This window comes from Pseudomonas sp. B2021 (assembly GCF_018135665.1).
Lineage (GTDB): Bacteria > Pseudomonadota > Gammaproteobacteria > Pseudomonadales > Pseudomonadaceae > Aquipseudomonas > Aquipseudomonas lactis.
The window spans coordinates 4,768,545-4,823,848 of record NZ_SMOF01000001.1 but is presented as its reverse complement, the minus strand read 5'-3'; the positions used below and the strand labels follow the sequence as shown (position 1 = coordinate 4,823,848).

At 60.1% G+C, this 55,304-nt stretch carries 56 protein-coding genes; 32 read left to right on the top strand and 24 right to left on the bottom strand.

Annotated features, from left to right (window positions below; genetic code table 11):
• Positions 1 to 452: 452 nt before the first annotated feature.
• The 3 genes from E1K68_RS21750 to E1K68_RS21740 all read right to left on the bottom strand — a co-directional run bounded on the left by E1K68_RS21750 (position 453) and on the right by E1K68_RS21740 (position 2,128).
• Positions 453 to 1,130, bottom strand: coding sequence for a response regulator transcription factor (locus E1K68_RS21750; protein ID WP_212614645.1), 678 nt, complete (start codon positions 1,128 to 1,130; stop codon positions 453 to 455).
• A gap of 100 nt (positions 1,131 to 1,230) precedes the next feature.
• On the bottom strand, positions 1,231 to 1,530 hold the full coding sequence (locus E1K68_RS21745) for a YciI family protein (protein ID WP_003193801.1): 300 nt from the start codon (positions 1,528 to 1,530) through the stop codon (positions 1,231 to 1,233).
• A 1-nt stretch (position 1,531) separates the two neighbouring features.
• The gene (locus E1K68_RS21740; RefSeq protein WP_003193799.1) at positions 1,532 to 2,128 is read right to left on the bottom strand and encodes a septation protein A; all 597 of its coding nucleotides are present in this window, start codon (positions 2,126 to 2,128) and stop codon (positions 1,532 to 1,534) included.
• An 87-nt stretch (positions 2,129 to 2,215) separates the two neighbouring features.
• Here E1K68_RS21740 and E1K68_RS21735 point away from each other — a divergent pair, with 87 nt between their 5' ends.
• The 6 genes from E1K68_RS21735 to rluB all read left to right on the top strand — a co-directional run bounded on the left by E1K68_RS21735 (position 2,216) and on the right by rluB (position 7,145).
• Positions 2,216 to 3,079 carry a PHP domain-containing protein gene (locus E1K68_RS21735; RefSeq protein ID WP_034134362.1) on the top strand — a complete coding sequence of 288 codons (864 nt, stop codon included), beginning with the start codon at positions 2,216 to 2,218 and terminating at the stop codon, positions 3,077 to 3,079.
• A gap of 13 nt (positions 3,080 to 3,092) precedes the next feature.
• Positions 3,093 to 3,722: an L-threonylcarbamoyladenylate synthase gene (locus E1K68_RS21730; protein WP_003193796.1), complete on the top strand. Its 630-nt coding sequence runs from the start codon at positions 3,093 to 3,095 to the stop codon at positions 3,720 to 3,722.
• Positions 3,723 to 3,842: 120 nt separating this feature from the next.
• Entirely contained in the window at positions 3,843 to 4,541 is a 699-nt protein-coding gene (locus E1K68_RS21725) for a ScpA family protein (protein ID WP_164365898.1), read from the top strand.
• A 12-nt stretch (positions 4,542 to 4,553) separates the two neighbouring features.
• Positions 4,554 to 5,474: an SMC-Scp complex subunit ScpB gene (gene scpB, locus E1K68_RS21720; protein ID WP_003193794.1), complete on the top strand. Its 921-nt coding sequence runs from the start codon at positions 4,554 to 4,556 to the stop codon at positions 5,472 to 5,474.
• 126 nt (positions 5,475 to 5,600) lie between these two features.
• Positions 5,601 to 5,792: a DUF1289 domain-containing protein gene (locus E1K68_RS21715; protein ID WP_212614644.1), complete on the top strand. Its 192-nt coding sequence runs from the start codon at positions 5,601 to 5,603 to the stop codon at positions 5,790 to 5,792.
• 144 nt (positions 5,793 to 5,936) lie between these two features.
• Positions 5,937 to 7,145: a 23S rRNA pseudouridine(2605) synthase RluB gene (gene rluB, locus E1K68_RS21710; protein WP_212614643.1), complete on the top strand. Its 1,209-nt coding sequence runs from the start codon at positions 5,937 to 5,939 to the stop codon at positions 7,143 to 7,145.
• Between the two features lie 193 nt (positions 7,146 to 7,338).
• Here the strand turns inward: rluB and E1K68_RS21705 are convergent, their stop codons facing one another.
• Both E1K68_RS21705 and E1K68_RS21700 read right to left on the bottom strand, forming a co-directional pair.
• Positions 7,339 to 8,298 (bottom strand): leucyl aminopeptidase, encoded by a 960-nt coding sequence (locus E1K68_RS21705; protein WP_212614642.1) that lies wholly within the window; start codon positions 8,296 to 8,298, stop codon positions 7,339 to 7,341.
• 73 nt (positions 8,299 to 8,371) lie between these two features.
• Positions 8,372 to 8,509 (bottom strand): hypothetical protein, encoded by a 138-nt coding sequence (locus E1K68_RS21700; protein ID WP_003175756.1) that lies wholly within the window; start codon positions 8,507 to 8,509, stop codon positions 8,372 to 8,374.
• Between the two features lie 647 nt (positions 8,510 to 9,156).
• Here E1K68_RS21700 and E1K68_RS21695 point away from each other — a divergent pair.
• The gene (locus E1K68_RS21695) at positions 9,157 to 10,575 is read left to right on the top strand and encodes an amino acid permease (RefSeq protein ID WP_057710461.1); all 1,419 of its coding nucleotides are present in this window, start codon (positions 9,157 to 9,159) and stop codon (positions 10,573 to 10,575) included.
• Between the two features lie 107 nt (positions 10,576 to 10,682).
• On the top strand, positions 10,683 to 11,096 hold the full coding sequence (gene arfB, locus E1K68_RS21690; protein ID WP_003193787.1) for an alternative ribosome rescue aminoacyl-tRNA hydrolase ArfB: 414 nt from the start codon (positions 10,683 to 10,685) through the stop codon (positions 11,094 to 11,096).
• Here the strand turns inward: arfB and E1K68_RS21685 are convergent.
• The 3 genes from E1K68_RS21685 to E1K68_RS21675 all read right to left on the bottom strand — a co-directional run bounded on the left by E1K68_RS21685 (position 11,093) and on the right by E1K68_RS21675 (position 13,339).
• Positions 11,093 to 12,289: an MFS transporter gene (locus tag E1K68_RS21685; protein WP_094775134.1), complete on the bottom strand. Its 1,197-nt coding sequence runs from the start codon at positions 12,287 to 12,289 to the stop codon at positions 11,093 to 11,095. The genes arfB and E1K68_RS21685 overlap by 4 nt on opposite strands.
• A gap of 103 nt (positions 12,290 to 12,392) precedes the next feature.
• Positions 12,393 to 12,575: a hypothetical protein gene (locus E1K68_RS21680; protein ID WP_003193784.1), complete on the bottom strand. Its 183-nt coding sequence runs from the start codon at positions 12,573 to 12,575 to the stop codon at positions 12,393 to 12,395.
• A 452-nt stretch (positions 12,576 to 13,027) separates the two neighbouring features.
• Positions 13,028 to 13,339, bottom strand: a complete 312-nt coding sequence (locus tag E1K68_RS21675) for a DUF962 domain-containing protein (RefSeq protein WP_003193783.1) — start codon at positions 13,337 to 13,339, stop codon at positions 13,028 to 13,030.
• Between the two features lie 160 nt (positions 13,340 to 13,499).
• On the opposite strand from E1K68_RS21675, the gene E1K68_RS21670 reads away from it, so the two are divergent.
• Positions 13,500 to 14,558: an AraC family transcriptional regulator gene (locus E1K68_RS21670; protein ID WP_003193782.1), complete on the top strand. Its 1,059-nt coding sequence runs from the start codon at positions 13,500 to 13,502 to the stop codon at positions 14,556 to 14,558.
• Here the strand turns inward: E1K68_RS21670 and E1K68_RS21665 are convergent.
• The 6 genes from E1K68_RS21665 to E1K68_RS21640 all read right to left on the bottom strand — a co-directional run bounded on the left by E1K68_RS21665 (position 14,515) and on the right by E1K68_RS21640 (position 21,763).
• The gene (locus E1K68_RS21665; RefSeq protein WP_003193780.1) at positions 14,515 to 15,969 is read right to left on the bottom strand and encodes a TrkH family potassium uptake protein; all 1,455 of its coding nucleotides are present in this window, start codon (positions 15,967 to 15,969) and stop codon (positions 14,515 to 14,517) included. The genes E1K68_RS21670 and E1K68_RS21665 overlap by 44 nt on opposite strands.
• 342 nt (positions 15,970 to 16,311) lie before the next feature.
• Positions 16,312 to 17,649 (bottom strand): imelysin family protein, encoded by a 1,338-nt coding sequence (locus E1K68_RS21660; protein ID WP_212614641.1) that lies wholly within the window; start codon positions 17,647 to 17,649, stop codon positions 16,312 to 16,314.
• A gap of 126 nt (positions 17,650 to 17,775) precedes the next feature.
• Positions 17,776 to 19,827: a bifunctional diguanylate cyclase/phosphodiesterase gene (locus E1K68_RS21655; protein WP_003193777.1), complete on the bottom strand. Its 2,052-nt coding sequence runs from the start codon at positions 19,825 to 19,827 to the stop codon at positions 17,776 to 17,778.
• Positions 19,828 to 20,049: 222 nt separating this feature from the next.
• Positions 20,050 to 20,238, bottom strand: coding sequence for a hypothetical protein (locus E1K68_RS21650; protein ID WP_144401845.1), 189 nt, complete (start codon positions 20,236 to 20,238; stop codon positions 20,050 to 20,052).
• Between the two features lie 150 nt (positions 20,239 to 20,388).
• A complete protein-coding gene (locus E1K68_RS21645; RefSeq protein ID WP_003175739.1) occupies positions 20,389 to 20,985 on the bottom strand; it encodes a Fe-Mn family superoxide dismutase in 597 nt (198 codons plus the stop codon).
• Positions 20,986 to 21,163: 178 nt separating this feature from the next.
• The gene (locus E1K68_RS21640) at positions 21,164 to 21,763 is read right to left on the bottom strand and encodes a LysE/ArgO family amino acid transporter (RefSeq protein ID WP_032895568.1); all 600 of its coding nucleotides are present in this window, start codon (positions 21,761 to 21,763) and stop codon (positions 21,164 to 21,166) included.
• Between the two features lie 100 nt (positions 21,764 to 21,863).
• Between E1K68_RS21640 and E1K68_RS21635 the strand changes: the two genes are divergently transcribed.
• From E1K68_RS21635 to E1K68_RS21590, 10 genes are all read left to right on the top strand, one after another.
• A complete protein-coding gene (locus tag E1K68_RS21635) occupies positions 21,864 to 22,757 on the top strand; it encodes a LysR family transcriptional regulator ArgP (protein ID WP_003193773.1) in 894 nt (297 codons plus the stop codon).
• A gap of 52 nt (positions 22,758 to 22,809) precedes the next feature.
• Positions 22,810 to 23,808, top strand: a complete 999-nt coding sequence (locus E1K68_RS21630) for an NAD(P)-dependent oxidoreductase (protein ID WP_003193771.1) — start codon at positions 22,810 to 22,812, stop codon at positions 23,806 to 23,808.
• 127 nt (positions 23,809 to 23,935) lie between these two features.
• Positions 23,936 to 24,760 carry an ATPase gene (locus E1K68_RS21625; protein ID WP_034134356.1) on the top strand — a complete coding sequence of 275 codons (825 nt, stop codon included), beginning with the start codon at positions 23,936 to 23,938 and terminating at the stop codon, positions 24,758 to 24,760.
• Between the two features lie 233 nt (positions 24,761 to 24,993).
• Complete coding sequence (locus E1K68_RS21620; protein ID WP_003193769.1) at positions 24,994 to 26,253, top strand: AGE family epimerase/isomerase; 1,260 nt, start codon at positions 24,994 to 24,996, stop codon at positions 26,251 to 26,253.
• A 104-nt stretch (positions 26,254 to 26,357) separates the two neighbouring features.
• Positions 26,358 to 27,644, top strand: a complete 1,287-nt coding sequence (locus E1K68_RS21615; RefSeq protein WP_003193767.1) for an ABC transporter substrate-binding protein — start codon at positions 26,358 to 26,360, stop codon at positions 27,642 to 27,644.
• 156 nt (positions 27,645 to 27,800) lie between these two features.
• Entirely contained in the window at positions 27,801 to 28,709 is a 909-nt protein-coding gene (locus tag E1K68_RS21610; protein ID WP_168224046.1) for a sugar ABC transporter permease, read from the top strand.
• The gene (locus E1K68_RS21605) at positions 28,702 to 29,547 is read left to right on the top strand and encodes a carbohydrate ABC transporter permease (protein ID WP_003193763.1); all 846 of its coding nucleotides are present in this window, start codon (positions 28,702 to 28,704) and stop codon (positions 29,545 to 29,547) included. Before E1K68_RS21610 ends, E1K68_RS21605 begins: the two co-directional genes overlap by 8 nt.
• 2 nt (positions 29,548 to 29,549) lie before the next feature.
• The gene (gene ugpC / locus E1K68_RS21600; protein WP_034134354.1) at positions 29,550 to 30,710 is read left to right on the top strand and encodes a sn-glycerol-3-phosphate ABC transporter ATP-binding protein UgpC; all 1,161 of its coding nucleotides are present in this window, start codon (positions 29,550 to 29,552) and stop codon (positions 30,708 to 30,710) included.
• A gap of 85 nt (positions 30,711 to 30,795) precedes the next feature.
• Positions 30,796 to 32,142: a carbohydrate porin gene (locus E1K68_RS21595; protein ID WP_003193760.1), complete on the top strand. Its 1,347-nt coding sequence runs from the start codon at positions 30,796 to 30,798 to the stop codon at positions 32,140 to 32,142.
• 98 nt (positions 32,143 to 32,240) lie between these two features.
• On the top strand, positions 32,241 to 33,086 hold the full coding sequence (locus E1K68_RS21590; RefSeq protein ID WP_003193759.1) for a D-hexose-6-phosphate mutarotase: 846 nt from the start codon (positions 32,241 to 32,243) through the stop codon (positions 33,084 to 33,086).
• 253 nt (positions 33,087 to 33,339) lie between these two features.
• Here E1K68_RS21590 and E1K68_RS21585 read toward each other — a convergent pair whose 3' ends face one another.
• Positions 33,340 to 34,200, bottom strand: coding sequence for a MurR/RpiR family transcriptional regulator (locus E1K68_RS21585; RefSeq protein WP_169856377.1), 861 nt, complete (start codon positions 34,198 to 34,200; stop codon positions 33,340 to 33,342).
• A 220-nt stretch (positions 34,201 to 34,420) separates the two neighbouring features.
• On the opposite strand from E1K68_RS21585, the gene zwf reads away from it, so the two are divergent.
• The 3 genes from zwf to E1K68_RS21570 are packed head-to-tail and all read left to right on the top strand — an operon-like array spanning position 34,421 to position 37,270.
• Positions 34,421 to 35,887, top strand: coding sequence for a glucose-6-phosphate dehydrogenase (zwf, locus tag E1K68_RS21580; RefSeq protein ID WP_120248622.1), 1,467 nt, complete (start codon positions 34,421 to 34,423; stop codon positions 35,885 to 35,887).
• Complete coding sequence (gene pgl, locus E1K68_RS21575; protein ID WP_212614640.1) at positions 35,874 to 36,587, top strand: 6-phosphogluconolactonase; 714 nt, start codon at positions 35,874 to 35,876, stop codon at positions 36,585 to 36,587. The genes zwf and pgl overlap by 14 nt, the downstream gene beginning before the upstream one ends.
• A gap of 17 nt (positions 36,588 to 36,604) precedes the next feature.
• Positions 36,605 to 37,270, top strand: a complete 666-nt coding sequence (locus tag E1K68_RS21570; protein ID WP_026067364.1) for a bifunctional 4-hydroxy-2-oxoglutarate aldolase/2-dehydro-3-deoxy-phosphogluconate aldolase — start codon at positions 36,605 to 36,607, stop codon at positions 37,268 to 37,270.
• Positions 37,271 to 37,474: 204 nt separating this feature from the next.
• Here the strand turns inward: E1K68_RS21570 and E1K68_RS21565 are convergent, their stop codons facing one another.
• Together E1K68_RS21565 and E1K68_RS21560 are read right to left on the bottom strand one after the other, a co-directional pair.
• Positions 37,475 to 38,650 carry an aminotransferase class V-fold PLP-dependent enzyme gene (locus tag E1K68_RS21565; protein WP_003193752.1) on the bottom strand — a complete coding sequence of 392 codons (1,176 nt, stop codon included), beginning with the start codon at positions 38,648 to 38,650 and terminating at the stop codon, positions 37,475 to 37,477.
• Positions 38,651 to 38,660: 10 nt separating this feature from the next.
• Positions 38,661 to 38,897 (bottom strand): DUF3820 family protein, encoded by a 237-nt coding sequence (locus tag E1K68_RS21560; protein WP_003193750.1) that lies wholly within the window; start codon positions 38,895 to 38,897, stop codon positions 38,661 to 38,663.
• Positions 38,898 to 39,101: 204 nt separating this feature from the next.
• Here E1K68_RS21560 and E1K68_RS21555 point away from each other — a divergent pair, with 204 nt between their 5' ends.
• Complete coding sequence (locus E1K68_RS21555; RefSeq protein ID WP_003193748.1) at positions 39,102 to 39,569, top strand: PA2169 family four-helix-bundle protein; 468 nt, start codon at positions 39,102 to 39,104, stop codon at positions 39,567 to 39,569.
• Between the two features lie 136 nt (positions 39,570 to 39,705).
• On the opposite strand, the gene E1K68_RS21550 is transcribed toward E1K68_RS21555, so the two are convergent.
• Positions 39,706 to 40,176 (bottom strand): MaoC family dehydratase, encoded by a 471-nt coding sequence (locus E1K68_RS21550; protein ID WP_003193747.1) that lies wholly within the window; start codon positions 40,174 to 40,176, stop codon positions 39,706 to 39,708.
• 56 nt (positions 40,177 to 40,232) lie between these two features.
• Positions 40,233 to 41,177 (bottom strand): alpha/beta hydrolase, encoded by a 945-nt coding sequence (locus tag E1K68_RS21545; protein WP_137203920.1) that lies wholly within the window; start codon positions 41,175 to 41,177, stop codon positions 40,233 to 40,235.
• A gap of 219 nt (positions 41,178 to 41,396) precedes the next feature.
• On the opposite strand from E1K68_RS21545, the gene fadD2 reads away from it, so the two are divergent.
• On the top strand, positions 41,397 to 43,085 hold the full coding sequence (fadD2, locus tag E1K68_RS21540; protein ID WP_212614639.1) for a long-chain-fatty-acid--CoA ligase FadD2: 1,689 nt from the start codon (positions 41,397 to 41,399) through the stop codon (positions 43,083 to 43,085).
• Between the two features lie 382 nt (positions 43,086 to 43,467).
• Entirely contained in the window at positions 43,468 to 45,159 is a 1,692-nt protein-coding gene (gene fadD1 / locus E1K68_RS21535; RefSeq protein WP_003193742.1) for a long-chain-fatty-acid--CoA ligase FadD1, read from the top strand.
• Between the two features lie 163 nt (positions 45,160 to 45,322).
• Here fadD1 and E1K68_RS21530 read toward each other — a convergent pair whose 3' ends face one another.
• The gene (locus E1K68_RS21530; RefSeq protein WP_034134348.1) at positions 45,323 to 45,700 is read right to left on the bottom strand and encodes a hypothetical protein; all 378 of its coding nucleotides are present in this window, start codon (positions 45,698 to 45,700) and stop codon (positions 45,323 to 45,325) included.
• 201 nt (positions 45,701 to 45,901) lie between these two features.
• On the opposite strand from E1K68_RS21530, the gene E1K68_RS21525 reads away from it, so the two are divergent.
• The 3 genes from E1K68_RS21525 to def all read left to right on the top strand — a co-directional run bounded on the left by E1K68_RS21525 (position 45,902) and on the right by def (position 47,757).
• A complete protein-coding gene (locus E1K68_RS21525; RefSeq protein WP_003193737.1) occupies positions 45,902 to 46,087 on the top strand; it encodes a CsbD family protein in 186 nt (61 codons plus the stop codon).
• A gap of 180 nt (positions 46,088 to 46,267) precedes the next feature.
• The gene (locus E1K68_RS21520; RefSeq protein ID WP_003193733.1) at positions 46,268 to 47,221 is read left to right on the top strand and encodes a YihY/virulence factor BrkB family protein; all 954 of its coding nucleotides are present in this window, start codon (positions 46,268 to 46,270) and stop codon (positions 47,219 to 47,221) included.
• A complete protein-coding gene (def, locus tag E1K68_RS21515) occupies positions 47,218 to 47,757 on the top strand; it encodes a peptide deformylase (protein WP_003193731.1) in 540 nt (179 codons plus the stop codon). The genes E1K68_RS21520 and def overlap by 4 nt, the downstream gene beginning before the upstream one ends.
• Positions 47,758 to 47,877: 120 nt before the next feature.
• Here def and E1K68_RS21510 read toward each other — a convergent pair whose 3' ends face one another.
• Entirely contained in the window at positions 47,878 to 48,300 is a 423-nt protein-coding gene (locus E1K68_RS21510) for a GNAT family N-acetyltransferase (protein ID WP_003193728.1), read from the bottom strand.
• 302 nt (positions 48,301 to 48,602) lie between these two features.
• Here E1K68_RS21510 and E1K68_RS21505 point away from each other — a divergent pair, with 302 nt between their 5' ends.
• From E1K68_RS21505 to E1K68_RS21490, 4 genes are all read left to right on the top strand, one after another.
• On the top strand, positions 48,603 to 49,532 hold the full coding sequence (locus tag E1K68_RS21505; protein WP_120248624.1) for a fatty acid desaturase: 930 nt from the start codon (positions 48,603 to 48,605) through the stop codon (positions 49,530 to 49,532).
• Positions 49,533 to 49,541: 9 nt separating this feature from the next.
• Complete coding sequence (locus tag E1K68_RS21500; protein ID WP_034134346.1) at positions 49,542 to 50,333, top strand: PhnD/SsuA/transferrin family substrate-binding protein; 792 nt, start codon at positions 49,542 to 49,544, stop codon at positions 50,331 to 50,333.
• A 108-nt stretch (positions 50,334 to 50,441) separates the two neighbouring features.
• Positions 50,442 to 50,963: a sigma-70 family RNA polymerase sigma factor gene (locus E1K68_RS21495; protein WP_003193719.1), complete on the top strand. Its 522-nt coding sequence runs from the start codon at positions 50,442 to 50,444 to the stop codon at positions 50,961 to 50,963.
• Between the two features lie 110 nt (positions 50,964 to 51,073).
• Positions 51,074 to 52,027: an aliphatic sulfonate ABC transporter substrate-binding protein gene (locus tag E1K68_RS21490; protein ID WP_057711762.1), complete on the top strand. Its 954-nt coding sequence runs from the start codon at positions 51,074 to 51,076 to the stop codon at positions 52,025 to 52,027.
• A 99-nt stretch (positions 52,028 to 52,126) separates the two neighbouring features.
• On the opposite strand, the gene E1K68_RS21485 is transcribed toward E1K68_RS21490, so the two are convergent.
• From E1K68_RS21485 to E1K68_RS21475, 3 genes are all read right to left on the bottom strand, one after another.
• A complete protein-coding gene (locus E1K68_RS21485) occupies positions 52,127 to 52,588 on the bottom strand; it encodes a hypothetical protein (protein ID WP_034134344.1) in 462 nt (153 codons plus the stop codon).
• A 132-nt stretch (positions 52,589 to 52,720) separates the two neighbouring features.
• On the bottom strand, positions 52,721 to 54,127 hold the full coding sequence (locus tag E1K68_RS21480; protein ID WP_169856204.1) for an MFS transporter: 1,407 nt from the start codon (positions 54,125 to 54,127) through the stop codon (positions 52,721 to 52,723).
• 88 nt (positions 54,128 to 54,215) lie between these two features.
• Positions 54,216 to 54,848 carry a glutathione S-transferase gene (locus tag E1K68_RS21475; protein WP_003193711.1) on the bottom strand — a complete coding sequence of 211 codons (633 nt, stop codon included), beginning with the start codon at positions 54,846 to 54,848 and terminating at the stop codon, positions 54,216 to 54,218.
• Between the last annotated feature and the right edge of the window lie 456 nt (positions 54,849 to 55,304).

Below are 55,304 nucleotides of genomic sequence, written 5' to 3'. Positions count from 1 at the left end.
AAAGCTTCGGTAAAGACGGGTTTGACAGGAGCTGACAAAACCCTTGAAGGTGATGAAATCAATGGTGGGAGCTGGCTTGCCTGCGAAGACGGCCTAACAGTCAACGCAGTTGGACCGGGTACATATCCGTTATTTAGGTAACGGCCACTTAGGGTTCCGCTCTGACAGCGGGTCACTTTCGAAAAGCGCGAAAGTAACCAAAGCGCTCTTGCCCCACCACTCGGCACCTCGCTTGGGCTCGGTGTGCCCTCACTCCGGCCCACGGACTCAAGCCTGCGTTCGGCCAGCGTGGTTTAACGGGGCGCCTGAGATCAAGATCACAAGCAGATCAAGATCAAGAGCGGCTCGCTTCGCATCGTGGTTACCGTTGGCTGCTGCAACCTACAAAATTGTGTAGATACCTACTATGGCTATCGCAGGCAAGCCAGCTCCCACAGGGTTAAGCGTGATGTTTAGAGGCTGTAGTAGTAACCACGACTACGCAACGCCACGATCCGTGGCCGGCCATCGGGGTGTGGGCCGATCTTTTTGCGCAGGTTGCTGACGTGCATGTCCAGGCTGCGATCGTAGAGGGTCAACTTGCGGCCCAGGGCGATCTGCGCCAGTTCCTGTTTGTCCAGGGGCTCGCCGGGTTGGCGCAGCAGCGCTTCAAGCAGGCGGCTTTCGGAGACGGTGAGGGCGAACTCCTGTTCATCGATGCTGACCACGCCGCGCACCGGGCTGAAGCACAGGTCGCCCAGTTCCAGCTGGGTGGACACCGCGGCTGGGTGGCTGCGGCGTAATACGGCGCGCAGGCGCGCCGTCAGCTCACGCGGGTCGCAGGGCTTGGCCAGGTAGTCGTCGGCGCCCAGTTCCAGGCCGAGGATGCGGTCCAGGGGTTCGCCCCGGGCCGAGAGCATCAGCACCGGCAACTCCGGGTGGTCGTTGCGCAATTGCTTGAGCAGCTCCAGGCCGCTGCCATCGGGCAACATCACGTCGAGCACCACGGCCGCAGGCGCACTCTCGGCCAAGGCTTTACGGGCGCTCAAGCCGTCGTGGCAGGCGCGCACCTGGAAACCTTCCTGGCTCAACCAACTGGTCAGCAGCTCACAGAGCTCCTGGTCATCATCTATCAGTAACAGCTCGCTCATGACTCACTCAATTTAGCCATTGTCGGCGGCGAAGGCCCCACCGGTGACGCCGTGAGCCATTATGAGTACGCCGAAACGATTAGGTTCGACGCAGCCGGGCTCAAGGCAAGACTTGCTTGAACGGCTTGATCACCACATCGGTGTAGACCCCTGCTGCAACGTAAGGGTCAGCCTTGGCCCAGGCCTCGGCGTCGGCCAGGGAAGCGAACTCGGCCACGATCAGGCTTCCGGTGAAACCGGCGTCGCCCGGGTCATTGCTGTCGACGGCCGGGTGCGGGCCGGCCAGTACGATGCGGCCTTCGGCTTGCAGCTGTTTGAGGCGCTCGACATGGGCCGGGCGTACGCTCAGGCGTTTTTCCAGGGAGTTGGCAACGTCGGTGGCAATGATGGCGTAGAGCATGTCAGTCCTCGGTTTTTGGTGTGGTAGCAGCGGTGTCATGCAGGTGACGCGACAGGTAGATACCCTGGCCGATCAAAAACAATACGGTCATGCCCAGGCTGCCGAACACTTTGAAGTCGACCCAGTAGTCCTGGAAGGTAAACGCCACGAACAGGTTGGCGGCGCCGCAGAACAGGAAAAACACGATCCAGGCCACGTTCAGGCGTACCCACACCGGCTCCGGCAAGGTCAGCGCATGGCCCATGATCCGCTTGATCAGCAGGCGGTCACCGATGAAGTGGCTGCCGATGAACACCAGGGCGAACAGCCAGTTCACCACCGGGGCTTTCCATTTAAGGAAGGTTTCGCTGTGGAAGGCCAAGGTCAGGCCGCCGAATACCAGGCAGGCGATAAGGGTGAGCCATTGGCTTTTTTCCAGCTTGCGCTGGGAGATGAAGATGGCGCCGTAGACCAGGATTGAGCTGACGATCAGTACGGCGGTGGCGCTGTAGATGCCCCCGAACGATAACTCGTGGCCGGCGATTTCGATGACCCTGGGGTCGAGTTTGGTAACGATGAAAAACAGCAACAGCGGGATGAAGTCGATGAATTGTTTCACAGTAAGAGCCAGAAGCTGGATGTGGCGGCATAATAACAAACATCCTTGGTTGCGATAGCGCCAGCTGACTTGAGGTTACACACTCCCGTGAATGTTGATTTGCACTGCCACAGCACGGCCTCCGACGGCGCCCTGGCGCCCGCGGTACTGGTTGCGCGTGCGTTTGAAAAAGGCGTGCGAGTTTTGGCATTGACCGACCACGACACCCTCGAAGGCCTCGACGAAGCCCGCCAGGCCGCGCAGTCCCTGGGCATGCAGCTGGTCAATGGCGTGGAATTGTCCTGCACCTGGGGCGGCGCCACCATCCATGTGCTGGGCTACGGTTTTGATCAAAAGGCCCCGCCCTTGGTGGCGGCGATTGCCCAATTGCACGATGGCCGCTGGCTGCGGTCCGAAGAAATAAGCCGCAAGCTCAGCCTTAAAGGCATGCCGGGTGCCCTCGACGGCGCCCGCGCCATCCAGCAGGAGCTGGGCGACAGCGGCAACGCACCGGCCCGTCCGCACTTTGCCGACTGGATGGTGCGTGAAGGGTATGTAAAGGATCGCGCCGAGGCCTTTCGCAAATGGCTGGGCGCCGGCAAGTTGGGCGATGTGAAGCTGCATTGGCCGACCCTGGAAGACACTGTCCAGACCCTGCGGGCCTCCGGGGCCTGGGTCAGCCTGGCGCATCCCTGGCATTACGATTTCACCCGCAGCAAGCGCCGCAAGCTGATCAGCGACTATATTGGAGCGGGAGGCCACGCCATCGAGGTGGTCAACGGGCATCAACCCGCCGAACAGGTCGGCAGCCTGGCGATCCTTGCCCGCGAATTTGGTCTGCTGGTCAGTGCCGGCAGTGACTTTCATGGCCCAGGCGGCTGGTCCGAGATCGGCGAGTATCGCCAGGTCCCGGAAGATCTGCCGCTGTTGTGGGGGCGATTCAAGCATGACCCCATTATTGCCACCGTCTGAACAGGTAGAGCACGTGAGTCAATTCTTCCAGATTCATCCGGAAAACCCTCAAGCGCGCCTGATCAAGCAGGCCGTAGAGATCATCCGTGCCGGTGGTGTAGTCATCTACCCGACGGATTCGTCATACGCCATTGGCTGCCAGATCGGCGACAAGGGCGCGGTCGAGCGGGTAAGGCGCCTACGCCAGCTGGACGACAAGCACAACTTTGCGCTGATCTGCAGCGACTTGTCCCAGCTTGGGCTGTTTGCGAAGGTCGACACCGGCACCTTCCGTCTGCTCAAGGCCCACACGCCGGGGCCCTACACGTTCATTCTCAACGCCACCCGCGAAGTGCCGCGCCTGTTGCTGCACCCCAAGAAGCGCACCATCGGCCTGCGCGTGCCGGAACACCCGATTGCCCTGGCGCTGCTGGCCGAGTTGGGCGAACCGCTGATGAGCGTGTCGTTGATCCTGCCCGGCGAAACCGAGCCGTTGTACGACCCTTACGAAATGCGCCGATTGCTGGAAAAACACGTCGACCTGATCATCGACGGCGGCTACGGCGGCAATAAGGCCTCCACGGTGATCAACCTGGCCGACGGTGAGCCAGAAGTGGTGCGTGTGGGTTGTGGCGACCCGGCTCCGTTCATGGTCGAGGCCTGAATGTCGGCCGTGGAAACCGCTGACCCCCAGGCCGGCGCCCAGCAGGAACTGCCGTTTGCCATGGTGTACGGCCAGGCGGTCATGGAAATGCCCCTGGACCTGTACATCCCGCCGGACGCCCTGGAGGTGTTCCTTGAAGCCTTCGAAGGCCCGCTGGACTTGCTGCTGTACCTGATCCGCAAGCAGAACATCAATATCCTCGACATCCCGGTGGCAGAAATCACCCGCCAGTACATGGGCTATGTCGAGCTGATGCAGTCGGTGCGCCTGGAACTGGCCGCTGAATACCTGGTGATGGCGGCCATGCTCGCCGAGATCAAGTCGCGCATGCTGCTGCCGCGCTCGGAAACGGTGGAAGCCGAAGAGGATGACCCACGCGCCGAGTTGATCCGCCGCCTGCAGGAGTACGAACGCTTCAAGGCCGCCGCCGAAGGCATCGACGGCCTGAGCCGTGTGGGCCGTGATGTGGTGGTGCCCAAGCTCGACGCCCCCGAGGCGCGCGCGCGCAAATTGCTGCCAGACGTGAGCCTGGAAGAATTGCTGATGTCCATGGCCGAGGTGCTACGCCGTGGTGATATGTTTGAGAGCCACCAGGTCAGCCGTGAAGCGCTGTCCACCCGCGAGCGCATGAGCGATGTGCTGGAACGTCTCAAGGGCGGTGGGTTTGTGCCCTTTGTCGAGTTGTTCACCGCCGAAGAAGGGCGCCTGGGTGTGGTGGTGACCTTTATGGCGATCCTAGAGCTGGTCAAGGAGTCCTTGGTCGAGCTGGTGCAGAATGAGCCTTTTGCGGCTATCCACGTGCGGGCGCGAGCCGAATAACGAGCTGAATCGATGAATCTGACTGAACCCCGCGAACTGGCCCCTTTGCTGGAGGCCTTTCTCCTGGCCTCGGGTAAACCGCAATCTTTGGAGCGCCTGTTCGAGCTTTTTGAAGAAGCCGAACGCCCGGAGCCGCCGGTCTTCAAGAAGGCCTTGGAGATCCTGCGCAAGTCCTGCGAGGGCCGTGCCTTTGAACTGCGCGAAGTGGCGTCGGGTTACCGCCTGCAGATCCGTGAGAAGTTTTCGCCGTGGGTCGGGCGGTTGTGGGAAGAGCGCCCGCAGCGATATTCCCGGGCGATGCTGGAGACCATGGCGCTGATCGCCTATCGCCAGCCCATCACCCGCGGCGAGATCGAAGACGTGCGTGGCGTGGCGGTGAACAGCCATATCGTCAAGACCCTGCTGGAGCGCGAGTGGATTCGCATCGTCGGCTACCGTGATGTGCCGGGCAAACCGGCGATGTTCGCCACCACCAAGGTGTTCCTCGATCACTTCAACCTGAAAAACCTCGACGATCTGCCGCCCCTGGCCGAACTGCGGGAAATGGAAGCCGAGCCGGTGCTCGACTTCGACGACGCGCCGGTGCCGCAAAGCCTGCAGGAACTGGCCGACGCCAGCGCCGAGCCGGAGGAGCCCAAGGACGAGACCAGTTTCCATACGCTGTTGCTGGAACTGGACGACATGGAGCAGGGGATCAAGACCGACTTCGACGATTTGCTGCGTGATGGTGCGGCGGAGCCAGAAACCCAGGTGAACGTTGAATCCGAGCCTGAGGTCGAAGCCGAAGACGATGTGCTTGGCGTGGCCCAGGCCCGGGAAAAGCTCCTGGCCGCCGTCGCCGCCCTCGAACAGCCGCCCCTGAGTGACGAAGAAGACGAAGCCCGGGCGCTGGCCGAGGCCATCGAAAACGAGCGCCGCCAGCTCGAAGACTGACCGGCTCTGACGTTCACCGCGCAACCCATGTTGGAGCTGGCTTGCCTGCGATGCAGACGCCTCGGTCTCTCAGATGCAAGGAGGTGATGCCATCGCAGGCAAGCCAGCTCCCACAGAGGATCGACCATGAGTGCCCTGAAAGACCCGTGCATCAGCATCTGTAAATTCAACGACGACATCTGCGTCGGCTGTGGCCGCAGCAAGCGTGAAATCCGTGCCTGGAAGAAACTCGATAAAGCCGACAAGCGCACGGTATTGGCCGAAGCCGAGCTGCGATTGCTGGCCCTGGGGGCCACCAGTCGGCGGAAAAGCAAATGAGCTGGGCGTTATCGGCTAGTCTGTGATGCGCAACACGCGCCATGCGCGTATGATTCGCGACCCCTTGCCGACCTATTCGGCCAAGGCCCCGCTTTCAATACCCCTCAGGCCATGCCTGAATCGACCCACCGGGAGGTGCTTACGATGAATGACCAAGACCAGAAAGACCAGGAAATCGGCCCAGCAGGCGAAAAACTGCAAAAGGTGCTGGCGCGTATCGGCGTGGGCTCGCGCCGCGACGTCGAAGCCTGGATCACCCAGAAGCGCATCAAGGTCAACGGCGTCGAGGCCACCCTCGGCCAGCGCGTCGACCTGCACGATGCAATCACTATTGATGGCAAGGTCATCAAGCGTGAAGAGGCCGCCGAATCGGTGCGCCGCGTGATCATGTACAACAAGCCCGACGGCGAGATCTGCACCCGTGACGACCCGGAAGGCCGTCCGACCGTGTTCGACAAGATGCCCAAGCCTAAAGAAGGCCGCTGGATCAACATCGGCCGCCTGGACATCAACACCACCGGCTTGCTGATGTTCACCACTGACGGTGAGTTGGCCAACCGCCTGATGCACCCGTCCTACGAGATGGACCGTGAATACGCCGTGCGTGTGCGTGGTGAAGTCGATGACGAGATGATCGAACGCCTCAAGGCGGGCGTGGTGCTCGAAGACGGCCCGGCCAAGTTCACCGACATCAAGCAGGCGCCAGGTGGCGAAGGTTTCAACCACTGGTACCACTGCGTGGTGATGGAAGGCCGTAACCGTGAAGTGCGTCGCCTGTGGGAGTCCCAGGGCCTGGTGGTCAGCCGCCTCAAGCGCGTGCGTTTTGGCCCGGTGTTCCTGAACTCCGACCTGCCGATGGGCCGCTGGCGCGAAATGAGCCAGTACGAAGTCGATATCCTCAGCGCCGAAGTGGGCCTGACGCCGGTTGCCATGCCGCAGATGAACGCCAAGAGCAAAGACAAGCTTGAGCGTATGCAGCGTAAATCGTCGCGCCCGGTGCCACGTACCGAACGTGTTGCCCGCACCCTGCGCCCTGCGCTGGATGCACCGGCCACCGGCGGTCGTATCTCGCGTCAGCCGCACATTGAAGGTGAACGCCGCCCCACCACGCCATCGCGTCAGGAAGGCGAGCGTGCGCCACGTACGCCGCGTCCTGCTCCGGCGGGTGGTCGTAGCAACCGTGGTGAATCGGATCGCCCGGCCGACAACGCCAGCACCAAGCGTCCAGCCAAGCCAGCGGCGAACAAGCGCCCTGGCCCGAAACTGGTCGCGGACGAGCCGTCGGGCAAGCGCCGTGGCGCCCCGGCCGGTTCCGGCCAGCGCCCTGGTTTTGGTCGCAAGAAGCCGCAGTGATGCGTTAAGCGCTGCACAAAAACGCCAACCCTAGGGTTGGCGTTTTTTTTGCGATCTACCTTTGAAATGCAATCAACTGTGGGAGCTGGCTTGCCTGCGATAGCGGTGGGTCAGCCACCTTTATGCTAACTGACCCACCGCTATCGCGGGCAAGCCCGGCTCCCACAGGGATCTCTATACGTCTGACGGATTTTTAAAAGGCAAAGGCGCCATCAAACACCGGCTTGTCATCCAGCGCCAGCACCCCACTGGCAAAGATCAGGTCCAGGTGATGACTGCCTTTCTGCCCGCCACCCAAGCCCAGGTGCAACCCGCAATGGCGCTCTTCAAACCCGGCATTGCGCGCATACAGGTCCTTGACCCCTTCATTGGTACCAATCCCCAACTCCTCCACACGACGGTTGGACGGGTTGGCATTCAGGTACTTGTTGAAATCATCCGCCAGCCCCGGCACATCACTGGCCACGCTGCAAACGGTGGAGTTTTCGATCCATAACTCCAGCGGTGATTGCAGCACGCCGTATTTGCGTGCAAAGGGGATGGTACTGAGGAAGGTGCCGACAAACCGCACCTGGCCGTTGATGGCTTCGCTGTGGGTGGCGATTTCGCCGGGCGCCAGGTCGTGGTTGCCGACGCCGTTGATATTGGTCCACTTCTTGATGCTGCTCATCGGCGCTTCCAGGCGCGAACCGTGTTTGTCGGTAAAGCTCAGCACGTTGGCCTGGGCCATGCGCCGGATCAGTGTGGCGTTGAGGTCGGCGATGCGTTGGGGCTCGACGCTGAAGGTGTCGTAGAAATAGTCGCCGTAATCCTTGAACAGCAGGGATTTTTTCCAGTGCTCGGCCATCACGCCTTGCAGGGCACGGATAAAGTCCGGGCCTTCGGCGCGTGGGTTGGGCAGCGTGGAGGAATCATAGAGAAACAGGTACAGGTCGCAGCTTTGAATGGCCTGGGCCAGGGTGTCGCTGGGCGCCAGGTCCAGGCGTTGCAGTTGAAAGTTGAAGCGGGCGGCGCTGCCGTGGGTAATCGCCTGGGCGATGGCGTCATAGCGCTCGGTGTGGCCCAGCAACACGGTGGGGCGGTTCAGGCCGTTGAGGGCGGGGTGGTGTGCCAGGTAGTAGAGAAAATGTTCGACGGCGCGGGCCTTGTCCATGACGGGTGTCCTTCTGTGCCTTGGGTAAGGGGGCAGGCGCCGTGCACAGCGCCTGCCGGATGCCTGCCGGGTATTAGAAAGGCCACATCGCAGTGCCAAAAGGCACAACGGCATCGGCTTGCATCATTTCAACGGCGGCCTCATGGGTCGGCGCTTCAAACCAATCGTCGAGTTGCAGTTCGGTTTCCAGGTCGTTTTCCAATGCTTGCATGGTGTACCTCCTAGAGGACGTTGATTGAGAACGGCTCACCCACGGGCTTCGTGGGCAAGTGCAAAGAACCTAGAAGAGAGTGTTTCGAAATGCAAAAAATTTATTGACACGGTTTCATTTGGATTTTTTCTTCTGTTTTTTGTCGAGTTTTTTTATTCAGGTAAAACAGTGAATTGGCTGAAGCGATTCTTCAGACGTTGCCTACCGACAGAATTCCGTTGAAGGCTTACAAAGTCTGGCTGTAACGCAGATTTTCCGGGGTGTAACGATAGATTTACGTAACTGCCCTGGCTTTGCTGGGGGGCATGCTGATGTAAGCATTAGCTGACAGATTTGCCTGTGCACTTTCCCGGTGCGTGCCGAAGCTGTCGAGCGGTGTACAATGCGCCGCGTTTTACTGTGACCCCCCTTGCGTACCCACGCAAAAGGCCAAGACCTCAGGGTTTGATCCCCCTGATCACTCCGCCTGGCCACGAGCCGGACGGGTTCGATTTCGTCACAGATAAAAACAAACAGGTGACGCATGACCATTAGAAAGACGCTGTACTCCTGGTGCCTGCGCTGGGGTTTGAGCGGCGCTGCTTGAGTCGGTAATTCAAGGCAGCAACCTGCATTCAACTCTTCAAACCTTGCGTGAGACCCTTTTCATGAGTGGACCCCATTCTTCTTCAGGCGAGCTGAAACGCGGCCTGAAAAACCGGCATATCCAGTTGATCGCCCTCGGTGGCGCCATCGGCACCGGCCTGTTCCTGGGCTCGGCCGGGGTGCTCAAATCCGCCGGCCCTTCGATGATCCTGGGCTATGCCATCTGCGGCTTTATCGCCTTCATGATCATGCGCCAGCTTGGCGAAATGATTGTCGAGGAGCCGGTCGCCGGCTCCTTCAGCCACTTTGCCCACAAGTACTGGGGCGGTTTCGCCGGCTTTCTGTCGGGCTGGAACTGCTGGATTCTGTACATTCTGGTGGGTATGTCGGAACTGACGGCCGTCGGCAAGTACGTGCACTACTGGTGGCCGGAGATTCCGACCTGGGTCTCGGCGGCGGCGTTCTTCGTGCTGATCAACGCGATCAACCTGGCCAACGTCAAAGTCTTCGGTGAAGCCGAGTTCTGGTTCGCCATCATCAAGGTGGTAGCGATCGTCGGCATGATTGCCCTGGGCAGCTACCTGCTCGTCAGCGGCAGCGGCGGCCCGCAAGCCTCGGTCAGCAACCTGTGGGAGCATGGTGGTTTCTTCCCCCATGGCGTCGGCGGCTTGGTGATGGCCATGGCGATCATCATGTTCTCCTTCGGCGGTCTGGAAATGCTCGGCTTTACCGCTGCCGAAGCCGACCAGCCACGTACCGTGATCCCCAAGGCGATCAATCAGGTGATCTATCGCATCCTGATTTTCTACATCGGTGCCCTGGTGGTACTGCTGTCGCTCACCCCGTGGGACAGCCTGCTGGCGACCCTCAACGCCTCCGGCGATGCCTATAGCGGTAGCCCGTTCGTACAGGTGTTCTCGATGCTGGGCAGTAACACGGCCGCGCATATTCTCAACTTCGTGGTGCTGACGGCCGCGCTGTCGGTGTACAACAGCGGCACCTACTGCAACAGCCGCATGCTCTTGGGCATGGCCGAGCAAGGCGACGCGCCCAAGGCCCTGGCGAAGATCGACAAGCGCGGTGTGCCGGTGCGTTCGATCCTGGCCTCGGCGGCGATCACCCTGGTGGCGGTGCTGATGAACTACCTGATGCCCCATGACGCGCTGGAACTGTTGATGTCGCTGGTGGTGGCCACGTTGGTGATCAACTGGGCGATGATCAGCTTCTCCCACTTCAAGTTCCGCCAGCACATGAACCGCACCGGCCAGGTGCCGCTGTTCAAGGCGCTGTGGTACCCGTATGGCAACATCATCTGTGTAGCGTTTGTGGTGTTTATTTTGGGCACCATGTTGATGATTCCGGGCATTGACCGCTCGGTGTACGCGATCCCGGTGTGGGTGGCGTTCATGGGCGTTTGTTACTGGGTCAAGAACAAGCGGGCGCAGCAGTCCATGGATATGGCGGTCCCCGCGGTGAAGTAAGCGTCAATGTTGTTAAGCAGACCCGGCCTTGTGCCGGGTTTGTTGTTTGAGGGGATGGCCAAGGTGCATTCGCGTATCCTAGGGCTTCTTCCGGAGGACCGTGTTACATGCTGGTGATTTCCAACAACGTACAGCTGCCCGATGCCGAGATTGAGCTGACCGCCATTCGCGCCCAGGGTGCCGGTGGGCAGAACGTCAATAAAGTGTCGAGTGCGGTGCACCTGCGGTTTGATATTCCGGCGTCTTCGTTGCCGGAGTTCTACAAGGAACGCTTGCTGGCACTGCGTGACAGCCGCATCACCAGCGAAGGCGTGCTGGTGCTCAAGGCCCAGCAATATCGCACCCAGGAGCAGAACCGCGCCGATGCGCTGGAGCGCCTGGTGGAGTTGATCCAGAGCGCCACCAAGGTCGAGAAAAAACGCCGTCCGACCAAGCCTACCCTGGGCTCGAAGAAACGCCGCCTGGAGTCCAAGACCAAGCGCGGCAGCATCAAGGCCGGGCGCGGCAAGGTCGACTTCTAGGCGTCGCGTGTTTCGCGGGCCTTGGGCGCCTGCCGGTACAGGTAGACGCTCAGCAGCAAACCGGCGAAAGCGGCGAGGGCGGCGAACAGGAAGATCGAGGCAAAGCCAAAACCTGCCGCCACGGCGCCCGCCAGTGGCCCGGTGATGCCCAGGGACAAATCGATAAACAGCGAATAGGCGCCCACCGCCGAGCCACGGCTGGAGGCCGGCACCAGGTTGACCGCCTCTACCCCCAACGCCGGGAACACCAGGGAAAAGCCGAAGCCGCTCAACGCCGCACCCGCCAACGCCAGCTGGGCATCCGGCGCCAGCCACAGCAACAGCAGGCCCAGCACTTCCACCGACAGGCAAGCGATGGCGACGCGAAACCCGCCAATGCGGTTGATCAAATTACCAAACAGCAAGCGCGCGCCGATAAAGCTGGCACCGAACAGGCTCAAGGCCCACACCGCGTTATCCCAGTGCTGGGTGCTGTAATACAACGTGATAAAGGTGGCGATGGTGCCAAAGCCGATAGAGCCCAATGCCAGCGCGCAACCATGGGGCAGCACGCGGCCCAGCACATTCATGAACGGCAAACGGATGCCGGGCACAATCGGCGCGGCTTGTTTTTTCCAGGCCAACAACACACCCAGCACGGCCAACAGAATGATGCTGACGCCCATGCTCCACAGTCCCAAGTGGCTGACCAGCAGCACCCCCAACGGTGCGCCGACGGCCAACGCGCCGTAGCTGGCGATGCCGTTCCAGGAAATAACCTTGGCCGTGTTTGCCGCGCCGACACGGCCAATGCCCCAGCCAATCGCGCCCGAACCCACCAGGCTTTCGGCGCTGCCCAACACCAGTCGACCGATCAGCAGGCAACCGAGGCTGAAGGCCGGCAGGCTGGAGAACCACGCCGCCAGCAACATGAATACGCCGCTCAAACCGCAGCCCACCAGGCCGATCAGCACGGCGCGCTTGCTGCCCAGGTTGTCGATGATCTTGCCGGCATAGGGGCGGCTCAGCAGGGTAGCCAGGTATTGCACGCTGATTACCAGCCCGGCGATAACGGCGCCATAGCCCAGTTGGCTATGCACATAACCGGGCAATACGGCCAGGGGGATGCCGATATTCAGGTAGCCGATAAAGGTAAACAGCACGATGGAAACGACTTGCAGCGTGACCGCCATAGGGCGCTGGGTATCTGGCATGGGAGAGATCCACTGTCGCAGCAGGTAAAGATAGGCTGCTAATGATACCGGCGCGCAGGCCGGGCAGGGCGGCAAAAATGTAAAACGTCAGATCTAAAGCCGATCAAGCGTGGGCGGGGGCCAGCAATTGGGTGGTCACCAGGGCCGCCAGGGCGTTTTCCTGAGTGCCAAAGCGCTTGAGCAGTGCCGCTTGCTTGTCGGCACTGAGGCGGTTCCAGACTTCGACCATTTGCAAGGCAGCGTCGAGTACGGCGGCGTCCGGCGTGTCGGAAGGGGAAGTGGTCATAGTGAAGGTCTCGGATGATTCAGGCAGTGTGGAAAGCGCTCAAAGGCGCGCTTTCCACACGGTCTGGTACGGCGTCAGTCCCGGCTTTCGCGCTCGACTGGTTTTGCTTCTTTGGCCTCAGGCTGCTTGTCGCTGGCCTGCTGCGGTGTTGGCTGCTCAGTTGGGTGCAGGCTTGGGAAGGGGAGATTAGGTATCTCGTGCATCGTGGTCGCTCCTCGCAAGGTCTGTTTTTTCAATCGCAGGTGATTCCGCGCTCTCAAAAAGCCTTGGCAGGATACAGCACCGTAAATGACAAAAAGACTTTTATCTCGACTGTCTCGCCCATTTTTCTCCTAAAAGACTGTAGGAGCGAGCTTGCTCGCGAAAAGCGTCAACGATAACTCGGTGCGTCAGGTAGCCAGCGGTGTCTGTAGGTGCTTCGCGAGCGAGCTCGCTCCTACAAGGGGCAAGTCTTAGAACGGCACCTTGCCGAGGATCATGTCGCGGTACATCACAAAGTCGCCCAGCAAGCTGTAAAACGGGTGCTGAAAGGTGGCGGGGCGGTTCTTTTCGAAGAAGAAGTGGCCTATCCAGGCAAAGCTGTAGCCCGCGAGCGGCAAGGCCAGCAGCAGGACCAATGAGCCTCTGCCGATGGCGTACGCGAGAATGCCGATCACCAGGGTGGTGCCGATAAAGTGCAGGCGTCGACAGGTGCTGTTGCCATGCTCGGCCAGATAGTACGGGTAGAACTCGGCAAAACTGTTGAATTTCTTGATGTTTTCCACGGTGACCGGCCCTCTGGTTGTTGTGCCGCCAACGGGTGCGCGGCGGGGAGCTTATTTGAGTCTAGAGTGAACAGTGCTAACAGCCAGTGACAATAGATGCCACTTTAGTATCCTTGGCTTCCTGGCTGCCGTTTGAGCCTGCTTTCAATAAGAAGACGCCATGAGCGAACGAACAACTTCTGCAAGCTGGGCGATGGGCATCGTCAAGGCGCTGGAAATGGATGGCCTGGATTGCAGGGCCTTGTTCAAGCAGTTGGGCCTGGATTATGCGTCCCTCACTGACCCCGATGCGCGCTTCCCGCAAGACGCCATGACCCGCTTGTGGCAGCGTGCGGTGGAGGTGTCGGGCAACCCGGCGATTGGCCTGAACATGGGCAAGGTGGTACGGCCTGCCTCGTTTCATGTTGCCGGTTATGCGTTGATGTCCAGCAACACCCTGGCCGAAGGCTTTATGCGCTTGGTGCGCTACCAGCGCATCATCGCCGAAAGCGCTGACTTGAGTTTCCGACTTTTACCCGAAGGCTATGCGTTGATTCTGACGGTGCATGGCGATCATCTGCCGCCCACCCGTCAAAGCGCCGAGGCCTCGCTGGCCAGCGCTCTGGCCCTGTGCGGCTGGCTTACCGGGCGCACCCTGCAACCGCGCAAAGTGCTGCTGCAAGGCGACCAGCCGGCGGACTTGGCGCCCTACCAACACGCCTTCCACGCGCCTTTGCAATTCAATGCACCCTATGACGCGTTGATTTTCGAGCAGGCCGACATGGAGGCGCCGCTGCCCACAGCCAATGAAGCCATGGCGCTGTTGCATGATCGCTTTGCCGGAGAATACCTGGCGCGTTTTTCCGAAAGCCGCGTGACCCACAAGGCGCGTCAGGTGCTGTGCCGCCTGCTGCCCCAGGGCGAACCCAAGCGCGAAGCGGTGGCCCAGACGTTGCACCTGTCCCAGCGCACCTTGCAGCGGCGGCTACAGGAGGAGGGCACCAGCTTCCAGGCCTTGCTCGATGACACCCGGCGCGAACTGGCCGAGCAGTACCTGGCACAACCCAACATGACCCTGCTGGAAATCGCCTACCTGCTGGGGTTTGCCGACCCGAGTAACTTTTTCCGCGCCTTTCGCCGCTGGTTCGATGCCACGCCCGGCGAATACCGGGCGCGGTTGCAGCAAATGTCGACCGTCAGTGACGCCAGAACGCCGGAATGCACAACACAAACACGGTGATGATCTCCAGGCGTCCCAGCAACATGCCCAGGGACAGGATCCACTTGGCGGCATCCGGCAGGGTGGCGAAATTGCCGGCCGGGCCGATGGTTTCGCCCAGGCCGGGGCCCACGCCGGATACGGTACTGGCGGCGCCGGTCAACGCGGTCATCCAGTCAACGCCCAGCAGTGACAGGGCCAGGGCGATCATGCAGATGGTGATGGCGAAGAAAAACGAAAAAGTCAGGATCGAGCGCACGATCTCCTCATCGAGGCGATGGCCGTTGTACTTCTGCTTGATCACCGCGCGGGGATGGATCAACTGATTCAAGTTGGCCTTGAGCAGGATGTAGGCCACCTGGAAACGGAAGATCTTGATGCCGCCGGCGGTGGAGCCCGAGCAGCCGCCAATAAAGCCCAGGTAGAAAAACAGCATCAGTGAGAAGTTGCCCCACAGGCTGTAGTCCCCCAGTGCAAAGCCGGTGGTGGTCACCACCGATGTCACGTTCAGCGCCACATGACGCAAGGCATCGAGCCAATGCAGGTTGGTGGTCCACCAGTACCAGGTGCCGAGTACCAGCCAGGTCACCAGCAACAGGCCGAGCAGGCCTTGCACTTGCTGGTCCTTGATCAGCGCCCGACGGTTGCCGCGCAAGGTGGCCACGTACAGGGCGAACGGCAAGCTGCCAAGGATCATCACCACCACCGCGACCCAGTGCACCGCCGGTTGTTTCCAATGGGCCAGGGACTCGTCCGAAGTGGAAAACCCACCGGTGGAGATCGCCGACATGGCATGGTTGATCGCATCGAACACGCCCATTCCGGCCCACCAGAAGGCCAGGCTGCCGAAGATGGTGATGCCCACATACGCCGCCACGATCAGGCGCGCCACCATATGCGAGCGAGGCATGACTTTTTCCGAGCGGTCCGAAGATTCGGTCTGGAACAGGCGCATGCCACCAATGCGCAGCAGCGGCAGGATCGCCACCGCCATGCCGATAAAGCCGATACCGCCGAGCCAGTGCAAAAGCGAACGCCACATCAAAATGCCTGGCGACATGCTGTCCAGCCCGCTCAACACGGTGGAGCCTGTGGCGGTGATGCCGGACATGCTTTCGAAGAACGAGTCGGTGTAGCTGATGTGCTGGGTCAGCAAAAAGGGCAGGGCGGCGAAGATGCACACCACTACCCAGCTGCTGACCGTGAGCAGGTACATGTCCCTGGGGCGCAGGTGCACGTGCTCGGGGCGGCCAGGGATGACCAGCGCCAACCCGGCGATAAAGGTGATCAGGCTGGCCCACAGGAACGAGGGGAGGTCGCTGGTGCGTTCGAAGATCACCAGTGTCGCCATCGGGATCACCATGGCGACCGCAAGGGTGATCAGGAAGATGCCGATGATGAAACCGATGATACGCAGGGTCGGCAACGCCATGAAGTTCGCTCGGGTGATTGGGCAGAGGCGCCATTCTACCTGTGGTGCAGGTCTTGTAAACCAAGGGCTACGGTGGCTTGGGGTCTACACAACTTCGCAGCGACGCTGAAGCTGTGGCGAGGGAGCTTGCTCCCGTGACGACCTACCCACTGGCGCCTATCTACCTGACACATCACGATCCAAATGTGGGAGCTGGCTTGCCTGCGAAGGTATCGACTTGGTGTGCCCGAATCACCGAGTTGTCTGGATCGCAGGCAAGCCAGCTCCCACAGAGATAGGTGCAGCAGTTATTGCGCGCATAAAAAAGGCGACCCGCAGGTCGCCTCTTTCAACTGCGCTTGATCAGAACTCGTGATCAGCGCTGTCCGGGTTCAGGTCGCTGATGCCCAGCTTGCCGGCAGCGGCTTCGATCGAACCGGTCTGCTTGACCAGGGCGGCGATCGAGTCACGCACGATCTGGTTGCCCTTTTCATTGTCCGCGGCGATCAACTGGTCGTAATGCTCACCGTTGTTGGCGTGATCAACCATCACCTGGATCTTCGCTTCGGTGGCCGCCAGGTCAGCCTTGAGGGCTGCATCGGCTCCCGGGTCGGCCTTGGCCACCAGGGACGACAGGCTGGCGCCGGTCAGCTTGGTGCCGTCAACACGGGTGTATTCGCCCAGGTAGACGTTACGGATGCCCTTGGCGTCGTAGAAGTGCGAGTAATGGGTGTTGTCGCTGAAGCAGTCCTGTTCGTCTTCCGGCGAGTTGGCTTCCAGAGACACCTTCATGCGCTCCCCGGCGAGCTCGCCCAGGGACAGGCTGCCCATGCCGAACAGCATTTTACGCAGGCCGTCGGTGCCCGGTTCCGACTCCAGGGTGGCGCGGTAGTTGTCTTCGACGTTGGGCTTCCAGTTGTCGACCATTTCCTGCAGGTCGCTGACCAGCAGTTGGGTGACCGCACGCAGGTAAGTGCGGCGACGCTCGTTGTGGCCGCCGGTTGCACCGTCTCCGGTCATGTAGTCCGACGCCGGGCGGTTGCCCGCGCCTGGGCCGGTGCCGTTGAGGTCCTGGCCCCACAGCAGGAATTCGATGGCGTGGTAGCCGGTGGCGACGTTCGCTTCGGAACCGCCCAGTTCATTGAGGCTGGCGAGTTTTTCCGGGGTGATGTCCTTGACGTCGACCTTGTCTTCGCCCACCTGGATCTCGTTATTGGCGATGATGTTGGCGTTGGCACCTGGGTTACCCAGTGCGTGTTCGTAGGACTTGTCGACGTAGTCGATCAGACCTTCGTCCAGGGGCCAGGCGTTAACCTGGCCTTCCCAGTCGTCGATGATGGTGTTGCCGAAGCGGAACACTTCGCTCTGCAGGTAGGGTACGCGCGCGGCGATCCAGGCGGTACGGGCCGCTTTCAGGGTTTCGTCGTTCGGGTTGGCGAGGAAGGTGTCGATTGCGGTCTGCAGGGTTTTTGCGGTGGATTCGGCATCGCTGTACACCGCAAACACCATGTCTGCGTAGTGCGCGACCACGGCCTTGGCGGCCGCTTCGTCGACCTGGCCTGCCGGGGCAGCCGCCGGTGCGGTAGTGCTGGCGGCAGCGGGTGCCTGGGGCGCGGCGGCCTTGTCTTTACCTTCGCCGCAACCGGCGAGAGAAATGGCAATGGCCAGCAGACTGGCGGTGGCCAGGGGCATACGAATCATGGCGAACATCCTGCTTCGGTTGTTGAAAGGGCGCGCGGGGAGCGCAAACGCTGCGACATAATGCGAAAGATTTGCATTTTGTGTAAAGGCTTATACGCGGGAAATATTGAGTATCGAAGTGTAAATTCAAAGACTCACGGCGTTATTGCGCTCGGCCTGCTTCAAATAAGCCGTCAACTCCCGGGCCTGCAGCGGTTTGCTGTAGTGATAACCCTGCCCCTCATGGCACCCCTCGGAGATGACATAGGCCTCCTGTTCGGCAGTCTCCACTCCTTCGGCAATCACCTGCATGCCCAAGCTTTTGCCCAGTTGGATAATGGCACGCACGATGGTTGCGTCATCGTCGTCGTCCTGCAGGTCCTGGACGAAGCTCTTGTCGATCTTGATCTTGTCCAGGGGCAGGCTTTTGAGGTAACTCAGGGATGAGTAGCCAGTGCCGAAGTCATCAATGGCGATCAGCGCCCCGGAGCGGCGCAGGCTCAACAGGTGCTGGGCGGCGGTGCTGATGTCTTCCATCAGGCCGGTCTCGGTCACTTCCAGCTCCAGGCTGCGCGGCGGCAGGCGATAGATCTGCATCAGGTTGTTGACCACCCGCGGCAACTCGGTGTGGTGCAGTTGCACGGTGGACAGGTTGACGGCCATGCGCAGCGCCGTGAAGCCCTGGTCATGCCATTCGCGCAGTTGCCGGCACGCCTGGTCCAGCACCCATTCGCCAATGGGAATAATGGTGCCGTTCTGTTCCGCCAGCGGGATAAACAAATCCGGCGGTACCAGCCCGTGCTCAGGGTGTTGCCAGCGTAGCAGGGCTTCCACGCCCACCACCTGATGGTCGCGGTAACTGATTTGCGGTTGGTACACCAGGTGCAACTGCTCGCGGCTCAGCGCATCGCGCAGGTCTTTCTCCAATTCACGGCGCCGGCGCATTTCGCTGTCGACGCTGGCGATATAAAACTGATAACGGTTGCGCGAGCGGCTCTTGGCCAGGGTCATGGTTTGCTCGGCTTTTTGCAGCAACTTCTCGGTGCTGTCGCCATCCTCCGGGAACAGCGTAATGCCAATGGTGGCGCGCAGGCGGATCAGGTCGTGGTCGAGGGCGAATTCAGCCTCCAGGTCATCGAGAATACTTTGCGCCAGTTCGGCGGCTTCGTAGGGCTGGTCGATATCGGCTTGCACCAGGGCGAACTGGTCACCGCCCAGACGGGCGAGCGTACCCAGGCGGCCGCTGTGGGCGCGCAGACGGTCGGCCAGGGCCAGCAGCAGTTTGTCGCCGGCCTGGTAGGTGAACTGCTCGTTGACGCTCTTGAAGTCATCCAGCCCCACGCACAACACCGCGACACGGCGTTGCCGGCGTCCGGCGTCCGTGAGGATCTTGTCCAGTTGCGCCTGCAACTTCTGGCGGTTCGGCAGGCCGGTCAGGAAGTCGTATTGGGCCATGCGCAACAGGCTCGACTCGGCCTCGTGGCGCAAGTGGGTATTGCGCTCGATGGATTCGAGCAATTGGTTGGCGGTGTTTATCCACTGCCCCAGTTCGTTGCGTTCGTGGCCCTTGAGCTGAGGGATCTTGTGCTCGCTGGGACGGTCCGGGTTGATCGAGGTCAGGTGCCCGATCATCCGCGACAGCGGTTTGGTCAGCATCCAGTGATACACCAGGTACAACACCAGCCCCATGACCAGGGCGCGCAATACGCCCGAGATAAAGATGATGACCGAGCTGACCAGGAAACTTCGGCCGTAGGTGGCGGTGTCGAGGGTGATGCTGAGGTCGCCGTAGTATTCGCTATAGGGGCCCTTGCCCACCAACGAAGTGGTAAAGGAGCGTTCCTGGCCAAGAATCAGATCGGTCAACCAGCGGCTGGGGGACTGCTGTAAAGGGCGGTTTTTTTCCGCCAGCATGGTCTCGTTGGGGTGGCCGATAGAAGCCATGCGCACAGCGTCGTCCTGGAACAGACCTTCGATCACCTGCATGCCCATCTCGCGATCCAGGCTGTACACGGCCTGGGTCGAGGGGTCGCGAAACATGTCGAGAATGCGCTGGGCATCGCCTGCCACGGCCTGGCGCGTTTTGTAGGCATCAAAAACGATCTGCGCCGCGCTCAGTGCCACACCCACGATCAAGGCCGACAGCAGCACAACCCGTAGCAACTTCACCGACAAGCTGTTCTTGAGTTCCAGCTTCAAAGGGGGCATTCCTTGTCTCATGCGGGTGGCCGTCAATATGCCATGAGTATTGGCAATCTGGTGATGGCAGTCAAAGGGACATTGGGGCCTTGGCTTAATTGAGGTTTGGGCTGGATAAACGCAGGTAGGCGCCCGCTGATGTTCGGGCTTGTCATAAACAGGAAAGGGTAGAGTGCAGCAGCGGAGAAGGCGGAGGCTATCCGCCTTCTAGTTGGCGACGATTTAAGAAAAATCGATCTGGCCCTGAGGCTGTTGCTGTTCCCCACCGATTTTCGAGCCTTCACTGACCATGTCCAGGGCTTTGTTTGCCAAGTCCATTGCGCCTTTTGCCAGGTCCAGCCCTTTATCAGCAATACCCGCTACCACTGGGACCGCACCTGCAACCCCTGCTGCCATCGAAATAGGATCCATCGTCATGCTCCACATTGATTCAGGAGGGTTATTCCTCCTGACGTTTGTGTGGTCAATTGTTACGGTTGAGTTCCGGTATCTCTGCGCTGTCAGCCTGGCGCGCATAAAAAAGCCCGGCAATCGCCGGGCTCTTTCTACTGCAAGCGTTACTTAGGCAGTGAAGGTCTTGCCTTCGAACTGCTCAGCCACGAACTTCCAGTTGACCAGGTTCCAGAACGCTTCCACATACTTTGGACGCACGTTGCGGTAGTCGATGTAGTAGGCGTGTTCCCAGACGTCGCAGGTCAGCAGCGGGGTGTCGCCGTTGGTCAGCGGGTTGCCGGCGCCGATGGTGCTGGCCAGGGCCAGGGAACCGTCAGCCTTTTTCACCAGCCAGCCCCAACCGGAACCGAAGGTGCCGACCGAAGTCTTGGTGAACTCTTCCTTGAACTTGTCGAACGAACCGAACGCAGCGTTGATGGCTTCAGCCAGCGCGCCGGTTGGTTGGCCGCCGGCGTTTGGCGCCAGGCAGTTCCAGTAGAAGGTGTGGTTCCAGACCTGAGCGGCGTTGTTGAAGATGCCGCCCGAGGAAGACTTGACGATCTCTTCCAGGGTCTTGCCTTCGAACTCGGTGCCAGGCACCAGGTTGTTCAGGTTCACGACATAGGTGTTGTGGTGCTTGTCGTGGTGGTATTCCAAGGTTTCCTTGGAGATGTGCGGCTGCAGGGCATCGTGTGCGTAGGGCAGCGGCGGCAATTCGAAAGCCATGATGATTCTCCTAATCAGGTCAGTTGCGGTGAGCGCAAGGCCGATCACGGGCGGCCAAACATGCGCCGGGGAGTTTGTACTCTTTGCGGCGCAGGGGGCCGATCATAGCACCGGGGGTGCGGCATAACCACGCAACAACTGTGTGGGATAGAGGTTCCAGCGCGTTTTGGAATATTCGTCAGGCGCTGATCAGTTGATAGGCCACAGAGAACATCATCGCGGCGACCAGCAGGTCCAGCAAGCGCCAGGTGGCCGGGCGTGCCAGCCAGGGTGCCAGCCATGCCGCACCCAGCGCCAGGGTGGCGAACCACAGGAATGAAGCACTGGCCGCACCGGCTACGTAGGCACCCGGTTCGGTTTGTTGCGCGCCCAGGGAGCCGATCAGCAGGACGGTGTCCAAGTAAACGTGGGGGTTGAGCAAGGTGACCGCCAGGGCGCTCAGCAATACGGCGCGCAATGAGCGCGTCTTGAGGCTGTCGCTTTGGTCCAGGCTCTGTTTCGAGCAGGCCCTGCGCAGCGCGCACGCGCCGTACCAGAGCAAGAACGCAGCGCCGCCCCAGCGTGCCACCGCCAGCAGTATCGGGCTCTGCGCCAGCACGGTGGCCAGCCCAAATACCCCGGCGGCCACTAACAGTGCGTCGCAGATCACACACAACGCCGCCACGGGTAAGTGATGTTCGCGGCGCAGACTTTGGGCGAGTACGAATGCATTTTGGCTGCCGATTGCCATGATCAACCCGAGGGCCACCAGCAAACCGTTCATATAGCTTTGCCACATAGAAGGAGATCCTTGTTGATGCTCAAACGATGCTGGCTATGGTGCCGCTCAAGGTTGTATAAGAAAAACCAATATTGCTGATCGCTCATTAGAGAAACTGATGTTCGACTATAAATTGCTTTCTGCCCTGGCGGCGGTGGTGGAACAAGCCGGCTTTGAGCGCGGTGCCCAGGTGTTGGGGCTGTCGCAGTCAGCCATCTCCCAACGCATCAAGCTATTGGAGGCGCGCATCGGCCAGCCGGTGTTGATACGGGCCTCGCCGCCAACGCCCACCGATATCGGCCGGCGCCTGCTCAACCATGTGCAGCAGGTGCGTTTGCTGGAGCGTGACCTGCAAAGCCAGGTACCGGCCCTGGACGAGGAGGGTATGCCCGAGCGTCTGCGCATTGCCCTGAATGCCGACAGCCTCGCCACCTGGTGGGCCGAGGCGGTCAGCGACTTCTGCGCCGAACAGCATTTGCTGCTGGACCTGGTGGTCGAAGACCAGACCGTGGGCCTCAAACGCATGCGCGCCGGTGAAGTGGCGGCCTGCATTTGTGCCAGCGAACGTCCCGTGGCCGGGGCTCGCAGCCTGTTGCTGGGCGCCATGCGTTATCGGGCGCTGGCCAGCCCGGCCTTTCTGGCGCGGCATTTTCCTGGAGGTGTGCGGGCCGACCAATTGGCGCGCACGCCTGCGCTGGTGTTCGGCCCGGATGATTTTCTGCAGCACCGCTACCTGGCGTCCCTAGGCGTGGACGGTGGTTTCGAACACCATCTATGCCCGTCATCCGAAGGATTTATCCGCCTGACGGAAGCCGGCTTGGGTTGGGGGCTGGTGCCTGAATTACAGGTGCGTGACCAGTTGGAAACCGGCGTATTGGTCGAGTTATTGCCAGATAAGCCCATCGATGTGCCGCTGTACTGGCATCATTGGCGCAGTGGCGGGCAACTGTTGGGCTTGTTGACCGACCATCTGGCCGATGTGTGTGGCCATTGGTTGGTGCCGTTGGAGTGATAGCGCGCGTCAAGGCAACAGCGATGAAAAACGAAAGAACACGGAGTACTACATGAAAATTCTGGTCACCGGCGCAAGCGGCTTCATCGGCGGGCGCTTTGCGCGCTTCGCCCTTGAACAGGGCCTGGACGTGCGGGTCAACGGGCGGCGCGCCGAGGGTGTGGAGCACCTGGTACGGCGTGGTGCCGAGTTTATCCAGGGTGACTTGAATGACGCCGACCTGGTGCGCGACCTGTGCCGCGATGTCGAAGCCGTGGTGCATTGCGCCGGCGCCGTCGGGCTGTGGGGCAAGTACCAGGACTTCCACCAGAATAATGTGCTGGTCACCGAAAACGTCGTCGAGGCCTGCCTGAAACAGCGCGTCGGGCGCCTGGTGCACCTGTCGTCGCCGTCGATCTACTTTGACGGTCGCGACCATCTGGGGCTCACCGAAGAACAAGTGCCCAAGCGTTTCAAGCATCCCTATGCCGCTACCAAGTACCTGGCTGAGCAGAAGGTCTTTGGCGCTCAGGAGTTCGGCCTGCAAGTGATCGCCCTGCGCCCGCGCTTTGTCACCGGGGCCGGCGATATGAGCATCTTCCCGCGCCTGCTGAAAATGCAGCGCAAGAACCGCCTGGCGATCGTCGGCGACGGCTTGAACAAAGTCGACTTCACCAGCGTGCATAACCTTAACGAGGCGCTGCTCAGCAGTTTGCTCGCCACCGGCTCTGCGCTGGGCAAAGCCTACAACATCAGCAACGGCGCACCGGTGCCGATCTGGGATGTGGTGAACTACGTGATGCGGCAAATGGAGCTGCCTCAGGTGACCCGTTACCGCTCCTACGGTGTGTCTTACAGCGTGGCAGCCTTGAATGAAGCCTTCTGCGCGATATGGCCGGGGCGGCCGGAACCAGCGTTGTCGCGCCTGGGCATGCAGGTGATGAACAAAGATTTCACCCTCGACATCAGCCGCGCCAGGCATTATCTCGACTACGAGCCCAAGGTCAGCCTGTGGGCCGCGCTCGACGAGTTCTGCAGCTGGTGGAAAGCCCAGGACCCGGGCCGCCAATAAGCTCATAAGCAGCAACACTTCGGGAACCCAATTGCAGGTTCCGAGTCGATCCATGCGCCGGGAGTGCGGTTTATACTCCTGCCGCTCGGCCTTGCAGCCAGCCATCTCATTGATTCAGGGTAGATTCATGCGTAACGATGCTAAAGACGACTTCGACAACGTTCCCAGCCTGCGGGCCGATACTGGGGATGACGATGATTTCGTGCCGACCGCCGCGACGTCGGTGCGTTCGCGAACGACGCCCGTGGTCAAGGTCAAGAGCGCCAGCACCGGGCCGTTGTGGGCATTGGTTGGCGCGCTGTTGATCGCCTTCGCGGGCCTGGCCTGGTGGAGCTTTCAGCAGATCTCCCTGATGGGCCAGCAGTTGGTCGCCACCCAGGAGAGTTTTGCCCGTATCAGCGAAGAAGCGGCGGGGCGCCTGCAGGCGATCTCCGGCAAGGTCGTGGCCAGCGAAGCCAATGTGAACAACGGCAGCGAAGCCTTGAAACTGCAGATCAAGCAGCTGGAAGCCCAGTTGCAGGAGCAGGGCAAGCAACAGTTGGGCGTCGCGGGGCAGGCCTCCGAACTGGACACCCGCCTGGCCCAGATGAGTGCCAGCACCACCGAACTGACAGCGGCCAATACCAAGCTGCAAGGCCAGGTGCAGGCCCTCACTGACGCGGTCGCCAGCCTCACGGCAGCACAGGCCGAGGTCAAGGGCCTGGCCACCGATGTGGCCGCCTTGAAGAAACAAGGCAACCCGAGTGCGGCCATCGCCCGTCTCGAGCAAGACCTGCTGGTACTCAAGAGCGCCCAGGAAAACCAGCCGGTCAACGTCGACGCGCCGACCAACAAGGAATTCGACGTGTTCCGTATCCAGACCACGCGCAATATCACCACCTTGCAAAGCCAGGTGCAGAACTTGAATCAGCGCCTTAATGCGCCGGCTGCGGCCACACCACTGGGCCAATGAACGCAAATCGTCCTCTGTAGGAGCGAGCTTGCTCGCGAAAAACGTTAACGATCACGCGGGTTTCCTGGATAAGCGCGGCGCTTGTTGGCTTTTCGCGAGCAAGCTCGCTCCTACATTAGGATTAGGCTGTTGATTGTCACCATTTTGTGACATTTACCATCCCTTTCGTTACTTGCCCATCCCACGCCCTTGTTTAGACTCCGGTCATCCCAAAAAAACAATAAGGGCCACCCATGACCACCCATCCACTGCCTGCCAGCAGTTGGCTGAATGCACCTGCCCATCACGCCTGGCTCGCCGCCGAAGGCCAGCGGCTGCTGGCGTTCGCCAAGGCATCGCGCCTGCCGGACGGTTTCGGCAACCTTGACGATAAAGGCCAGTTGCCGGCCAATGCCCGCGCCGAAACCATGAACACCGCGCGCATGACCCACAGCTTTGCCATGGCCCATGCCATGGGGTTGCCGGGTTATGCCGAGTTGGTGGCGCACGGTGTGGCGGCGCTCAGCGGCCCGCTGCGCGACAGCGAGCACGGTGGCTGGTTCGCCGCGCCCCATGCGGTTGATGGCAATACCGGTAAGGCGGCCTACCTGCACGCCTTCGTGGCCCTCGCCGCCAGCTCTGCCGTGGTGGCCGGCGCGCCGGGTGCGCGCACATTAATGAACGACGCTATCCATATCATCGACCAGTTCTTCTGGAGCGAAGAGGAGGGCGTCATGCTCGAATCCTTCGCTGGGGACTGGAGCGGCGTCGAAGCCTATCGTGGTGCCAACAGCAACATGCACGCCACTGAAGCCTTCCTGGCGTTGGCCGATGTCAGCGGTGATACACGCTGGCTGGACCGCGCGCTGCGCATTGTCGAGCGAGTGATCCACACCCACGCCGCCGGCAACCAGTTCATGGTGATCGAGCATTTCGACGCGCAGTGGAAGCCCTTGCTCGGTTACAACCAAGACAACCCCGCCGATGGCTTTCGCCCTTACGGCATCACACCCGGCCATGGTTTTGAATGGGCGCGGTTGCTGCTGCACCTGGAAGCTGCACGCCTCAAGGCCAAGCTGGCCACGCCGGACTGGCTGGTGAGCGACGCCAAAGGCCTGTTCGCCAGTGCCTGCGAGTACGCCTGGGCGGTGGATGGTGCGCCGGGCCTTGTCTACACTTTGGATTGGAACCAGCGCCCGGTGGTACGCGAGCGCCTGCACTGGACCCATGCTGAAGCCAGCGCCGCCGCTCAAGCGCTGCTCAAACGTAGCGGCGAGCTGCATTACGAAACCTGGTACCGGCGCTTCTGGGAATTTTGCGAAACCCACTTCATCGACCGGCTCCAGGGCAGTTGGCATCACGAACTCAGCCCGCACAACCAACCCAGCAGCAAAATCTGGGGCGGCAAACCTGACCTGTACCATGCCTGGCAAGCGGTTGTGCTGCCTGCACTGCCCTTGGCACCCAGCTTGGCCAGTGCATTGGGCAGTGGATGCTATGTCACCAAGTGGTGACATTTGCGCGTCCCTTTGTTACCTGTGCCCCGAAAATCCATGTTTAAACTCCGTGCAGCGCAAGCTCTAGACTTGCATGCATAACAACAAGAAAAGGTACTCAGATGAACGCGATTAATCGCCTCGCCGTCGCTATTTCCATTGCCTCGTTGTTCCCCCTCAGTGCATTTGCCGCCGACTCCAAAGGTACGGTGGAAGTGGTGCATTGGTGGACCTCCGGCGGTGAAAAAGCGGCTGTGGATGTCCTGAAGGCCCAAGTTGAGAAAGACGGCTTCACCTGGAAAGACGGTGCTGTAGCAGGCGGCGGTGGCGCCACTGCCATGACCGTGCTCAAAAGCCGCGCGGTCGCCGGCAACCCGCCAGGCGTTGCCCAGATCAAAGGCCCTGACATCCAGGAGTGGGCGTCGACTGGCCTGCTCGACACCGACGTGCTCAAAGACGTCGCCAAAGAAGAAAAGTGGGATTCGCTGCTCGACAAGAAAGTCTCCGACACCGTGAAATACGACGGTGACTACGTCGCCGTGCCGGTGAACATCCACCGCGTGAACTGGCTGTGGATCAACCCGGAAGTCTTCAAGAAAGCCGGCATCACCAAGAACCCAACCACCCTCGAAGAATTCTACGCAGCGGGCGACAAGCTCAAGGCTGCAGGCTTCATTGCGCTCGCCCACGGCGGTCAGCCTTGGCAGGACAGCACCGTGTTCGAAGCGGTTGTGCTTTCGGTAATGGGCGCTGATGGCTACAAGAAAGCCCTGGTCGACCTGGATAACGGCGCATTGACCGGCCCGGAAATGGTCAAGGCCCTCACCGAGCTGAAGAAAGTCGCGACCTACATGGACGTCGACGGCAAGGGCCAGGACTGGAACCTGGAAGCGGGCAAGGTCATCAATGGCAAGGCCGGCATGCAGATCATGGGTGACTGGGCCAAGTCCGAATGGACCGCCGCCAAGAAAGTCGCCGGCAAGGATTATGAGTGCGTAGCGTTCCCGGGCACCGACAAAGCCTTCACCTACAACATCGACTCCCTGGCGGTGTTCAAGCAGAAAGACAAAGGCACTGCCGCGGGTCAGCAGGACATCGCCAAAGTCGTGCTGGGTGAAAACTTCCAGAAGGTGTTCAGCATCAACAAGGGCTCGATCCCTGTGCGTAACGACATGCTGACCAAGATGGAATCCTACGGCTTTGATTCTTGCGCCCAGACCGCCGCCAAGGACTTTTTGGCCGACGCCAAGACTGGCGGTCTGCAGCCAAGCATGGCCCACAACATGGCCACGACCCTGGCGGTACAGGGTGCGTTCTTCGATGTCGTGACCAACTTTATCAACGACCCGAAAGCCGACCCGGCCGACACGGCCAAGAAGCTTGGCGCGGCGATCAAGTCGGCCAAGTAACACAGCCACTGTAGGAGCGAGCTTGCTCGCGAAAAACTCAAGGTCACCGCGTTCATCCTGTATGCACGCGTTATCGTTGAAGTCCTTCGCGAGCAAGCTCGCTCCTACAGGGTTCGGTTCAGTTGCTAGTCCTTTTTCCCTGTACTGGATTTTCCCATGAGTTCTGTTGCTGTGTTCAGCAAGGCCTCGCCATTCGATGTGCTGCAGCGCTGGCTCCCTAAACTGGTGCTGGCGCCGAGCATGCTCATCGTGCTGGTGGGCTTTTATGGCTACATCCTGTGGACGTTCGTGCTGTCGTTCACCACCTCGACCTTCCTGCCCAGCTACAAATGGGCGGGCCTGGCGCAGTATCAGCGGCTGTTCGATAACGACCGCTGGTGGGTGGCGAGCAAGAACCTGGCCGTGTTCGGCGGCATGTTCATCGGCATCACCCTGGTGATCGGTGTGCTGCTGGCGATTTTCCTCGACCAGAAAATCCGCCGCGAAGGCTTTATCCGCACCATTTACCTGTACCCGATGGCGCTCTCCATGATCGTCACCGGTACCGCCTGGAAATGGCTGCTCAACCCGGGCATGGGCCTGGACAAACTCTTGCGGGACTGGGGCTGGGAAGGCTTCCGTCTCGACTGGCTGATCGACCCGGACCGCGTGGTCTACTGCCTGGTGATCGCTGCTGTGTGGCAAGCCTCGGGCTTTATCATGGCGATGTTCCTCGCCGGCCTGCGCGGCGTTGATCAGTCGATCATTCGTGCTGCGCAGATCGATGGCGCGAGCTTGCCGCGCATCTACTGGAGCGTGGTGCTGCCCAGCCTGCGTCCGGTGTTCTTCAGTGCGGTGATGATCCTGGCGCACATTGCGATCAAGAGCTTCGACCTGGTGGCGGCAATGACCGCAGGCGGCCCGGGCTACTCGTCCGACCTGCCGGCGATGTTCATGTATTCGTTCACCTTCAGTCGCGGCCAGATGGGCATGGGCTCGGCCAGTGCAATCCTGATGCTCGGTGCGATCCTCGCGATCATCGTGCCGTACCTGTATTCCGAGCTGAGGACCAAGCGCAATGACTAGTCTCGCCGCCAAACCTGCCATCAGCCTGAGCCGCATCGCGATCTACGCGGTGCTGATCCTGGCGGTGCTGCTGTACCTGGTGCCGCTGGTGGTGATGTTGCTCACCAGCTTCAAGACCCCGGAAGACATCAGCACCGGTAACCTGCTGAGTTGGCCCACAGTGGTCAGCGGCATCGGCTGGGTCAAGGCCTGGGCCACTGTGGATGGCTACTTCTGGAACTCGATCAAGATCACCGTTCCTGCTGTGCTCATCTCTACCGCCATCGGCGCCTTGAACGGCTACGTGTTGTCGTTCTGGCGTTTCCGCGGTTCGCAGCTGTTCTTTGGCCTGCTGCTGTTCGGCTGCTTCCTGCCGTTCCAGACCGTGCTGCTGCCCGCGTCGTTCACCCTCGGCAAGATGGGCCTGGCCAGCACTACCACCGGCCTGGTGTTTATCCACGTGGTCTACGGCCTGGCGTTCACCACGCTGTTCTTCCGTAACTACTACGTGAGCATCCCGGATGCGCTGATCAAGGCCGCACGCCTGGACGGAGCGGGGTTCTTCACCATCTTCCGCCGGATCATCCTGCCGATGTCGACGCCGATCATCATGGTCTGCCTGATCTGGCAGTTCACCCAGATCTGGAACGACTTCCTGTTCGGCGTGGTGTTCTCCAGCGGCGACTCCCAGCCCATCACGGTGGCGCTGAACAACCTGGTCAACACCAGCACCGGGGCCAAGGAATATAACGTGGATATGGCGGCGGCGATGATCGCCGGGCTGCCGACCCTGCTGGTCTATGTGATCGCAGGCAAGTATTTCGTGCGCGGCCTCACGGCCGGCGCGGTCAAGGGGTAATCATGGCTACGCTTGAACTTCGCAATGTAAACAAGACCTATGGCGCCGGCCTGCCCGACACCTTGAAGAACATCGAACTGTCGATCAAAGAAGGCGAGTTCCTCATCCTGGTCGGCCCGTCGGGCTGTGGTAAGTCCACGCTGATGAACTGCATCGCCGGCCTTGAGACCATCACCGGCGGCGCAATCATGATCGGTGATCAAGACGTGAGCGGCATGAGCCCCAAGGACCGCGACATCGCCATGGTGTTCCAGTCCTACGCTTTGTACCCAACCATGAGCGTGCGCGAGAACATCGAGTTCGGCCTCAAGATCCGCAAGATGCCGCAAGCCGACATCGACGCCGAAGTGGCGCGCGTGGCCAAATTGCTGCAAATCGAGCACTTGCTCAACCGCAAGCCGGGCCAGTTGTCCGGTGGTCAGCAACAGCGCGTGGCCATGGGCCGTGCCCTGGCGCGACGGCCGAAGATTTACCTGTTCGACGAACCGCTGTCTAACCTTGACGCCAAGCTGCGCGTCGAGATGCGTACCGAAATGAAGCTGATGCACCAGCGTCTGAAAACCACCACCGTCTACGTGACCCACGACCAGATCGAAGCGATGACCCTGGGCGATAAAGTGGCGGTGATGAAGGACGGCATCATCCAGCAATTCGGCACGCCGAAGGAAATTTACAACGACCCTGCCAACCTGTTTGTGGCAAGCTTTATCGGTTCACCACCGATGAACTTCGTTCCCATGCGGCTAAAACGCCAGAACGGTGATCTGGTGGCGGTGCTCGACAGCGGCCAGGCCCGTTGCGAGTTGCCGTTGGGCATGAGTGACGCCGGGTTGGAAGACCGCGATGTGATCCTGGGCCTGCGCCCGGAGCAGATCGTGCTGGCAGCAGGCGAGGGCAACGGCTCGTCGAGCATTCGCGCCGAAGTGCAGGTGACCGAGCCTACCGGCCCGGACACCCTGGTGTTTGTGCAGCTCAACGACACCAAGGTGTGCTGCCGTTTGGCGCCGGACGTGGCACCGCAAGTGGGCGAGACCCTGACCTTGCAGTTCGACCCGGCCAAGGTATTGCTGTTTGACGCCAAGACCGGCGAGCGGTTGGGCACGGCTGCTTCATTGCCGGCACAGGGGCATGCCGACAATGTGACCCAGTTCAAGGGCCGTTAAGCAAGATAAGTGATTGTTTTAGTTAAAAAATGTAACCCGCGTTAGATAAAAACAGTTTAATAACAATAAAGACGAGGATGTAGGGATGAAAAAGCAACACAACAACACCCGGCTGATCTGCCAACTGTCAGCGGCAGCAGCCCTTGTATTGTCCGCCAATGCGATGGCGGCCGATGCATTCAGCGCCGATTCCAAGTGGATGACCGGCGATTGGGGCGGCGAGCGTACCAAGCTGATCGAGCAAGGTATCGACATCAAGGCCGACTACGTGGGCGAGATGGGCTACAACGCCCACGGCGGCTACAACGACGACAAGACCGGTCGTTACTCCGACCAGTTCGGTCTGGGCGTGGCGTTGGACCTGCAAAAACTGTGGGGCTGGGATAACACTCAGGCCAAGATCCAGTTGACCAATCGTAATGGCCAGAACATCTCCAATGACCGCATTGGCGACCCGCGTGCCGGCACCTTGAGTTCCTCGCAAGAAGTGTATGGCCGTGGCCACATGGTGCGCCTGACCCAGTTCTGGATTCAGCACCAGATGTTCGACAACAAGTTGGACGTGAAGCTCGGTTACTTCGGTGAAGGCGAAGACTTCAACACCTTCCCTTGCGACTTCCAGAACCTGTCGTTCTGCGGTTCCCAGGTCGGTAACTACGTCAATACCTGGTACAACTGGCCGGTCGCCCAGGCCGCTATCCGCGTGAAGTACAACATCACGCCTGAGCTGTATGCGCAAATCGGTGCCTACAACCAGAACCCTTCGCAGCTGGAGCACGGCAACGGCTTCAAACTCAGCGGCAGTGGTACCAAGGGCACCGTGATCCCGGTGGAATTGGTATGGTCGCCGAAGGTTAATAACCTGCCGGGCGAATACCGTGTGGGCTTCTATAAAAGTGCGGCCGATGCTCCGGATGTACGTGAAGACGTCAACGGTAACGATGCGGTCCTCAGCGGCGCCGACTTCCGTACCCGTAGCAGCAAGAAAGGCTACTGGTTCGTTGCGCAACAGCAACTCACCACCCATAACGGCGACGCTTCCCGTGGCCTGAACATCGCCGCCAACGCGACCTTCCATGACAAGGAAACCAACCTGGTCGACAACTACCAGTCGTTGATGCTGGTGTACAAAGGCCCATTCGACGCGCGTCCAAAAGATGACGTCGGCATTGGCGTCGCTCGCCTGCATGTCAACAATGATGTGAAGAAGAACTCTGAGCTGCTCAACGACGCCAGGGGCGTGAGCGATTACGACAATCCGCTGTACACGCCGATTCGTGAGACTGAGTACAACGTCGAACTCAACTACGGTTTCCACGTCACCAACTGGCTGACTGTGCGTCCGAACCTGCAGTACGTTGTCCAGCCTGGCGGCGTGGATAAAGTCGACAACGCGCTGGTAGCGGGCCTGAAAATTCAGTCTACGTTCTAACGCTGTTGCGATAAGCTCCTCTCTCTGTGCGCATTTGCGGGTAGCCATGGCTATCCGCTTTTTTTTGCGTGGCACTGTGATATTCGGGACCTGGGCACATGCACGAGCAACCGCTGCAACGCTTTTTCAAATCCCTGCGCGAGCGTCCGGTGTTCGCCTGGGAGCGCTTTCAGATGCGCGATGTGTTGGTGATCGACCATCCGCTGTGCCAGGCGGTGTTCAGTCGCCAGGGCGCGCAACTGTTGCACTTTCAGCCCACCGGCCAGAAGCCTTGGCTGTGGTGCGCGGCCAAGTGGCCACAGGTCGGCGCCATTCGTGGCGGCGTGCCGGTGTGCTGGCCTTGGTATGGCCGCCACCCCAGCGAAAATGCCTGGCCTTCCCACGGTTGGGCCCGCTTGATCGACTGGAAGCTGCTCGACAGCAGCACCGATGACGACGGCGTGCGACTGCACTGGCAATTGCAACTGTGCGACTGGCAGGTGGACTTGCACGCGCACCTGGGCGACACCCTGGAACTGCGCCTGAGTACCGAGCACCACGACGAGCTGCCGTGCCAGTTGAGCCATGCATTGCACGCTTACTGGCGTATTGGTCACGTTGATGAGGTAGCGCTGTCTGGGCTCGAAGGAGCGCAAGGTTATGACCAGCTCAATCGCCAGGTTTGTCAGCAGGAAGGCGAATTGCGGGTCGATGGTGGATGCCAGCGGGTGTTCCAGCATGAGGGTGAACTGCAGCTCAAGGACCACGCCTGGCAGCGTGAACTGTGCATCGACACGGGCGACACTGCCGACACGGTGGTGTGGCACCCGGGGAGCCGGCCGCTGTTGGGCGTGAGCTTTAACGAAGCGTCGGGGTTTGTGTGTGTGGAGGCGGCGATGGCGGCGGCGAGTCTGGCGCCGGGGGAGAGGGCCCACTTGAGTTTGCAGGCCAGGGCAGGGGTTTAGCGGTGTGGCTGATGGCGCTATCGCAGGCAAGCCAGCTCCCACCTTTGGAATGCATTCCCCTGTGGGAGCTGGCTTGCCTGCGATAGCGCCGGTACTGCTGGAAGAGCTGCCTGCTAGTTGAATTCATGATCGTTCCCACGCTCCGCGTGGGAATGCAGGCTATGACGCTCCGCGTCACGACGCTAAAGGCAGACGCAGAGCGTCCAGTGAGGCATTCCCACGCGGAGCGTGGGAACGATCAGTTGACACGGATTTAGTTGAATTCATCCCCCACCGGATATCGGCTGTCATTCAAGCTCTCTTTGATTTTCCGCAAATGCGGCTGAAAATCTACGCCACGGCGCAACGTCATGCCGGTCGCCAACACATCCAGCACCGTCAACTGGATAATCCGAGAAGTCATCGGCATGTAGATATCCGTGTCTTCCGGCAACGGGATGTTCAGGCTCACCGTACTGGCTTTGGCCAGCGGCGAGTTCTCGGCGGTCACGCCCAGCACTGACGCACCGTTTTCCCGAGCGATACGCGCCACTTCCACCAGCTCGCGGGTACGGCCGGTGTAGGAGATGATCACGAACAACTCTCCGGTGTGCGCCACCGAGGCGATCATGCGTTGCATCAGCACGTCGGCGTGGGCGGTCACTGCCAGGTTGAAGCGGAAGAACTTGTGCAGCGCATCCATGGCCACGGGAGCCGAAGCGCCGAGGCCAAAGAAGTGGATCTGCCGTGCCTGGATCAACAAGTCCACGGCCTTGCTGATCAGCGCCGGGTCCAGGGCCTGGCACGCGCTGTCCAGAGAGGCAATGGCGCTGCCAAAGATCTTCTGGGTGTAGGCCTCGGGGTTATCATCGGCCTCCACGGCGCGGCTGACATACGCGGCGCCACTGGCCAGGCTTTGCGCCAATTGCAATTTAAGTTCAGGGTAACCGCTGACACCGAACGAGCGGCAGAAACGGTTGACCGTCGGTTCACTGACCGAGGCGGCCTGGGCGAGGGCGGCGATCGAGAAGCGTGTGGCCTGCTGCGGGTTGAGCAGGATCACTTCAGCGACTTTGCGCTCGGCCTTGTTCAATTCTTCGAGGCGGTTCCGGATCTGTTCCAGAAGATTTCGCACGCGGTCCATTCAGTCTTTCCTTCGGGCGACGATGCAAATAAAAAGGCGGTAACCAATCGATGAGTGGCTTTTCGCGGTGGCCTATCCTACTGAGGGTAGCTGAACACCACCACTCGCAATGCGTATTTCCGGAAAATGTTGTGGTTATTACTACATTTTTCCTTGAGTGATGCCTTGAAAAAAGGTATTTGTAGCTTAACTTGATAAAAGAACAAACATCATGCCTTCGATAACCGTGGAACCCTGCACCTTTGCCCTGTTTGGCGCCTTGGGTGATCTGGCGCTGCGCAAGTTATTTCCTGCCCTTTATCAGCTCGATGGCGCCGGGTTGCTGCACGACGACACACGCATCCTGGCCCTGGCCCGTGAAGCTGGCTCCGAGCAGCAACACCTGGCCCATATCGAAAAAGAATTGCGTAAGTACGTCGGCAAGGAACTCGACGAAGCCGTGGCCCAGCGTTTCCTCGCGCGCCTTTCGTATGTGCATGTCGACTTCATGAAGGCCGACGACTACGTTGCCCTGGCCGAAAAAGTCGGCAGCGATCAACGCCTGATCGCCTACTTCGCCACCCCGGCGGCGGTGTACGGCGCGATCTGCGAAAACCTGTCCAAGGTCGGCCTGGCGGAAAATACCCGCGTGGTGCTGGAAAAACCCATCGGTTCGGACCTGGAGTCGTCGCGCAAGGTCAACGACGCCGTGGCGCAGTTTTTCCCGGAAAACCGCACCTACCGCATCGACCACTACCTGGGCAAAGAGACGGTGCAGAACCTGATCGCTCTGCGTTTTGCCAACAGCCTGTTCGAAACCCAGTGGAACCAGAATTACATCTCCCACGTGGAAATTACCGTGGCCGAGCAGGTTGGTATCGAAGGCCGTTGGGGTTACTTCGACAAGGCCGGCCAGCTGCGCGACATGATCCAGAACCATCTGTTGCAACTGCTTTGCCTGATTGCCATGGACCCGCCGGCCGACCTGTCCGCCGACAGCATCCGTGACGAGAAGGTCAAGGTGCTCAAGGCCCTGGCGCCGATCAGCCCTGAGGGCCTCACCACTCAAGTGGTGCGCGGCCAGTACATCGCCGGCTACAGCGCCGGTAAAGCCGTGCCGGGTTACCTGGAAGAAGACAATTCCAACACCCAGAGCGACACCGAGACGTTCGTTGCCCTGCGTGCTGATATCCGTAACTGGCGTTGGGCCGGCGTGCCGTTCTACCTGCGTACCGGTAAGCGTATGCCGCAAAAGCTGTCGCAGATTGTTATCCACTTCAAGGAACCGTCCCACTACATCTTCGCTCCCGAGCAGCGCCTGCAGATCAGCAACAAGCTGATCATCCGCCTGCAGCCGGACGAAGGTATTTCCTTGCGTGTGATGACCAAGGAGCAGGGCCTGGACAAAGGCATGCAACTGCGCAGCGGGCCACTGCAATTGAATTTTTCCGACACCTATCGCAGCGCACGCATCCCCGATGCCTACGAGCGGTTGTTGCTGGAAGTGATGCGCGGCAATCAGAACCTGTTTGTTCGCAAAGATGAAATCGAAGCCGCGTGGAAGTGGTGTGACCAGTTGATCGCCGGGTGGAAAAAATCCGGTGATGCGCCCAAGCCGTATGCGGCGGGGTCCTGGGGGCCGATGAGCTCGATTGCACTGATCACGCGGGATGGGAGGTCGTGGTATGGCGATATCTGAATTGAAACTGCCTCAGGGCGTTACTGCCCATGAGTACCGTACGCCTGCGCTGCTGGCCGATGGCCTGGCCAATGACGTGGCCGAGCAACTGCGTGGGGCCATCACTGCCCGTGGCGAGGCGACGTTGGTGGTGTCCGGCGGCCGCAGCCCCGTGGCGTTTTTCCAGAACCTGGCCAAGCAGGACCTGGACTGGTCCAAGGTCACCATCACCCTGGCCGATGAGCGCTGGGTGCCGGTCGAACACGCCGACAGCAATGCCGGCCTGTTGAAGCAACATTTGCTGCAAGGCCCGGCGGCCAAGGCGAAGTTCTTGAGCCTGTACAGCCCTGCCGCCAACCTTGAAGACGCTGCCGAGCAGGCCGATCGCCTGCTGGGTGAGTTGCCAGCCATTGATGTGCTGGTGCTGGGCATGGGCGATGACGGCCACACCGCATCGCTGTTCCCCAACAGCCCCAACCTGAGTGAAGCGCTGAAGGCCGACGGTACCCGCCGTTGCTGGCCGATGCTGGCGCCCACTGTGCCGCACCAGCGCCTGACCATGAGTCGTGCGTTGCTGACCACGGCCGACTACACCGTGCTGTCGATTTCCGGCAGTTCGAAATTGACGACCTTGAGCGCCGCCTTGGCCAGCGACGATGTTGCTGCCATGCCGATTCGCGCGTTTTTGCAACCTACTCTAGAGATTTACTGGTGCCCATGAGCCAAGGATCAGCCGCTATGAAAAGCCCTCAACCGACCGTGTCCATGGCGGATAAAGTTGCCTTGATCGACAGCCTCTGCGCCAAGGCGCGGATCCTGCCGGTGATCACCATCGCCCGCGAGCAGGACATCCTGCCGTTGGCCGACGCCCTGGCAGCCGGCGGTTTGACCGCGTTGGAAGTGACCCTGCGTTCCGAGTTCGGCCTTAAAGCCATTCAGGTCTTGCGCGAGCAGCGTCCTGAACTGTGCACCGGTGCAGGTACCGTGCTAGACCGTCACATGCTCGAAGCGGCAGAAGTGGCAGGCTCGCAATTTATCGTCACCCCCGGCATCACCCGCGACTTGCTGGAAGCCTCGGTGCACAGCCCGATCCCGCTGCTGCCGGGCATCAGCAACGCCTCCGGCATCATGGAAGGCTACGGCCTGGGTTATCGCCGCTTCAAGCTGTTCCCGGCTGAAGTCAGCGGTGGTGTTGCTGCCATCAAGGCGCTCGGCGGCCCGTTCGGGGAAGTGAAATTCTGCCCGACTGGCGGCGTTGGGCCGGCCAATATCAAGAGCTACATGGCGTTGAAAAACGTGATGTGCGTGGGCGGCAGCTGGATGCTGGATCCGGAGTGGGTCAAGAATGGCGACTGGGCGCGTATTCAGGAAGTCACTGCCCAGGCGCTGGCGCTGCTGGACTGAACTGATTTATCGAATCGTTGTTGCTGTGCTTAACGGCATTTTTGCGGCGCACTTGGTCGGTGTGCCGCTTTTTTTTGCCTGTAAAAAACCTCAAACACATCGCCGTTCTGAAGGTGGGAGCTGGCTTGCCTGCGATAGCTATTTATCAGTTAGCCCATCTTTGGCTGATACACCGTTATCGCAGGCAAGCCAGCTCCCACAGTTTTAAACGGTGTTTAGTTGGGTGATCGCGTGGACCAGCGCGTTGATGTCCGCCGCCGACGTCACCAGCCCCGGCGTCACCCGGATACAGGTGCCAAACGCTGCCCCCGTGCGCGTAGTGGTGAACAGGCCGTGCTCCTTGAGCAGCCTGTCCACCATCGTCTGCTGATCACGCCCGATGAACTTGAAGGCTGTGATCCCGCAATACAGTCTGGGGTCATCCGAAGTCAGCACTTCAATCCCCGGCAACGGTCGCACCTGGTTTACCCACAGGTTGCGCAGGTAATTGACGCGTGCGCCCTTGGCCGCAGCGCCACCCAATTGCCGATGCTCGTCAAACACCAAAGGCAGGGTCATCAGCGCGGGGAAGTTCGGCGTGCTGTAGGACGTACGCGCTCGCACATCCGTGGCCGGGTAGTGGAATTCGCCCATGTCCGGGTCGATATCGGCCAGGCGCTCCGGAGCAATGTACAAAAAGCCCAGGGTCAGCGGCGCGCCGATCCACTTGTGCAGGTTGAAGCCTGCGAACTGAATGCCCAGTTCGGCCAGGTTGAATTCGATCTGGCCCAAGGCGTGGGCGCCGTCGAGGATCACGTCGATTGCGCGTTCGCGCGCGGCCTTGGCAATGGCCGCAACCGGCATGACCAGGCCGGTACGGTGGGTCACATGGGTCAGGGCCATTAATTTCAGGCGCGGGTACTGCGCGAAGGCGTCGTGGTAAGTTTGCACCAGGCTGTCGAAACTGGCCGGGTGGGTGTGGGCCACCTCTATCACTTCCACGCCGCGAGTCGCTGCCAGCCAGCGCATGGCGCCTTTGACCGTGTCGTACTCCAGGTCGCTGATCAGCACCTGGTCGCCCGGTTGCAGGCGGTTGTAGTTGCGGATCAGCGACTGCAAGGCTTCGGTGGCGTTGCGGGTAAACGCGACCGACTCGGGGTCGACGTCAATCAACCCGGCCAACTGGCGGCGTATCTCGATGTTTTCGCCCTGCTCAAAGCGCTGGCGCACATGCACCGCGTTGCTGCGGTTGATAAAGCTGATGTGCTCAAGGTACTGGGCCTGCACCGCCCGGCTCATGCGCCCGAAGTAGCCGTTTTCCAGGTTGATCGGGCCGGGCTCGCACTCATAGCGCTGAGCGATGGCCTGCCAGTGCGCTTCGTTATCGGCATTCCTTGGCATGGTGGGTCTCCTAGTGGCGAGGGGCGGGTCTGCCGTGTTTGGCGCGCAGTGGTTCGAGCAATTCGGACAGGCCGTTGTGGTCGATTTCCTGCATCAAGGCCAGCAAACCGCCCAGTTCCCCGTGGGGGAAACCTTCACGGGCGAACCAATTCAGGTAGGGCCCAGGCAGGTCGGCAATGATCCGGCCTTTGTATTTGCCGAAGGGCATTTGACGGGTGATGAGCAGTTCGAGTTTTTCGGGATTCATGAGCGTCGCAGGGTTGAGGCCAGGCTTTCGAAAATACAGGCATTCTGCATGAAGGCCAAATGACAGATCATGCAAATAACCAAGATACAGATGGTTCAATAATTCGTAACTTGTTGAAATTAAACATAAAAATAATTTTTGAAAACCTGGCACGGGCGCTGCAATAACCAAGGCAACCTTCTAACCCGTACAAGGAATTGAAAAATGACTGATATCAACAAAGAATCGATCTCCGTACTGAACGACCTGATCGAGACCAGCATCGACGGCCAAAAGGGTTTCAAGGAATGCGCTGAAGACATCAAGCATCCAGAACTCAAGGCTCTGTTTGCTAAGCGCTCCGCTGATTGCGCGACAGCCGCCGCTGAACTGAAAACGGCTGTGCGTGCCTTGGGTGGCGATCCTGAAGATTCCGGCAGCATGGCCGGCGCCCTGCACCGTGGCTGGGTCGACGTGAAGTCGATGGTCACCGGCAAGGACGAAGAGGCCGTATTGAACGAAGCCGAGCGCGGTGAAGACCACGCATTGAAGGCTTACAAGGAAGCCATCGAGAAGATCAACAAGCACAACCTGGTGGGCATTCGTGACTTGGTTGAGCGTCAGTACCACGGGGTACAGCGCAACCACGACCAGGTAAAAGCCCTGCGTAACCAGGCTCGCGCTCAGTCGTAAGCCCCACGCTGGGCTTAGTGTGGGAGCGGGCTTGCCCGCGAAAGCGGTGGATCAGTCACGGTTGTATTGACTGACACACTGCATTCGCGGGCAAGCCCGCTCCCACATGTGTTTTATGCACAGGCTGGAATCTAGGTCAGCCGATGCTGATGGGTGGCAATTCGGTCAGGGTCACGACTTGCTGCTTACGTGGCGCCAGAATCTCCGCCTCGCCATCCACCACCAACTCATCACGCTGGTTGAACACCCGAGTGGCAATGCGCACGCGAAACTTCGGTAGTTTCTCGAGGATTTCCAAACGCACGGTCAGGGTGTCGCCAATCTTCACCGGCTTCTGGAAGGTCATCTGCTGGCCGATATAAATCGTGCCCGGCCCAGGCAGCTCGCAGGCCACCGCCGCGCTGATCAGCGCACCGCTGAACATGCCGTGGGCGATGCGCTCCTTGAACATGGTCGCCTTGGCGTATTCAGCGTCCAGGTGCACCGGGTTGTGGTCACCCGACATGGCGGCGAACAGCTGGATATCGCGCTCTTCGACGGTTTTGCTGAAGCTGGCAGTCTGGCCCACTTCAAGCGCTTCGTACGGGGTGTTGGTTACCTGGGTCATCTCAAGGTGCATCCTGTGGCTTAACGGTAATTAATCGGCTGATTTTAAAGCAAAAACTATTCGCAGCGGGTGGGCCTGCGCAACGCCAGCGCCTGGTCGAGCCAGGCCAGCAGGTCGGCGGTGACTTCATCCCGGTTGGTTTCGTTGAACACTTCATGACGCGCCTGCGGGTAGAGCGTCAATTGCACGTCCTGGCAACCGGCCTCACGCAGGGCATGGGCCAGATCCTTGAGACGCTTGCCTTCACTCACCGGATCACAATCGCCGCCCATCACCAGGATCGGCAGGCCGGGGTCGATCTGCGCCAGGTTGGAGACTTTGCTGATCTGCTGCAAGCCGCCCAACAGGTCGATCCACAATTGATTGGTGCAACGAAAGCCACAGAGTGGGTCGTTGATGTAGTTGTCCACTTCAACCGGGTCGCGGCTGAGCCAGTCGAACTGGGTGCGATTGGGTTTGAAGGCTTTGTTGAATGAGCCGAACGACAAGAAGTCGATCAACGCACTGCGTCCTCGCAGGCCTTGGCGTGCTCGCTCGATGCGCGCAATGATTTGCGCTGCACGGTAGAGGGCCACCGGCTGGAAATTCGAACCGCTGAGAATTGCCCCATGCAGGCTGGCACTGTGATGCAGCAAGTACGCCTGGGAGATGTAGCTGCCCATGCTGTGGCCCAGCAGGATGATCGGCAGCCCGGGGTGCTGTTGGCCAATGTGCTGATTGAGGCTGGCCAGATCGCCCACCACTTTGTTCCAGCCGTCCGTTTCAGCATACAACCCAACGGTGCCGGCCTCGGCGGTACGGCCATGCCCACGCTGGTCCAGCGCATACACACCCAGGCCTGCTGCACACAATGCCTGCGCCAGGCGTGCATAGCGGCCGCCGTGCTCGGCCATGCCATGGGAAATCATCACCACGGCCTTGGGCGAGCCGTCGGGCATCCATTGGTTGACGTACAGGCGGGTGTGGTCGTTCGCGGTCAGCCAGAAGGTGCTGTGGTTCATGGCGGCTTCCTTTGCTCAGGGTGGTTGCATTGTATAGCTCATCCGGCGTGGGGCGGGGTATCTGCCTACGCCTTAGGTACAAGATTCATACAATCAATGACACAGTTCAGTGTCTTGCCTGTTTGGCCATAGCTGCTAACTTCCCCAAAGCTCCGCTTCTTATTGCTGCGCATTTGCATGGCAGCGGCCGGACACACTCAGGTAAAGAGGACAAGAATAATGCAACCTGATTTCTGGAATGACAAACGCGCGGCGGGAGTCCCCAATGCCATCGACCTCAGCACCTACAAGTCGGTGATCGAGGTCTTCGAGCGTTCCTGCAAGACCTTTGCCGACCGTCCGGCATTCAGCAGCATGGGCATTACCCTCACCTACGCCGAGCTTGAACGCCAGAGTGCGGCGTTTGCCGGTTACCTGCAGCAGCACACCGACCTCAAGCCCGGTGAGCGCATCGCGGTGCAGCTGCCCAACGTGCTGCATTACCCGGTTGCGGTGTTCGGCGCACTGCGCGCCGGGCTGATCGTGGTCAACACCAACCCGCTGTATACCCCGCGCGAGATGCGCCACCAGTTCAAGGATGCCGGTGTGCGGGCGCTGGTCTACCTCAACCTGTTCGGCTCGCGGGTGCAGGAGGTGTGCACCGACACCGAAATCGACTACCTGATCGAAGCCAGGATGGGCGACTTCATGCCAGCCGCCAAAGGCTGGCTGGTCAACACCGTGGTCGACAAAGTCAAGAAGATGGTCCCGGCCTACTACCTGCCGCGGGCGGTGTCGTTCAAGCGCGCCCTGCGCATGGGCGCGGGCCTTGGAGTGACGCGCCATCCGGTGACCCTGGACGACGTCGCCGTGCTGCAATACACCGGCGGCACCACTGGGCTGGCCAAGGGCGCGATGCTCACCCACGGCAACCTGGTGGCGAATATGCAGCAGGTGCGGGCCTGCATGTCGCAACTGGGCGACGACGGCCATCCGCTGATCAAGGAAGGGCAGGAGGTAATGATTGCACCGCTGCCGCTGTACCACATCTATGCCTTCACGGCCAATTGCATGTGCATGATGGTCTCCGGCAACCACAACGTGCTGATCACCAACCCACGGGACATCGGCGGGTTTATCAAGGAGCTCAAGCAGTGGCAGTTCTCCGGTCTGTTGGGGCTGAACACACTGTTTGTGGCGCTGATGGACCACCCGGATTTCAAGACCCTGGATTTCTCCCACCTGAAGATCACCAATTCCGGCGGCACCGCCCTGGTCAAGGCCACGGCGGAACGCTGGAAGGCGCTGACCGGCTGCGCCATCGGCGAAGGCTACGGCCTCACCGAAACCTCGCCGGTAGCCAGTACCAACCCCTACGGCGGGCTATCGCGCCTGGGTACCGTGGGCATCCCAGTGCCGGGGACGGCGATGAAAGTCGTGGATGACCTGGGGCAAGAACTGCCGTTGGGCGAGCGCGGCGAGCTGTGCATCCAGGGCCCACAAGTAATGAAGGGCTACTGGCAGCAACCGGCCGCCACCGCCGAAACCCTGGACGCCGATGGCTGGTTGAAGACTGGCGACATTGCGGTGATCGACACCGATGGCTACATCAGCATTGTGGATCGCAAGAAGGATTTGATCATCGTCTCGGGTTTCAACGTGTACCCCAACGAAATCGAAGACGTGATCATGGCCCACCCGGCCGTGGCCAACTGCGCCGTGATCGGCGTGCCGGACGAGCGCACAGGGGAGGCGGTGAAGCTGTTCGTGGTGGCACGGGCCCAGGGGGTGAGCCTTGAGGAGCTGAAGGCGTACTGCAAGGCCAACTTCACCGGGTACAAGGTGCCCAAGCATATTGTGTTGAGGGAGTCGTTGCCGATGACGCCGGTGGGGAAAATTCTGCGCCGGGAGCTGCGCGACATCGCTTGAATTGAAACCGGGTACAAAAAATGTGGGAGCTGGTCTGCCTGCGATAGCAGTGTTTCAGTCACCTGTTGAATTGACTGGTCCACCGCTGTCGCAGGCAAGCCAGCTCCCACACTGTATTTTTCGCCCTTGAAAGCCTGTTCTAGAGCCATTTCTGGAGTTATAGAATTTTTGCTCTAAAAGTGACCATTGGATATTCTTGAGTCATGTTTATGACTGTAGGGCCCTCTTTTGGCTCTAGGCGGCCCTTGGCAAAGCTGCTACTCTCGGCGCGCTTTGTGACTTCTAGGCCTGCTTTAAAGCGCCAGACTCACCTAAAAACATACACCAATAATAATCGCATCAAATGCGATGATGAATTCGCGTCGCTGAGGAGTGGGCTTCCATGAATGAAGACTTTTGGAAGGATAAGTACCCCGCCGGGATTGCTGCACAGATCAATCCAGACGAGTATCCGAATATTCAGGCGGTACTGAAGCAGTCCTGCCAGCGCTTCGCTAACAAACCGGCTTTCAGCAATCTGGGCAAGACCATCACCTACGGTGAATTGTACGAATTGTCCGGCGCATTTGCCGCGTATCTGCAACAGCATACCGACTTGAAGCCTGGCGATCGAATCGCCGTGCAACTGCCCAACGTTCTGCAATACCCCGTCGCTGTATTCGGTGCGATCCGCGCCGGCCTCATCGTGGTCAACACCAACCCGCTGTACACCGCGCGGGAGATGGAGCACCAATTCAATGATTCGGGGGCCAAGGCCCTGGTTTGCCTGGCCAACATGGCGCACCTGGCTGAAAAAGTCGTGCCCAAGACCGCCGTCAAGCACGTGATCGTCACCGAAGTTGCCGACCTGCTCTCGCCGTTCAAGCGCGTGCTGATCAACAGCGTGATCAAGTACGTGAAGAAAATGGTCCCGGCCTATCACTTGCCTCAGGCCATCAAGTTCAACGACGTGCTCGCCAAGGGCCATGGCCAGCCGGTCGACGATGCCAGCCCGGCCAGCGGCGATGTGGCCGTGCTGCAATACACCGGCGGTACCACCGGCGTGGCCAAGGGCGCGATGCTGACCCACCGCAATCTCGTGGCCAACATGCTGCAATGCAAGGCGCTGATGGGCTCCAACCTCAACGAAGGCTGCGAGATCCTGATCACGCCGCTGCCGCTGTACCACATCTATGCCTTCACCTTTCATTGCATGGCGATGATGCTGATCGGCAACCACAACATCCTGATCAGCAACCCGCGCGACCTGCCGGCGATGGTCAAGGAACTGTCGAAGTGGAAGTTCAGCGGCTTCGTCGGCCTCAACACCCTGTTTGTGGCGCTGTGCAACAACGAAGGTTTCCGCAAGCTGGACTTCTCTGCGCTGAAGGTCACCCTGTCGGGGGGCATGGCGTTGCAACTGGCAGCGGCGGAGCGTTGGAAGGCGGTGACCGGCTGCGCGATCTGCGAAGGCTACGGCATGACCGAAACCAGCCCGGTGGCCACGGTCAACCCGATCCAGCACATCCAGATCGGCACCATTGGCATTCCGGTGCCTTCCACCGCGTGTAAAGTCATCGCTGACGACGGCACCGAGCTTGCACTGGGTGAAACCGGCGAGCTGTGTGTGAAAGGTCCGCAAGTGATGAAGGGCTACTGGCAGCGCCAGGACGCCACCGACGAGATGCTCGACAGCGAAGGCTGGCTGAAAACCGGCGACATCGCGATCATCCAGCCAGACGGCTACATGCGTATCGTCGACCGCAAGAAGGACATGATTCTGGTCTCCGGTTTCAACGTCTACCCCAACGAGCTGGAAGACGTGCTGGCGGGCCTGCCGGGCGTGCTGCAGTGTGCGGCCATCGGCGTACCGGATGAAAAATCCGGTGAGCACATCAAGTTGTTCATCGTGGTCAAGCCAGGGGCTACCCTGACCAAGGACCAGGTGATGGAACACATGCGTGCCAACGTCACCGGCTACAAGGTGCCCAAGGCCGTGGAGTTCCGTGATGCGTTGCCGACTACCAACGTGGGCAAGATCTTGCGGCGTGAATTGCGGGATGAAGAGCTGAAGAAACTCGGTCTTAAAAAGTAACCCATAAAAAACCCCGCTGATGCGGGGTTTTTTATGGGGGCGCTGGCGAAACACTTACCCCCTGTGGGAGCTGGCTTGCCTGCGATAGCGCTACACCGGCTACTGCTGTATCGCCTGACTCACTGCTATCGCGGGCAAGCCCGCTCCCACAGGGTTACCGGGGTTACAGCACGAACTGCGCGAAGCTCACACCCGCACCGGCGGGGCGTACGTCCTTCAAGAACGAATCCTTATCGGCACTCAACTCCAGGGTAATCTCCGGCTTGCGCTTGCCCGCATTGCGTACCACCAGCCCTTCGAGTTTTTCACGCAGGAACACGGTCGGCACCTTCAGGTGCAGCAACTGGTCGGTGTCGGCGTTGTGCATCAACAGGTGGATCCACTCGTACTGGCCCACGGCAATGCGCCCCACCGGCAGGTCGAACCACCAGATGTTGCGTTTGCGGTCCAGGTCGGTGAAGTGGCAGTTGTTGACGCCGAGTACGGCACCGCCCAGTTCCTGGTTTCTGCGGGCAATGGCCTGTGCTTTATTGAGTTTCATAACCTTCCTACGGGATCTGTTATTCAGCGTTGCAGCCTGAATGTGCCGGGCATTCTCGTGGGTTGGCTGCAAAACATAAAGCCAAACCTGCCGCTTTCGATGAAATGCTTGCGCAAAAATAATTGAAACTCTGCCGTTGCGCTTCAGGTCAACCGCTACGTAGTGACCAAAAACCATTTGATTGTTATCAGGAGTAATACCATGAGCAGCACTTCCGATAAGGTAAAGGGCTTGGCGAACGAAGCTGTGGGTAACATCAAGCAAGGCGTCGGTAAAGTCACAGACAACGACAAACTGCGTGCTGAAGGTGTGATCCAAGAGAAAAAAGGCGAAGCGCAGCAAGCAGTGGGCAAGACCAAGGACGCAGTGAAAAAAGCCACTGAGTAACACGTCCTGGCGGGCAGCCCCCAGCAGCCCGACGGCCATCCACGGATGGCCGTTTTTGTATCTGAAGGTGCAACTAAACTTTCGAAATTGTTTCAAAGTCGCCAAATGGGCTACTTTGATGTAGAAAACGGCCCCTGAGTCGCCCACGAACTCAACCTCTTTGCGGCGAAAGGAGACGCTATGCTTTTTCCGGTACTCGATGGTCTCAAGCTGCACAAGGTGCTGGTACGCACCGTCAAGGAATTCGTCGATGACGAGATGCCTACCTACGCCTCGGCACTGGCCTACCAGATGCTGTTCTCTTTGTTTCCGTTCCTGCTGTTTCTCATTGCCCTGATCGGTTTCCTGCACCTGCCTGACTTCTTCACCTGGCTGCGCCTGCAATCGGAGTTGGTGTTGCCTCCCCAGGCGCTGGAACAGGTCAACCCGGTGATCGATCAGTTGCAGCAGTCCAAGGGCGGCTTGCTCTCGGTGGGTATCGTCATCGCACTGTGGACGGCCTCTGCGGGCGTGCGCCTGATGATGAGCGCCATGAACGCCGCCTACGACGTGGTGGAAGGGCGGCCGATCTGGAAGCGTTTCCCACTGTCGATTTTCTACACCGTGGGCATCGCTGGCATGCTGCTGGCCGCCGCCGCGCTGATGGTGCTGGGCCCACAGGTCATGGAGTGGCTGGCCGGGCAGATCGGCATGCAGGAATTCGTGGTCACGCTGTGGACCATCCTGCGCTGGCCGCTGATTGTGATCTTGCTGATGTTCGCCGTGGCCCTCATGTATTACGTGATGCCGGACGTTGAGCAGGAGTTTCGCTTTATCACCCCCGGCTCCGTCTTGGCCGTGGTGGTATGGATCGTCGCCTCCCTGGGCTTTGGCTACTACGTCAAGACCTTCGCGGACTACAACGCCATGTATGGCAGCATCGGCGCGATCATTGTCTTGCTCCTGTATTTCTACATCTCTGCCGCCGTATTGCTGCTGGGCGCGGAGATGAACGCGGTCATCGAGCATATGTCTGCCGAGGGCAAGGACCCCGGTGAGAAAGAAATAGGCGAGCCGGGCCACACCGATGAAAAACAACACGTCTCTGGCCTAGGCCGGGACCACTCCAAGCCCATGACCGAGCCTGAACAATGATCCGTGAAATCCTGAAAATGGGCGACGAGCGCCTGCTGCGTATCGCCCCGCCGGTACCGCCGGAAATGTTCGACAGCCCGGAGCTGTGGCAACTGATCGACGATATGTTCCAGACCATGGAGCACGTGGGCGGCGTTGGCCTGGCCGCGCCGCAGATTGGGGTGGACCTGCAACTGGTGATCTTCGGTTTCGAAGCCAGCGAACGCTACCCGGACGCGCCGCCGGTGCCGCAGACCATCCTGATCAACCCGCTGATCACACCGCTCAGCCCGGTACTGGAAGAGGGCTATGAAGGTTGCCTGTCGGTGCCAGGCCTGCGCGGCGCCGTGAACCGTTACCAGCAGATTCGCTACGAAGGGTTCGACCCCAAAGGCGAGCCGATCGTACGCTTTGCCGACGGTTTCCATGCGCGGGTGGTGCAGCATGAGTGCGACCATTTGATCGGCCGGCTGTACCCGTCGCGGATTACCGATTTCAGCAAATTCGGGTTTATTGAAGTGATGTTCCCGGAGCTGGACCCAACGGCTGACGAATAGCCCTTCTGACACACCCACAGTTCAACTGTGGGAGCTGGCTTGCCTGCGATAGCGGTGTATCTGTCACAGATAGATTGGCTGGCCCACCGCCATGGCAGGCAAGCCAGCTCCCACATGGGTTCAGTGTTTATCCTGGGCATTGAGCCCCATCGCAATCATCGGCTTATTGCGCTTGTAACGCACCAGCCGTTCACTCAGCGATTGCGGCAAAACCGTGTCCTGGCTGAACCCCATCCTCTGATACAACCGTTCCAGGTCCGGATGGCACAGCAACCAAACCGTCCCCTCAATACCCGCCACGGCCTCGCCGATCAATCGAGCCGCCAGCCCCTGGCCACGATGAGTCGGCGCCACAAACACCCCCGTCAGCCACTGCCCGCCCACCACCGGGCTCAAGCACAAGCCGGCCACGATCTCGCCATCTCGCACTACCCACAAACGGCCGCCCTTGAGCGCCTTCATCGATGAATTGTGGCTGCGGTAAAACTTGTTCAGCAGTGGCCACAGAGGCTCGGCCAGCGGTTCGATGTGCAATGGGGGCATGGGGTTCAGACAAGCGTTATCCAGGGCAGGGGATTATAAGCGCCTTCTGCCGGGCAATAGGTGGTATACCCAGTGCTACATCCCCTGTTAGTGGAGCATGCATCATGGCCAAAGGTATGGATTCAAAGAAAGCCGCGAAGAAAAAACCGGCAAAGACCGCGGATGAAAAACGCGCGGACAAGAAGACCAAAAAATCCGAAGCAGGCCTGTTCGGTCACTGAGTTGTAAGCTTAGAACCAAACGATCTGCAAGATTTTCCCGCCTCATTGCACAGAGCAGGAAACACCTGCTCTGAGCTGCCGATGGCCAATTACCTTGATCCGACCCACCGCCGGGAAATCGAAGCCCTGGCGACGACCTTTGTGGCAAGAACCGAGTGGCCGACCTGGCTGCTGTTGATCAGCGTATATGCCGGCTGGTTCGCGGTGATCCTTGGCAGCTGGTGGCTGGGCCTGTGGCTGAGCATGTTGCTGCTGATTCCGCTGGTGACCCTGTGGCTATCGGTGCAGCACGAATTGCTCCACGGCCACCCGACTCGTTCGTTATGGCTGAATAAACTCCTCGGCTATGCCCCGTTCGCGGTGTGGTATCCCTACACGCTGTACCGCGACAGCCACCTGTTGCACCATAACGACCACGACCTGACCCTACCGGGCATCGACCCGGAAAGCCGCTACCTCAATCAGCAGCAATGGAACAACAGCTCGCTGTTCGAACGTGGCCTGCATTGGCTGACCAAGACCGTGCTTGGCCGCTTCCTGCTGGCAGCGCCGTTGGCGATTGGCCGGTTGGCACGTCACGAATTTCAACGTCTGCCTCAGGTATGGCCGATGTGGCTGGCCCACGGCGCCGTCACTGTGCTGATGCTGATTTTCATCGCCTACTACAGCGCGCTTGCGGTGTGGCATTACCTGCTGCTGGTCAGCGTGCCAGCCTTGTCCCTGGCCTCGATCCGTTCCTACTATGAGCACCGCCCCCATCTCCGGCCGGAACAGCGCACAGTGCTTAACGAAGCGTCTTGGCCTTGGGCCTGGCTGTTTCTCAACAACAATCTGCATCTGGTACACCACGATCTGCCAAAGTTGCCGTGGTACCTGCTGCCCAGGGTGTACCGTGCCCGGCGCGAGCAGTGGCTGGCGCGCAGCGGCGGTTTCCTGGTGCAGGGTTACGGCCAGTTGATCAGCCGCCACGGCCTCAAGGCCATCGACAGCCCCCGGCACCCGTTTGCCTGAGAGGCGACCATGAGTGAGCATTACGCCGACCTGCGCATGTACGTTGCGCCCCAGCCCATCCAGCAGGCCAATCAACGCTGGCTGGCGCGCATCCTTGAGCGCTTGAAGCTGCATCGTCTTGACGCCGACCACCTCGACTTGCCCGGCCTGTGGCTTTCGCCGCAATTGCTCGTCAGCCAAACCTGCGGCTACCCGCTGATGACCCAATTGCGCGGCCAGGTACGCATCATTGGGCGCCCCCGTTACGAGTTGGTCCACAGCAGCCACGGCGAACATTGCAGCCTGCTGTTGACCCGCGCTGACAACCCGCGTAACCGCCTGGCGCAGTTCTACCAGAGCCGCGGCGTGATCAACGGTCACGACTCCAACAGCGGCATGAACCTGCTGCGTCACTGCGTGGCGCCGTTGCAGCACGACGGGCGGTTCTTCGCCAGCGTCGGCATCAGCGGCGCCCACCGCGAGAGCTTGCGCTGGCTGCGTGAAGACCGCGCCGACCTCGCTGCCATCGACAGCGTCACCTACGACTACCTCGCCCGATTCGCCCCCGAAGAGGTGGCGGGCCTGCGCGTCATCACCCGCAGCGCGCCGAGCCCGACTTTGCCCTACATAGGCGCGCTGGGCTTGAGCGACGTGCAGGTGGCGCAGATTCGGGAGGCGATGAACCTGGCGTTGCAGGACCTGCCGCAGGTGACGCAAACCTTGGGTGTGCAAACCGTGCTCCCTGCCAGCGAAGACGACTATCAGGTGGTGTTGGATTACCAACGGCAGGCCGCCAGCGCCGGCTACCCGAAACTTCAATAGAGTTATATAAAAATGCATTTTAAATATTATTAAAGCATAAGCAGCCTTGCTAGGATCGCTCCACCGGAACACCGGACATACCGCGCAACCTACTCAGAAGGAGCCACTATGTCCGGCGCCGATAGTGCTCACAGCGATTACGTGGGCTCACTGTTTCGCATTCATTACCCTTGGCTGTGCAGCCGCTTGCACCGCTACCTCAACTCCCGTGCCCACGCCGAAGACATCGCCGTCGACGCCTTTGTCCAGCTCCTGAGTGCGCCTCAGCTAACGCCGATACGACAGCCCCGCGCATTGCTTACCACCATTGCCCAGCGCCTCGTATACCAGGTGTGGCGCCGGCGTGACCTGGAGCGTGCCTACCTCGCTGCGCTGGATGACGATGCCGCCTGCGCCGAGGATCGGGCCCAGGTACTCGAAGCCCTGCAAGCCATCGATCTATTACTCGACCGCTTGCCGGCCAAGATCAAGACGACGTTCCTGTTGTCCCGCGTCAACGGCCTGACGTACCCCCAGATCGCCGCCGAACTGGGGATTTCCCAGCGCTCGGTCAGTGACTATATGGCCCGCGCTGTTACCGGCCTTGAATCCCACACCGATCAAATGTGGGAGCTGGCTTGCCTGCGATAGCGGTGAGCCAGCCAACACCTCTGACCCTGACAGGCCGCCATCGCAGGCACGCCAGCTTCCACGCTTACTGTGCTCACTTTGAATCTGATCGAACCACCAAGAGGCAACTTATGAAAGCAATCAAACACCTGCTGGGCAGTTCGCTGCTGGCATTGGCGGTATTGGCGCAGCCCACCTCAGCGGCCGAACCTTCCACGCTGCGCATCGGCTACCAGAAAAGCTCGGTCAGCATGGTGCTCGCCCGTGAGCACAAACTCTTCGAAGCGGCGCTGCCCGGTACACAGGTGCAGTGGACCGAATTTCTCGGCGGCCCGCCGCTGATCGAAGCGCTTAACGCCGGCAGCCTGGACATCGGCAATATTGGCGACATCCCGCCGATCTTCGCCCAGGCGGCCGGGATAGACTTGCAATACTTCGCCGTCGAGCCTAATGAGGGCAAGGCCGAAGCGGTGCTGGTGCCCAAGGCCAGTACGGTGCAGACCGTGGCTGAACTCAAGGGCAAGCGCGTGGCGTTGCTCAAGGGCTCCAGTGCGCACAACCTGTTTCTCAAGAGCCTGCTGCGCGCCGGGTTGCAGTGGAAGGATGTGAACGTGGTGTACCTGTCGCCTTCCGACGGCCGTGCCGCGTTTGAACAAGGCAAGGTGGACGCCTGGGTGGTGTGGGACCCGTACTACTCGGCCGCTGTGATCGACGGCTCGGCGCGCGTGCTGGGGGATGGGCAAGGGCTGAACCCTGCGGGCAGTTTCTTCGTGGTCAACCACCCGTTTGCCAAGCAGCACCCCGAGGCCATCGCCACGATTATCCAGACGCTTGGTAAAGCACAGCGCCTGTCGCTGGATCAGCCCGACGCGAGCATCGCGCTGATGGCCGGCACCCTAGGGCTGCCATCGGCGGTGGTCAAAAGCTACTTCGAACATCGCTCGCCTGAACCGATCCGCCCCTTGGCGGCCATCGACATCGCCAACCAGCAACGCACCGCCGACCTGTTTTTTGCCAACGGCCTGATCCCGAAAAAGGTCGATGTGCAGCAGGTGGTCTTCAAGCCCATTGAGTCAGACCGCTAAACCGAACAATGTGGGAGCTGGCTTGCCTGCGATGCAGACACCTCGGTGTATCAGTTGGGCTGAGGTGATGCTATCGCAGGCAAGCCAGCTCCCACCTGTTTAGATAGCGGCCAGGGTTTCCTTCAGTGTCTGGGTTGGCGAAGCCGTGGCCTTCGCCGCTACCTGCTGCTGTTGTTGCTCCTTCAAGCGCTCGGCCACTTGTTTGGCGATGGCGTCTTGTTTTTCCTGGGGCAGCGCCTGCACTTGCTCTTCGGTCAGCCCTTGTTCCTTGAGCAACTGTTCACGAATACGTTCGGCCGGGGATTTGCTCATGTATTCGGTGAACTCGGTACGTGCCCCGTTAGTCGTGGCCTGTAACTGCACGCGGGTCTTGGCGAAGGCTTCGTCGATGCGATCGCTGGCCTTGTCCAATTCCCTCTGCGCGGCCGGCACTGTGACGCTGTGTTGCGCAGCCTGCAAAGCGCCGCTGTACAGCGCACTGGCGGCGGCGTTGGCGGGGTCCATGTCGGGTCGCGTGATCTGTTGCACGTTCGACGCCGCTTGAGTGTTGTTAACCAGCATGATCGGTCACCTATGAAAACAGACGGTGCGACAGCTGGAGCAAATACTGTGCCGGGTGCCAGACCCCAGTGTTTACTGGGGCGGAAGTCGTCGGCGTGGCAAGCCTTCTCCTTGTGCGGCCAACCGTTGCCGTCAGTGAGCGATGTTCTCCAGCGCCAGGTTGCGCGTGCGTGGCCCGAACCAACTGATGGTAATCATCACGATCAACATGCTGCTGGCGATAAACGCCAACACACCCGGCGTGCCCAGGTGTTCGAGGATAAAACCGATCAACAAACTGCTGAACACCGTGGATAAACGGCTGAACGAATAACAGAACCCCACCGCCCGTGCACGGATATTGGTGGGGAACAATTCGCTCTGGTAGGAGTGATAACTGAAGCTCAGCCAGGCGTTGCAGAAGGTGATCATCACCCCGCAGAAAATCAGCCCTAACGCGGTGGTTTGCAGGGCAAACAGGCTGCCGAAGATCACCGCCCCCATGGCCGAGCCGACAATCTGCCATTTGTTCTCAAAGCGGTTGGCCACTTTGACGAACAACAGCGGGCCCAGCGGGTAGGCGAGGGTGATGATGAAGGCGTAGAGCAGGCTGTGGGTCACGCTGACCCCCTGGCCCGAGAGCAAGGCCGGCAGCCAGTTGCCAAAGCCGAAGAAGCCGATGGCCTGGAATACATGAAACACGATCAGCATCAAGGCGCGGCGGCGGTAGGGCGGCTGCCAGATATCGGCGAAACGGCCACTGCCTTGCACGCTGATCGTTTCGGGCTCCGGCATGTCCAGCGGCTTGCCGTGATCCTTTTGGCAGCGTGCCTCCAGGTTGTTCAGGATCGTGTCGGCTTCTTCGAAGCGTCCCTTTTGTGCAAGCCAGCGCGGTGACTCCGGCAGGCGCTTGCGCAGTTGCCAGATAAACAATGCAAACACTGCACTGCTCAACACCACCCAGCGCCACCCGGCGATACCGAACGGCGCCTGTGGCACCAGCCACCACGACATCAACGCCACGGCCGGTACGGACAGAAACTGGATAAAAAACGCAAAGGCAAACGCCGAACTGCGCATGCGCTTGGGCACCAGTTCCGAAAGGTAGGCGTCGATGGTCACCAGTTCGATGCCAAGGCCAATGCCCACCAGAAAACGCATGCAGATGATGCCCACGGCCGAGGTCTGGATGCCCATCAGCACCGTGGCCACCGTGTACCAGACCAGTGCAAAGGTGAAAATCGCCCGGCGCCCGAAGCGGTCGGCGATGGGGCTGAGCAGGCTGGCGCCGAGGAACAGGCCCAGGAACGTGGCCGAGGCGAAAGCGGCTTGGTCCGAGAAGCCGAAAACACCTTCGCTGCCGGTATGAAAAATCCCGTCGCTGATCAGGCCAGGGCTGATATAGGCGGTTTGGAACAGGTCATACAGCTCGAAAAAACCGCCGATGGAGAGTAACGCCACCAGGCGCCAAATAGTGGCGACGGCGGGCAGGCGGTCGATGCGGGCGCTGATGTGGGCGGCGCGGGTGGGGTCTGAGACGCAGGCGGCGAGTGTGGGCATGAATAACCTTGAGTTAGGCGAGTTGGAAGCTTCGAGCTTTAAGCCAAAGCGCTATTGGGCTTGGAGCTTAAAGCGCGCAACTGCTTCTCTAATTGTGGCCGTCGAGCGCGAACGTCTTGAAGCCAGCGTGCTGGCTGAGGCGTTGGTAATACGCCGCGATGGCGGGGTAGGGTGGCCGCTCCATGGGTGTCATCTGCCACCGATGTACCGAAAGGCCGATCAAGATGTCAGCGAGGGTGAACTCTTGGCCGGCGACGTAGGCGCCGGTCTTGCTCAACTGTTGTTCCAGCAAGGCCATCTTGTCGTTCCAGGCCTGCACACCCGCCTGGATGCGTTGCGGGTCCTGATAGTCCGGGTTTTGACGCACCAGTGCGTGGAACGCATAGCCCCACGAAGGGTTGAGTTCGGTGGCTTGCCAGTCCATCCACTGTTCGACCCGTGCACGCAAGGCAGGCTCAACGGGTAGCAAGTCATGGCGCTGATAGAGGCCGACAAGGTAGCGACAGATGGTATTGGACTCCCATAGCACGCCATGGTCGTCGATCAGTACAGGCACCTGCGCGTTGGGGTTCAAGGCGAGGAAATCGGGGGATTGGGTAGGCTTGAAACCGATGCCCCAGTCTTCGCGCACATAGTCGATGCCCAGTTCCTGGCAGGTCCACAGTACTTTGCGCACGTTGATGGAGGAGGTACGGCCCAGGATTTTCAGTGAATGGCCCATGGTGCTTCCCTGGCATTTGGAGAATGACCAATCTAACAGGAGCCGGGCACGGCCGCGAGGGTGTGAAGCGGGCACTGTCGAAAATGTGGGAGCTGGCTTGCCTGGGATAGCGTTGTGTCAGTCAATGAAGATGTTGCCTGATACACCGCTATCGCAGCATAGGTATCTACACAACTTTGGTGCGACGCTGGACCTGTGGCGAGGGCGCTTGCTCCCGTGACGACCGGATAGCCGACGCTGTTCTAACTGACGCACCGCGATCCAAATGTGGGAGCTGGCTTGCCTGCGAAGACGGCCTGACGGCCGACCAGGATGTTGGATTCGACCGCGTACATATCCATTATTTAGGTAACGGCCACTTAGGGTTCCGCCCAACGGCGGCTCACTTTTGAAAAAAAGCGCAAAAGTAAGCAAAACGCTCTTGCCCCACCACTCGGCACCTCGCTTAGGCTCGGT

Excerpts from the sequence above, each read along its gene's own strand:
- E1K68_RS21570 (WP_026067364.1), top strand. The coding sequence starts at position 36,605 with ATGAAAAGCCCTCAACCGACCGTGTCCATGGCGGATAAAGTTGCCTTG.
- rluB (WP_212614643.1), top strand. The coding sequence starts at position 5,937 with ATGAATGACCAAGACCAGAAAGACCAGGAAATCGGCCCAGCAGGCGAA.
- E1K68_RS21605 (WP_003193763.1), top strand. The coding sequence starts at position 28,702 with ATGACTAGTCTCGCCGCCAAACCTGCCATCAGCCTGAGCCGCATCGCG.
- E1K68_RS21545 (WP_137203920.1), bottom strand. The coding sequence starts at position 41,177 with ATGAACCACAGCACCTTCTGGCTGACCGCGAACGACCACACCCGCCTG.
- E1K68_RS21550 (WP_003193747.1), bottom strand. The coding sequence starts at position 40,176 with ATGACCCAGGTAACCAACACCCCGTACGAAGCGCTTGAAGTGGGCCAG.
- E1K68_RS21555 (WP_003193748.1), top strand. The coding sequence starts at position 39,102 with ATGACTGATATCAACAAAGAATCGATCTCCGTACTGAACGACCTGATC.
- E1K68_RS21645 (WP_003175739.1), bottom strand. The coding sequence starts at position 20,985 with ATGGCTTTCGAATTGCCGCCGCTGCCCTACGCACACGATGCCCTGCAG.
- E1K68_RS21475 (WP_003193711.1), bottom strand. The coding sequence starts at position 54,848 with ATGGGCCATTCACTGAAAATCCTGGGCCGTACCTCCTCCATCAACGTG.
- pgl (WP_212614640.1), top strand. The coding sequence starts at position 35,874 with ATGGCGATATCTGAATTGAAACTGCCTCAGGGCGTTACTGCCCATGAG.
- E1K68_RS21510 (WP_003193728.1), bottom strand. The coding sequence starts at position 48,300 with ATGCCCCCATTGCACATCGAACCGCTGGCCGAGCCTCTGTGGCCACTG.
- E1K68_RS21505 (WP_120248624.1), top strand. The coding sequence starts at position 48,603 with ATGGCCAATTACCTTGATCCGACCCACCGCCGGGAAATCGAAGCCCTG.
- E1K68_RS21660 (WP_212614641.1), bottom strand. The coding sequence starts at position 17,649 with ATGATTCGTATGCCCCTGGCCACCGCCAGTCTGCTGGCCATTGCCATT.
- E1K68_RS21640 (WP_032895568.1), bottom strand. The coding sequence starts at position 21,763 with ATGTGGCAAAGCTATATGAACGGTTTGCTGGTGGCCCTCGGGTTGATC.
- E1K68_RS21495 (WP_003193719.1), top strand. The coding sequence starts at position 50,442 with ATGTCCGGCGCCGATAGTGCTCACAGCGATTACGTGGGCTCACTGTTT.
- E1K68_RS21750 (WP_212614645.1), bottom strand. The coding sequence starts at position 1,130 with ATGAGCGAGCTGTTACTGATAGATGATGACCAGGAGCTCTGTGAGCTG.
- ugpC (WP_034134354.1), top strand. The coding sequence starts at position 29,550 with ATGGCTACGCTTGAACTTCGCAATGTAAACAAGACCTATGGCGCCGGC.
- zwf (WP_120248622.1), top strand. The coding sequence starts at position 34,421 with ATGCCTTCGATAACCGTGGAACCCTGCACCTTTGCCCTGTTTGGCGCC.
- E1K68_RS21615 (WP_003193767.1), top strand. The coding sequence starts at position 26,358 with ATGAACGCGATTAATCGCCTCGCCGTCGCTATTTCCATTGCCTCGTTG.
- E1K68_RS21680 (WP_003193784.1), bottom strand. The coding sequence starts at position 12,575 with ATGACCACTTCCCCTTCCGACACGCCGGACGCCGCCGTACTCGACGCT.
- def (WP_003193731.1), top strand. The coding sequence starts at position 47,218 with ATGATCCGTGAAATCCTGAAAATGGGCGACGAGCGCCTGCTGCGTATC.
- E1K68_RS21590 (WP_003193759.1), top strand. The coding sequence starts at position 32,241 with ATGCACGAGCAACCGCTGCAACGCTTTTTCAAATCCCTGCGCGAGCGT.
- E1K68_RS21595 (WP_003193760.1), top strand. The coding sequence starts at position 30,796 with ATGAAAAAGCAACACAACAACACCCGGCTGATCTGCCAACTGTCAGCG.
- E1K68_RS21665 (WP_003193780.1), bottom strand. The coding sequence starts at position 15,969 with ATGGCGTTGCCGACCCTGCGTATCATCGGTTTCATCATCGGCATCTTC.
- E1K68_RS21490 (WP_057711762.1), top strand. The coding sequence starts at position 51,074 with ATGAAAGCAATCAAACACCTGCTGGGCAGTTCGCTGCTGGCATTGGCG.
- E1K68_RS21560 (WP_003193750.1), bottom strand. The coding sequence starts at position 38,897 with ATGAATCCCGAAAAACTCGAACTGCTCATCACCCGTCAAATGCCCTTC.
- E1K68_RS21480 (WP_169856204.1), bottom strand. The coding sequence starts at position 54,127 with ATGCCCACACTCGCCGCCTGCGTCTCAGACCCCACCCGCGCCGCCCAC.
- E1K68_RS21530 (WP_034134348.1), bottom strand. The coding sequence starts at position 45,700 with ATGAAACTCAATAAAGCACAGGCCATTGCCCGCAGAAACCAGGAACTG.
- E1K68_RS21620 (WP_003193769.1), top strand. The coding sequence starts at position 24,994 with ATGACCACCCATCCACTGCCTGCCAGCAGTTGGCTGAATGCACCTGCC.
- E1K68_RS21745 (WP_003193801.1), bottom strand. The coding sequence starts at position 1,530 with ATGCTCTACGCCATCATTGCCACCGACGTTGCCAACTCCCTGGAAAAA.
- E1K68_RS21520 (WP_003193733.1), top strand. The coding sequence starts at position 46,268 with ATGCTTTTTCCGGTACTCGATGGTCTCAAGCTGCACAAGGTGCTGGTA.
- E1K68_RS21500 (WP_034134346.1), top strand. The coding sequence starts at position 49,542 with ATGAGTGAGCATTACGCCGACCTGCGCATGTACGTTGCGCCCCAGCCC.
- arfB (WP_003193787.1), top strand. The coding sequence starts at position 10,683 with ATGCTGGTGATTTCCAACAACGTACAGCTGCCCGATGCCGAGATTGAG.
- E1K68_RS21630 (WP_003193771.1), top strand. The coding sequence starts at position 22,810 with ATGAAAATTCTGGTCACCGGCGCAAGCGGCTTCATCGGCGGGCGCTTT.
- E1K68_RS21670 (WP_003193782.1), top strand. The coding sequence starts at position 13,500 with ATGAGCGAACGAACAACTTCTGCAAGCTGGGCGATGGGCATCGTCAAG.
- E1K68_RS21635 (WP_003193773.1), top strand. The coding sequence starts at position 21,864 with ATGTTCGACTATAAATTGCTTTCTGCCCTGGCGGCGGTGGTGGAACAA.
- fadD2 (WP_212614639.1), top strand. The coding sequence starts at position 41,397 with ATGCAACCTGATTTCTGGAATGACAAACGCGCGGCGGGAGTCCCCAAT.
- E1K68_RS21705 (WP_212614642.1), bottom strand. The coding sequence starts at position 8,298 with ATGGACAAGGCCCGCGCCGTCGAACATTTTCTCTACTACCTGGCACAC.
- E1K68_RS21565 (WP_003193752.1), bottom strand. The coding sequence starts at position 38,650 with ATGCCAAGGAATGCCGATAACGAAGCGCACTGGCAGGCCATCGCTCAG.
- fadD1 (WP_003193742.1), top strand. The coding sequence starts at position 43,468 with ATGAATGAAGACTTTTGGAAGGATAAGTACCCCGCCGGGATTGCTGCA.
- E1K68_RS21685 (WP_094775134.1), bottom strand. The coding sequence starts at position 12,289 with ATGCCAGATACCCAGCGCCCTATGGCGGTCACGCTGCAAGTCGTTTCC.
- E1K68_RS21610 (WP_168224046.1), top strand. The coding sequence starts at position 27,801 with ATGAGTTCTGTTGCTGTGTTCAGCAAGGCCTCGCCATTCGATGTGCTG.
- E1K68_RS21485 (WP_034134344.1), bottom strand. The coding sequence starts at position 52,588 with ATGCTGGTTAACAACACTCAAGCGGCGTCGAACGTGCAACAGATCACG.
- E1K68_RS21525 (WP_003193737.1), top strand. The coding sequence starts at position 45,902 with ATGAGCAGCACTTCCGATAAGGTAAAGGGCTTGGCGAACGAAGCTGTG.
- E1K68_RS21650 (WP_144401845.1), bottom strand. The coding sequence starts at position 20,238 with ATGGATCCTATTTCGATGGCAGCAGGGGTTGCAGGTGCGGTCCCAGTG.
- E1K68_RS21695 (WP_057710461.1), top strand. The coding sequence starts at position 9,157 with ATGAGTGGACCCCATTCTTCTTCAGGCGAGCTGAAACGCGGCCTGAAA.
- E1K68_RS21625 (WP_034134356.1), top strand. The coding sequence starts at position 23,936 with ATGCGTAACGATGCTAAAGACGACTTCGACAACGTTCCCAGCCTGCGG.
- E1K68_RS21700 (WP_003175756.1), bottom strand. The coding sequence starts at position 8,509 with ATGCAAGCATTGGAAAACGACCTGGAAACCGAACTGCAACTCGACGAT.
- E1K68_RS21715 (WP_212614644.1), top strand. The coding sequence starts at position 5,601 with ATGAGTGCCCTGAAAGACCCGTGCATCAGCATCTGTAAATTCAACGAC.
- scpB (WP_003193794.1), top strand. The coding sequence starts at position 4,554 with ATGAATCTGACTGAACCCCGCGAACTGGCCCCTTTGCTGGAGGCCTTT.